We start from the raw sequence: 57,062 nt of genomic DNA, 5'->3' as shown, positions 1-57,062 counted from the left end.
AGCGACAAGTAAGGTATCCATATAATCTGGATCTAACTCTGAAGCGCCTAGTACTTTGAAGTCGAAATTTATTTCTTCCCTCAAATAGGGAACATGCTGTTCTACCTCAGTTTCAATGTAGGCTTCTAATTCACTCCCTGAAAGATCAATAGGAATTGGTGCTATTTTATTAAAAACATTTGAGCTAGATATGGCGGTTGCTACCTTTCTAGTACGAGTTCCCAACTGCTGAATGATATCTCTCAGTGCTGTACTAAGCTTATCTATATCTTCTATGTTATTGTCAATGATAGTGTTTGGTGGTAGAGGCTCTATTGCATAGTGTTTAACATAAATTCCATTACTGCCTTGAGCAAGCTCAATTGATTTAATTGCAGATGAACTAATATCTATCCCTAATAGAGGGGGAATCTTTTTAGGGAAAAATTCTGATATTTTGTTTTTAAGGGAGGATAGAGTGTGTTTAGTAGTGCCTACTAATAAATAAGGCATAGCAGTAAAATCACTTGGTGAAGATAGAAGATGTATATTTTGTTAGTATATTTTTAGTTTCTAACTAGATTATAAAGCAGTTAAAATATTTTTTAACTAAAAAATTCTTCATCCTATTATTTATATTAAATATAAAATTTATTTTTACTTTCTATGGCTGGGCTACTTTTTATCTTTCGTTGGGTATTTAATTTAACATTAGCAGCTGCCTTATTTATTTTTTTTGCTGCAATCGGAATATATTTTTATCTCACTCCCCAGCTTCCACCTATAGATGCTCTTAAAGATATTCAATTACAAGTTCCCTTAAGAATTTTTTCTAAAGAAAAAAAACTGATTGCTGAATATGGAGACAAGCATCGTATTCCGCTAACATTCGAGCAAATACCTCCCTTAATGGTAAAAGCCATATTAGCTGCAGAGGATGATCGATTCTATGAGCATCCAGGAGTAGATTATCAAGGTATTTTGCGTGCTGCCTACTATTTACTTAAGACCGGAAGAAAAGCCCAAGGGGGCAGTACGATAACCATGCAAGTTGCTCGAAATTTTTTTCTAAGTAGAGAAAAAACTTATTTACGTAAATTACAAGAAATTTTACTTGCATTTCAGATAGAGCAAAAATTAAGTAAAAATGAAATTATTACCCTTTATTTAAATAAAATTTACTTAGGTAATCGAGCTTATGGCGTAGGTGCAGCTGCTCAAGTATATTATGGTACTACTATAGATCAGCTTACTCTTCCTCAATTTGCTATGATTGCAGGGCTACCTAAAGCACCCTCTGGGTATAATCCTGTGGTAAACCCAACCCGAGCACTACAAAGAAGAAATTATGTACTTCACCGCATGTATGAGGTGGGCTATATTACGGAAAAATCTTATAAAAAATCAGTTAATACGATAATTACAGCAAAATACCATAAGCGATCTATTGAAGTACAGGCACCATTTATTGCAGAAATGGTAAGGGTTGAATTATCTAAGAAGTATGGAGCTGATATTTATACCGCTGGGTATAATGTATATACCACTATTCAAGCACAACACCAGAAATCTGCAAATAGAGCATTATATGCAGCATTACTTTCTTATGATAAAAGACATGGATATCGAGGCTCGAAACACCATGTAGATATATCTGATAATTCTACAGATGTTTATAATCAAGTATTAGATAAATACTATTCTATTGAACGTTTACATCCTGGAATTGTACTTAAAGTAGGGATACAAAGTGCTCAAATTTACATAAAGGATAAGGGAAAGTACACAATTCCTTGGAGTGGGTTATCTTGGGCACAACCTTATATTGATATAAATAAATTAGGTCAAAAACCGACACAAGCTGCAGATATTCTAAATCAAGGAGATATTATTTGGGTAGAATCTCAATCCGATAGCACATGGAAATTAGCTCAAATACCAGAGGTAGAAGGAGCTTTAGTATCCTTATCTCCTACAGATGGAGCAATTACTGCTTTAAGTGGTGGATTTGATTTTAACCAGAGCAAATTTAACCGAGTAATACAATCAAAACGTCAACCTGGATCAAGTTTTAAACCTTTCCTTTATTCTGCTGCTTTAGAAAAAGGATACACTGCTGCTAGTGTAGTTAATGATTCACCCATTGTAATTGATGAACCTCAGTTTGAAAAAGTATGGCGACCTAAAAATTACAATGGTCGATTTTTCGGACCAACTCGGCTGAGAGTTGCCCTTACTCACTCTAGGAATTTAGTCTCTATCCGACTACTAAGAGATATTGGTATTGATTATACGATAGATTATATAGAACGATTTGGATTTACTTCAAAACAGTTACCCAAAAGCCTATCTTTAGCATTAGGTAGTGGTGATACCTCTCCATTGGAAATGGCACGAGGTTTTGCAGTCTTTGCAAATGAGGGGTTTTTAATTACTCCCTATTTTATTAATCAAATAGAAACTTCTCGCGGTGAGGTAATATTTCACGCCAATCCTCCACGAATTTGCCAAGTTTGTAAAAATCTAAGTATAGAAGGAAAGACTATCGACACTCAAATATTACCAATAGAGGAAATAGAAACTGCACCTATTGCTCCTAGAGTAATTACCCCACAAAATGCCTATATTATAAACACCATGTTACAAGATGTAATTCGTATCGGAACTGGGCAAGGTGCTAAGATACTGGGTAGGAGCGACATTGCTGGTAAAACTGGAACGACTAATAATCAATATGATGCTTGGTTTGCTGGATTTAATCCAGACATCGTTGCTGTAAGCTGGGTTGGTTTTGATCAACCTGAATCTTTAGGAAATTTAGAGACTGGAGCACGGGTAGCCCTACCAATGTGGGTGGATTACATGAGCTCGGTACTCAAAGATATACCTAGCCATAATTTTATAAAACCTTCTGATATAGTTACAATACGTATTGATCCTACTACTGGATTATTAGCTGGATCTAATTCAAAGGGAATTTTTGAAGTTTTCAGCTCTGGACATATACCTACTGAATATGTAAGTAATCGCCAGAAAAATAATTCTAGTGATCTTGAACTAAAGGATTCATCGGCAATAGATCAACTTTTTTAAAAGTTTATGTCATCCCTAAATCATTTATGCCATCCCTAAATCAGCAGATAAAATCATATATTGCACTTGAGGCCGCTCGGCTTATGGTAGAGCATGGCATTCAAAGTTATTATCATGCTAAAACTAAAGCTGCCGCAATACTAAAGGTGTCCGATCATAGAAATTTACCAACAAATTTAGAAATTGCACAAGCTACTCAATCTTATTTAGGTATATTTAAGTTTGAGATGCAAGCTAAAACTTTACGAGAAAAATATCAGGCTACATTGAGAATTATGGATTTTTTCTCTGCCTTCAATCCTAGATTAACGGGGGATATCCTGCAAGGAATAGTGTCGAAATACTCTGATATTTATATCCATGTTTTTGCAGACTCGGAAAATGATATTGCCTTATTTCTTACAGAGTCATATATTGATTTTAAATTAGAATCCAAAACATTCTCTTTTACTACAGGAGAAAGTAAATCTTTTCCTGTATTTCAGATTATAATAAAAAATTTAATAATAAAATTAGTAGTATTCCCTACCTTAGGTATTCGTTTCAGCCCTCTTAGCCCAATAGATAAGAAACCTATGAAACGAGCTAAATATAAAGAAGTAGAAAGATTATTTAAATCTTATACACAAAAATAATTATAAATTTTTTTGGGCAACGCCAGATTGGATAGCTGCTTGACTAATAGCTGAAGAAAGTACAGGCTTTAAGCGAGGATCTATTATCTTAGGAAGAATATAATTGACTCCAAAAGCTAATTCTTGCTCCTCATAAGCATTAAGTACCTCTTGAGGTACAGGATCTTTAGTTAATTTTATGAGTGCTTGCACCGCAGCTATTTTCATTTCATCATTAATACGTGTAGCTCTTACATCTAATGCTCCTCTGAACAGAAAAGGAAAAACTAAAGCATTATTAACTTGATTAGGGTAGTCACTACGACCAGTAGCTAAGATTAAATCTTCTCTAGTAGTATAGGCTAACTTTGGATCAATCTCCGAATTAGGGTTAGATAGAGCAAAAACAATAGGGTTAGGAGCCATAGTTTTTAGCATCTGTGGCGTTAATAAATTAGCAGTAGCTACACCAATAAAAACATCAGCTTCCGCAACTGCTTCTGCTAAAGTACGTGCAGATGTTTGAGCAGCAAATTGATGGCTATAGGCATGCAAAGGTGGATCGTCCTTGTGGATAATTCCTTGCTGATCTACTAATAAAATATTATCTTTTGGGGCACCTAATAAAACTAATAATTGTAGAATTGCAATTCCTGCTGCCCCAGCTCCTACACAAGTAATTTTAGCTTGAGATAGGGTTTTTCCTTGCAATTCTAGAGCATTTTGTAACCCAGCGGCTACTGTAATTGCAGTGCCATGTTGATCATCATGAATAACTGGAATGTTCAGCCGCTTGATAAGTGCTTGCTCAATTTCAAAACAATGAGGAGATGCAATATCCTCTAAATTAATTCCTCCAAAAGTTGGGGCGATACGTACTACTGTCTCAATAAAATCTTTTGGACAATCTGCTTCAATTTCAATGTCGATAGCATCTATCCCAGCAAACATTTTAAATAAAGCAGCTTTTCCCTCCATGACAGGTTTACTAGCTAAAGGACCAATATTGCCTAAGCCAAGTACTGCACTACCATTAGTAATTATCCCAACTAAATTACCTTTTGCAGTGTATTTATATGCCTTGCTTGGATCAGCAGCGATCTCTTTAGCAGGAACAGCTACGCCAGGGCTATAAGCTAAACTTAATGCTTTTTGCGTATTTAAAGGCTTAGTGATACTAATGGCAATTTTTCCAGGCTGGGGATCAGCATGGTATGCAAGTGCTTGAGATTCTAAATCTTCTATAAGCATTTTTTAATAAGTGCAATAGATAAAAATTTTGATTATTTATTCTCATACCTTTGGCGGAATTTATCTACACGTCCTGCAGTATCTACGAGTTTTTGAGTACCTGTATAGAAAGGATGGCAGGAAGAACATACTTCTATGTGAAGCGCTCCTTCTTTAGTGGAACCAGTAGTAAATGTATTACCGCAACTACAGGTTACTGTAACTTTATTATATTTTGGGTGAATATCTTTTTTCATATTTCCTCCTTTATAAGATTCTAAAATTAAAAAATGGCTACTGCTTCCAAAATATGGGTGTCATAAGCACAATGATGGGAAAAATTTCTAAACGCCCTAGTAGCATAGCAAAACATAAAGTCCATTTAGAAATGATATTAATGTTCTCATAGTTATTAGTTGCTTCTCCTAGCCCTACCCCTACATTATTTAAACAGGAAGTTACCGCAGAAAAAGCCGTTATCATATCTAATCCAGTAGCTAATAATGTTAAATACAACAAAATAAAACAAACCATATAAATAGCCATAAAACCACTTACACCCTCTATGATTTGATCTGGGATGCTTTTATCCCCCATTTTAATTGAAATCGTAGCACTTTGGTAAATTAATCTTTTTATTTCTCGCGTTCCTTGCTTATAAAGTAATAGTGCTCGAATAACTTTCATTCCACCACCAGTGGAACCACCACAAGCACCAATGTAAGCAACCATTAATAATAAAACAGGAAAAAAACCAGGTAAACTTCCATAGCCATCACCAGTACTAAACCCTGCTGTAGTGCCGATTGAAATGGTGTAAAAAAGCCCATTGCGAAGAGCTGAATATGGATCAGAAAAATCTTGATAAATCCATAAGTAGATAGATGAAAATAGTGTTACAAGTACAAGGATAAATAAATAGGCTCGACACTCTTCATCTTTCCAATAATGCTTTATAGCATGGTTCCTAAGAGTAAAAAAATGAAGGGAAAAATTCATACCTGCTAGAAATATAAAAAATACTGCAATTGCTTCAATTAAAGGACTATTAAAGTAGCCAAAACTATCATCATGGGTCGAAGATCCACCAATCGCTATCGTTGAAAAACTATGAGCTACAGCATCAAATAGACTCATTCCTGCAAACCAGTATGCTGTTGCACAAGTAATCGTCAAACCTATATATATTAGCCATAATGTTTTTGCCGTTTCAGCAATACGGGGGGTAAACTTATCTGTTTTCATAGGGCCAGGAATTTCTGCTCGATAAAGTTGCATACCTCCAATTCCTAGCATAGGCAAGATAGCAACCCCGAGCACAATTAATCCCATACCTCCTAACCACTGTAGTTCTTGACGGTAGAAAAGTAAGGATTTAGGTAATCCGTCGAGTCCATTAATGACAGTTGCACCTGTTGTGGTTAGCTCAGATACTGATTCAAAAACCGCATCAGTGAAAGATAGGTTTGGGTTTTCTGCTAAAAAAAATGGCAGCGATCCCGAAAGACTTAAGACCACCCAAAACATAACGACAATAATAAATCCATCTTTTCGCCTTAAATCTCTACGATATTTATGCCTTGGAAGCCAAAATAATAACCCTAATCCTACAATTAGACTAAAAGCCACTAAAAAAACTGACATTGCATCATCATGGTAAAGCCAAGATATGATTACAGGTGGAATTAATACCGTGCTAAATAAAATAAGAAATAATCCTAAAACTCGCTGTACCATAATGACTAATTAATAGGCTGGCGATTTTTGATAACACTAAATATAAAGCTCACAAAGCATAGCCCAATAATAAAACTATTACCCCAAAAAACATAAGGTGTTTTACCTTCCCTTGGTTGAATGATTCCTGTTAGAGTAGTAGTAATAAATTGATCTGTTGTTGCTATCAGCCGTCCCTTAGCATTGATAATAGCTGAAATCCCATTGGTAGTAGCTCGTGCTAAATCTCGACCTACTTCTAATGAGCGCATTTGAGCAATTTGTAAATGCTGGTGAGGAGCTAAAGAATCCCCATACCAAGCATTGTTTGTTACGTTGACTAGAAATTTAGCTTCAGGTAATTTTTTAGTGATTTCTTCACCGAAAGCATCTTCATAACAAATAGATGCTGCTACAAGATAGCCAGCAACCTGTAATAAAGGTTGCTGTTTCTCCCCGTGACTAAAAGAAGATATAGGTAAATTAAAAAAATCAATAACTCCTTGTAGGTAAGAGGAAAGGGGGATGTATTCACCAAAAGGGACTAAATGATATTTGTAGTAAAAAGATCTTTTAGCACCAAGATTGAGTAACCCATTATAATACTTTCCACCTTCTTGATTATAAAAAGGTAGTCCAATTAATAAATCCGTATGATGGGTTTTCGCTTCATCTTCGAGATCACTTAAATAACCCTGAGCAATTTGATGATATAGCACAGGTAACGCGCCTTCTGGCCAAATAATCAGATCGCTATCCCAGTGCTTCTCTGTAAGATCATGGTATTTTTCAAGCGCTAATCTTACTTGATTAGGTTCCCATTTTATATCTTGAGGCGTATTTCCTTGAATTAAAGTTACTTGAATTTGATTACCTATAGGAGTGGTCCATGGTATAAAAGATAGAAAAAAGCTAAAAATCCACAGCGATCCTAGCCCTCCAATAGCAATAAACCGTGTAGAATTTCCCCAGTAACACGCAAGTATAATCAAACTAGCACTTAATACGACAGCTAAAGAAACTCCGTACACTCCTAAGATGGGGGCTAAATTGGAAAGAGGGCTTTCAAACTGACTATAGCCTAGGCTTAGCCATGGAAACCCTGTAAAAATCCAACCTCGAATCCATTCAATAATTACCCATAAAGTAGGCCAAACTAAAAGGTATTTAGTTTTGTTTTCATTAGGGAAGAGAAACGTGATTAACCCTGCTAATAATGCAGGAAAAAGGCTTAGAAAAGCGATAAATAACCCAGTGATAGACAAGGCTAAAACAACACTGGTATGACCAAAATCGTGGATAGCTATATAAATCCAAGAAACCCCTACTCCAAAATAACCTAAACCAAATAACCATCCATACCATAGCGTTTGTTTAACTAGTGCATTACGGCAGATAGCAAACAAAAAAATAGGGCTAATAATTGCAATTATATAAATGTGATAGGGTGCAAAAGCAAGTGGTAGTATTCCTCCCGCAACCAGTACTAGAATACTCTTTCTATTTCGTTTCATAAACATAGCTCAATAATACTGGTTTGTAGAGATTCTAGTACTACTCAAGGCGAGCAGCATAATGCTCTGCAAGTGCAGCACATACCATAAGCTGTATTTGATGAAAAATCATAATAGGTAACAGAATAGGACCAATTGTAATGGCACTGCTACCCCCTCCAAACATCACCTGTGCTATAGGTACGCCAGAGGCAAGGCTTTTTTTAGAGCCACAAAATACAATAGTAATTTCATCTTCTTTATTAAAATGAAAATAGTGAGCCAGCCAAGTTGTGGCAGTTAGCACTATAGCTAATAAAATGCTGCAAGTTATAGTGAGAATAAAAAGAGACTCCATAGGTATTTGGTGCCAGATTCCGTTTATGACCGACTCATTAAAAGCAGAATACACGATAAGCAAAATAGAAGTTTGATCGATAGAATGGACTAATCTAGCATGGGTTTCTACAAAATTTCCTATTAAAGGACGCATTAAGTGTCCAATGAGGAATGGTAATAATAATTTTTCACTAATCTCAATAATAGGTGTTAGTAATGGCTGATTCTCATTTGGATGAACTTCTACCATTAAACTAAATATAAGTGGGGTTAATACGATACCAATAATACTAGAAGCAGAGGCATTACAAATTGCAGCGGGTACATTACCTCGAGCAATAGAAGTAAATGCAATAGCAGATTGTACAGTACTAGGTAGTGTGCATAAAAAAAGTACACCTACTGAAAGGCTAAAACCGATCAATGGTTCTATAAAAGGAAGCGTAATAAAACCAATGAGAGGAAAAATACCAAAGGTAAAAATAAAAATAAGGCTATGTAATCGCCAATGGGTAATTCCAGCAACAATAGCACTACGAGATAACTTAGCCCCATGCATAAAGAATAATAATACAATTGCAAAGGTAGTTATTTGCTCTAGAATAACTGCATCACTACCACTAATAGGAAAAAGGGTAGCAAAAATAACAATTCCTATTAAAAGTAAAGTAAGTCCGCTAAATAACAAACGGAGTAGCTTTAGCATGAAAGAGACTCTTTTATACTTGGTATTAAACGCAATTCTAATAGGTGGAGACAGCAGTTATCTCCTCGTAATACTTTAAATTCAAAGTTATCAATGGTAATTTGTTCGCCCTTTTTAGGCACATAACCTAATTCATTAAGTACTAAACCCCCAACCGTATCTAAATCTTCATCATTGAAATTAGTTTTAAAGTAATGATTAAAATTCTCAATTGAGGTAAGTGCTTTTACAAAATAACTATTATTTCCACAAGGAATAATATGGTTTTTTTCCTCTGAAAAACCATGCTCGTTTTCAATATCTCCCACAATTTGCTCTAATATATCTTCAATGGTCACTAGCCCTGAGGTGCCTCCATATTCATCTACTACAATCGCAATATGGTTACGACTAACACGGAATTCTTTTAATAAAGTATTAAGACGTTTATTTTCAGGAATAAATAAAGCCGGTCTAATGACATCAGCTATAGTAAAAGAAGCAAGCTTACCGCTATGAAAGTGAGTTAGTATGTCTTTAGCCATCATGATGCCAACAATATCATCTCGATTTTTACCTATAACTGGAAATCGTGAATGAATAGATTGGGTAATTTTTTCAAAAATCTGCTCTGGTGACGCTCCCTCTTCTATCATTTCTATTTGAGTACGAGGCACCATAATGTCACATACTTGTATTTCTTCCAGAGTAAGTGCATTTTTAATGATATTAAACACTTCAGGATCAAAAAGATCGCGTCCTGAAGCGTTGTATAAAAGATTGATAAATTGCTTTCGATCTTGTAGCGTTCCCAGTAATGCTTGCCCTAATCGTTCCCGCCAAGAGGGATGATCTAGAGCATGACTAGGTCGATCTTTGTTCATAAATTACTCACTATTGATTTCATAAGGATGGGAATATCCCAACTGTTCTAGGATAGCTATTTCTTTAGCTTCCATATATTGGGCTTCATCTTCATATTGATGATCAAATCCAAGTAAGTGTAATACCCCATGGATGGTTAAATGAGCCCAGTGGGCTTTTTCATCTTTGTTTTGTTCTAAGGCTTCACGAGCCACTACAGGAGCACAAATTATTAAATCTCCTAGAGGGATTTTGTAGGAAGCTATAGAGAGAGTATCGCTGATAGGAAAGGATAAAATATTTGTTGTTCCTTTTTTGCCACGATATCTCCAATTTAGATCTTCCATTTCTTGGGCATGTACAATACGTATTGTTACCTGCGTATTCTTTAAATGATCTGCTAAGGTTGTTTTTACCCAAAGCTTAAAATCAAGTTTAGATGGAAAATTTTTTGCGTTAGGTATAGTGTACTGAACGTGAGTTGTGACCTTCATAGGGTTTAGAAAGGTTGTTTATCAAAATGATCATACGCCTGTACTATTCTTTGGACTAACGGATGTCGTACTACATCTGTAGATTTAAAAAAAGTGAAACTAATTTCTTGCACATTTTTTAATACCTGAATAGCGTGGCATAATCCGGATTTTTGTCCCTTAGGAAGATCGATTTGCGTTATATCTCCTGTAATTACTGCAGTAGACCCATACCCTAAACGAGTAAGAAACATTTTCATTTGTTCAATTGTTGTATTTTGAGCCTCATCTAAAATGATGAAAGATTCATTGAGTGTACGGCCACGCATATAGGCTAAAGGAGCCACTTCAATGATATGGCGTTCAATAAGTTTATTAACTCGCTCAAACCCTAACATGTCATAGAGTGCGTCATAAAGAGGGCGAAGATAGGGATCTATTTTTTGCGTTAAATCTCCGGGAAGAAATCCTAATCGCTCCCCTGCTTCTACCGCAGGGCGGATAAGGAGTAATTTTTGAACTTTTTCCTGTTTTAATGCTTCTATAGCGCTGGCTACCGCTAAGTAGCTTTTGCCAGTACCTGCTGGGCCAACTCCAAAACTAATATCATGATGTGCAATATTAAATAAGTAGCATGTTTGTTGCGGGTTTCTTCCTTTAATTGCTCCTTGACGAGTTTTAATTGAAATTTCTTCTATATGTTGTATAGATACATCTGATTCTTGAAGAGAGAGATGTATATAATTTGGGCTAACGTAATTCCTACTCGCTCTATCATATAAAGATTTTATAATCTTAGTTGCTTTCTCTACTGAAAAACTATCCCCTGTAATTTGAAATCTATTACCTCGGTTATTGATTTCTACCCCTAAGTTTTTTTCTATATAACGTAGATTATTATCAGATTGGCCGCAAAGATTAGCTAATCGCTGATTACTCAGCGGCTCCAAGATAAATCTACTGGTATTACTAGTGTGGGGAATAGCGGATTTGCTGTTATCCAAGATATATCAGAAATGATATGTGATACTAAAGATTAAACTTTAAAAATCATTAAGGAAATAGTATTGTGGCATTCTTCTTTATTGATAAATTCTACCACGGAGAGAATTTGAAAGTGCTTCAGTAATTTGTATATTCATAAAATTACCAATTAACTCCTTATTAGCAGGAAAATTTACTACTCGATTATTTTCAGTACGCCCAGATAGTATAGTAAAATCCTTTTTAGAGGGTTTTTCAACAAGTACTCGCTGTATCGTACCTATCATATTTTGGCTAATCACTTGTTCTGAGGAAAGAAGTAGCTCTTGTAATCTAGAAAGACGCTCTTTTTTTACTTCAATAGGTGTTGAATCAGGAAGACTAGCTGCAGGTGTACCTGGTCTAGGACTGTAAATAAAGCTAAAAGAATGATCAAAACCTATTTTTTTTACTAAGTCCAAGGTAGCTTGAAAGTCATCTTCAGTTTCTCCAGGTAATCCAACAATAAAATCACTAGAAATGCTTATATGGGGTCGCGCCTTACGTAATTTTTGAAGTTTGGCTTTGTACTCCTCAATAGTATGCCCTCGCTTCATTAAGCTAAGCATTCTATTTGATCCGCTCTGCACTGGTAAGTGTAGATGGCTGACAAGTTCTGGAACTTCAGCAAAAGCTTGAATAAGACTATCTGAAAATTCTACTGGGTGAGAAGTTGTAAAACGAATACGATCTATTCCATCAATTGCAGCAGCATAATGTATCAGTAGTGCTAAATCAGCAATATCTTTATCATTCATTAGACCCCTATAGGCATTTACATTTTGCCCCAGAAGGGTAACTTCACGTACTCCTTGCTCTGCTAAACTTACAATTTCAGCAAGTACATCGTCGAAGGATCTGCTAATTTCCTCTCCACGGGTATAAGGGACTACGCAAAAGGAGCAATACTTACTACAACCTTCCATAATAGAGACAAATGCAGTAGGTCCTTCTGCTCTAGGTTCGGGTAATTTATCGAATTTTTCAATTTCTGGAAAAGAAATATCAATAACTGGTTTTCTGGTTTCCCTAGCTTGGGTAATCATCGCAGGTAAACGGTGAATCGTTTGAGGACCAAATACAAGATCCACATAAGGAGCACGTGCTCGAATCGCTTCTCCTTCTTGGCTAGCAACACAGCCTCCAACCCCAATAATTAGCTTAGGATCTACTTTCTTTTGAGCTTGCCACTGCCCTAGTTGGGAAAATACTTTCTCTTGTGCTTTTTCTCTAACAGAACAAGTGTTAAGCAACCATACTTCAGCTTCATCAGGGTTTGAAGTACGTTCCAATCCATGGGATTTATAAAGCATATCTGCCATTCTTGTAGAATCATATTCATTCATTTGGCAGCCGTAGGTTTTTATATAAAGCTTATTTCCCATAGAAGCACTATTTTGCTTAAAATTCAAAATCAATAAATATATAAGTAGTTCTAACTATTTTTAACACTCGATTCTATATTCGGTATATTTACCATAAATTTATATAATAAAGCTATATAAACAGGTATTAAAAATTAAAATTTTATGGCAATAACTGATTGGCCTATAGAAGAAAGACCTCGGGAAAAGCTTCTACAGCGAGGAGCAAGTGCTCTATCTGATGGAGAATTGCTTGCTATTTTTTTACGTACTGGTATTTCTGGAAAAACTGCAGTTGATTTAGCTAGAGATCTTTTGGAGCGTTTTGGTGGGTTACGGTCACTGCTAGAATCTAACCAAAAAGAATTTTGTAATGTTCTTGGCCTAGGGATAGCGAAATATACCCAACTACAGGCGTGTTTGGAAATGAGTCGTCGTTATTTAGCATCTACCTTGAGTGAAAAAGATATCTTGACCGATCCTCAAAATACTAAACGATATTTAGTAGCACATTTGCGATCTTATCCATTTGAAGTTTTTGCTTGTCTCTTCTTAGACAACCAAAACCATATACTTGCCTTCGAAGAATTATTTAGGGGCACTATTAATAGTGCAAGTGTTTATCCTCGTGAAGTAGTAAAAAAAGCATTAAACCATAATGCAGCAGCAGTAATTTTTGCCCATAATCACCCCTCTGGTATAGCAGAACCAAGCCAAGCGGATAAAAAAATTACGCAACACTTAAAAGAGGCTTTAGCACTGATAGATATAAGGGTATTAGATCATATAATTGTGGGCGATGGAGAGAGTTCCCTTTCTTTTGCAGAACAAGGGATTATTTGATCAGGCTAGCTTCACTAATTTGATGAAATCATAACTATAAGGGTTTCTTTCATTAGGATGATAGGATTCTTTCCAAACCTCGCTCCATACTTTCTTATCAAAATAGGGAAACCAACTATCTCCATGAAATTCTCCATGAATATGAGTTAAGTAAATATTCTGAGCATAGGTAAGCATTTGCTCATATATAGAAGCACCGCCAATTACCATGAGTTTTTTTTCTTGAGCGATCTGTAATACATCTTTTAAACTATTTATTATAGTGCATTTTTTCACAATATAGCGAGAGTTATTGGTAAGAATAATATTTTCTCTACCCTCTAAGGGATGTCCAATACTCTCATAGGTTTTTCTTCCCATAAGCACTGATTTCCCTATAGTTAATTTGCGAAAATATTTTAAATCAGCAGGCAACTTCCAAGGTAACTTATTTTGATTGCCTATTAAACAGTTATTATCCATGGCTACTACAAGAGAAATTGCCATTTTAATTTATATAGAAATAGCTGCTTTAATTGTTGAGTAGCTTTTATAGTCTAAAACCTCTAAATCTTCGTAGGTATACTCAAATATAGAACTAGGTTTTCTTTTAATATGAAGTTTAGGCAGCAAGTAGGGAGTACGGGTAAGCTGCTTTTCTGCTTGGGCGGTATGGTTTTGATAAAGATGTATATCACCTCCTGTCCAGATAAATTCTCCTACCTCTAAATCACATTGTTCGGCTATTAGATGAGTAAGAAGAGCATAAGAGGCAATATTAAAGGGTACGCCCAAAAATAAATCAGCACTTCTCTGGTAAAGTTGGCAAGATAATTTACGTTCTGCAACGTAAAATTGAAATAAAGCATGGCACGGGGGTAACGCCATTTTATCTATGTCTGCAGGGTTATAGGCTACGACCACATGACGACGGCTATAGGGATTATTTTTAACTTGATCTATAGTGCTTGAGATCTGATCTAAAGTTTCTCCATTTGCTAGAGGCCAAGCACGCCACTGTTTGCCGTAAACAGGTCCTAGCTCCCCATGAGTATCTGCCCACTCATCCCAAATAGTAACATTGTATTTATGAAGATATCGAATATTAGTATCCCCTTTTAAAAACCAAAGTAACTCTACAAAGATAGAACGAGTATGCAATCTTTTAGTAGTAACTAAGGGAAAACCCTGTTGCAGATCAAATCGCATTTGATGCCCAAAAATTGATCGAGTACCTGTTCCCGTCCTATCTTTCCGATATTTACCAGTCTCTAAGACTATTTTAAGTAAATTGAGGTATTGCTGCATATTTAAAATCTACAAACTTAAGAAGTACGCTTTAAATAAGCCCATCCGAAAAGAGCAATGCCTAGGGTAATCATAGGCAAACTTAGAATTTGTCCCATAGTAAGCCAATTAAATGCCAGATAACCTAGCTGAGAATCAGGTATCCGCACGAACTCCACTGCAAATCGAAATACCCCATAGCAGGTTAAAAATAAGCCAGAAACTGCCTTAGTAGGTCTTTTTTTTGCAGAAAAAAACCATAAAATTAAAAATAAAATAAGACCCTCTAAACTAGCTTCATAAAGTTGAGAGGGATGACGGGGTAGATCTCCTGCTCTAGGATCAGGAAATACTATACCCCAAGGAAGAGTGGTTACTTTTCCCCATAGTTCACCATTAATAAAATTTCCAATACGCCCCGTTCCTAATCCAATGGGAATTAAAGGTGCAATAAAATCTGTAACTTGGAAGTAGAGCTTTCCTGTTTTATACGCATAAATACCCATTGCTGTAAGTACACCAAGTAATCCGCCATGAAAGGACATACCCCCTTGCCATACTTTAAAAACACTCAATGGGTTTTCAATTAAATAATCAAAACTATAGAAGAGCATATAACCAATACGCCCTCCTAAGATAATCCCTAAAACTATATAGAAAAGAAGATCATCTACTTGCTCTTGAGTCCACCCTGATTGAGGCTTCTTAGCTCGAATTCGTCCCAACCACCAACCAGCAATAAATCCAATCAGATACATAAGACCATACCAATGAACTTGAATTGGTCCTAAAGAAACCGCTATTGGATTGATGTTAGGGTAGCTTATCATGGTAAAAATTATCGTATTTACAAATATAATTCTTATTTTTAAGTGGCTAAAATCAAGTAATGACAAAAGAAATACTTATTCAACAAATCACTGCTCAAACCGCTAAAGATCCTAACCAAGATCATCTTCTAGAAAGGGCAGAATCTATAATTGATAATTTATCTACTTCTATCCATTGGAAGAATGGTAAAAGTATCCCTGAAATAATTTGGAATCATAGAAGTAAAGAAAATAAGGAATATGACTGGCAGAACTTATCTTTTAAAGAGACGGAGTTAGAAACTGTAATTACTGACTATTTAAAGTTTCCCCAAATCCATTGTCAGGAGTTAGATTGGTTAATAATGGATATTCTGATTTATAAAGATTGTTTAAATGCACTTGATACTATTCGAGTCCGAACCATGCCCCATAGCCGTTATCAGTCTAAAAAATCAGGTAACTCCACGTTTAGAATTTTAGCAGAACTTTGGCGATTTGGATTATTTATCTTAAAAATATTGGCATGGATAATTATTTTTTCATTTACTACTATTCCTCCCTATTCACTAAATACCATCTTTCTTCATTTACCTATTACCCCCATCCTATGGATAGTAATTACCCTCGGATGGTTAGGAAAAAAATGGATTGATTATAGAAAAAATAATAATTACTTAAAAGTTCTATTTAACACCTATGATATTTTAAAAAACTCCCTATTTAGTTGGTCTGAGATTCAAGAATTATTAAAGAGGAGTCAAAAATTTGGGATGATGTGGAACAATTTGATATATCAACTAGTCAAAGCAAGAGTTTGAATACATTTCATCGTAATAGATATAAGCGATAGAGCTGTTTTCTTAACTAATTTTCATTTTTAAATGCTATAAATACTAGAAGGAGTGTTCAGTGAAAACTATTTTTTTGCGTAATTTGTTAATAGTTGGTGGTGCACTGTTTTTAATATTTTCTACTCCAATATTTGCTGCCTCATCTCAAGAAGGAAACAGAGGAGAGTGGTTCAGCAAAATGGATTCGAATGGAGATGGTAAAATCAGCAAAGATGAAGCTCAAGGCTCATTAAAAGATCGATTTGATAAAGTTGATTCCAATAATGACGGGTATATTACTCAAGATGAGCTTGGCTCTTCTATGAACAATGAAAACAAAGGTAATAAGCACCATGGTAATTATGGGAATGAAGGAGAAGAGCACCATGGTGGCAATCGTGGAAGTTGGGAAAAACATCATAGAGATGCAGACAACAATAATTAGTTGGATGTATCGCTAGATAATATTTTCTTTATTTATTTTTTAAATCTTAAAAGGAGTATTCTAATGAAGATCACCTCTATTAAAATGTTACGTAATTTATTCATTTTCGGTGGTGCTTTATCACTAATATTTTCTATTTCTGCTTTTGCTGACTCAGATAAGGAAAGTAGACATGAAAAACATATGGAAAAAATGTTTAGTAAAATGGATACAGATGGGGATGGTAAAATTAGTAAGCAAGAAGCACAAGCAGCGGCTACTGCACGATTCGATAAAGTAGATGCTAACAAAGATGGATATGTTACTAAAGACGAAGCGGCAGCAGCTGCGAAAGAAATGAAGAAAAAACACCAGCATTCAGACGATTAGTAAATTGCTTTACTAACACTTTAAAAATTAGCCTTACATCTTTTTGTAAGGCTAATTTATGCTCTCCATTTCAAGTCTTTCCCTAAAAATATTTTCAGTACTCTCTCTTTACTTTTCAATAAATTTTCTTGATTTTTTGCAGATGCTGTCTAATCTTAATTGATGAGAGAGACACTCATTCCTATGATAGAAGTGAGTACAAAATAAGGAGAGACGTTATGAAAAAAAGAAATTTGAAAAATGCTTGTTGCTTAACAATTTTTAGTGGAATTCTTGCTATTAGTGTATCTTTTTCTGTCTTTGCTGGTGATCGACCCAGTTCTGATTCTAGTTATAAATATAAGGTACGGGAAGAAACTCAAGGAGAAAAACTCTATAGGGAGTTAGATATAAATAAAGAGCAATTATTTAAGGAATTAGATATAAATAAAGATGGGAAAATTAGCCAGCTGGAAATTGATCTAGCAGCAAATAAGAGATTTAAAAATATAGATCTCAATGGAGATGGTTATCTTAGTGAAGAGGAGCTTTATATTGCTCAGTTAAATCAAGAGGCTAACTATACTAAAGTTGCCCAATCTAGACTAATTACACCTGATAGTACATATCAAATACTTATAAGTATGCTAGCCGAGAATTAACTGAAAATAGGCTAAGTAATATTATTAAATTAACAAGACAATTATTTCATAAAAAATAGATACTTGTATCTACTAAGAATTCTTAGTAGATACAAGTGTTTAAATTCTGCGTTTTAATTAAGCGATAGCCCTCTTCCTTATTTATCTCCTATTGAAATTGTTTACCCGCTAGTAAACCGACCCAAACTGCAATAATGCAAGTCATCATATTGATAAGAAATAAAATAAGTAAATTATGTAATTCCTGTTTGAATGTATATCCTTCAGTAAGGAGATATAAAATAAAGTAAAGACCAGAGAATGTAGTAAATAATCCTGTCAGTATCACCATAATAGCAGCTCGGTATTCAGTTGATACTGCTATTTGCTGTACAAGTACTTGTGTAAAAAGACCAATTAAAAAAGCACCAATAAAATTTATAAAAAGAATACCATAAGGTAGAAGCCAGCCAAATAAACGAACAGCACCACTCTTATAAAAAAACAAAACTCTTCCAGAAAGAAGTCCTATCCAAGTAACAAATAGACAAGAACTAACACTGATAACAATATTGCTCATTGCTCTTAAGAGATAGCCTCGTTCGATTAAATAGATAGTCTCTAAAGAGAAAGTTGAAAAAGTGGTGAGCGCACCAAAAAGTCCTACAAGAATAGCGGGGCGATAAGTAATTGTAAGCCCACTGGGTGGTTGTAGTAAAAGAACTTCAGTTAATAAACCCATTAAAAAGCAACCTATCAGGTTAACTGCTAAAGTACCATAGGGGAATACACGGCCAAGCCCCTGATAAACACCATTTGAAATCACAAAACGCAATATGGCACCTGCTGATCCACCTAAAGCAATAGCAAGTAACTGCTTCATCTCTCTACTCCATCATACTGAACTTGATAAAGCTCAAAGAGAGTAGTGCGATCTAGTTGTCCCACAGCAGCAAGATAATTCATCTGAGCTAGATTGTATGCTGCTATTGTCTTTGCCGCATTTAGTTGTGCTTGTGCCAATCTATCTTGGGCAAGTAGCACATCAATTAACAATGTTTTTCCTGCAAGGTAACGTGCAATAATTAGTTTCAAAGTATCTTCTTCAGCAGTTAAACTCTCTTTAGCTAAAGGAATTCGTTCTAAAGTTGCTTTAATATCTTGAGTAGCTTCTAAAATCTCTGCTCTGGCTTGATCATTAAGCTTTTCAAGCTGGACTCTTGCCAAATCTGCTTTTCGACTTTGCACTTTAATTTGATCCCAATCTGACCAAGAGAAATCCCAAGAGAGGGCAGTAAAATATCGTTCTCCTGAGTCTAAGTTATTAGTTTTATCACCCAACTGAATGTAGGCAGCTCTTAGCGAGAGTGAAGGTCCCCAAAAATCCCATTGAGTAGCTTTTTTCTGTTCATCAGCAGCCACACTTGCCCATCTTGCTGCTTTAATATCGGGGCGCTCGGCAACTTGAAACTCAGGAGATAATGATCTTAATACCTGATATACACTAGGTTGTGGTATTAGTACTTCAGAGGGTATCAGATTAATATTAGGATCCCATCTTAATAGATGAGCTAGCTGAATACTCACCTGTACCCATTGATTTTTAGCTTTAACTATTTGTTCCTTATTAGAAGCAAGCTTAGCTTGAATTTGTATCATATCAGAAGTTAATGCTACTCCTGCTTCAGTTCGTGACCTTATGATGTTAAAGACTTGGCTACTGTTTTGAGTGAGCTGTTCAGCAATCCTTATACCCTCTCTACTCAGTAAAAGCTTTTGATAGAGCTCACTGACAATAAGTAATATTTTTTGCCTAGTATCTGAGATCTGAAATCGAGAACTTTCATATTCATTCCAAGCGGAACGAGATAAGTATAGCTGCTCACCAATATTTAAATTAAAGTTTAATGAAACTTGTGGCTGGTAACGAGAAAAATTTAGATCTCTAAAAATCTGACCTGTAGAACTTTGTGTTTGCCCACTATTACGAAAAAATTCTCCTCCTGCACTAAGAGTAGGAACTAGAGCATGTCGCTCGCTTTGCAAACGATGATAAGCCATCTCTTCGTTTAAAATTGATGATAGGATATCAAGATTAGTCCGTAGTATCTCATTCACCACTTCTAAATAATTTATATCTTTATTAGGATCTTGTGCCCATCCTATGCTGCTTATTAGTAATAGTAGCACTCCTAAAAATGAGTACATAAAAAATAATTTTAGTTGAAACAAATGATACTTCATCTTCTTTAGGGACTCGATAGAAAAATTGCGATCACACCACGTAATCCTGGATGTAACCCTTCCTGTAATTTAAGATCTGCTTCAATGTGCATTTCATGATTACTAGAAGAGATAAGCCCTGCAATACGGCTTACTTTACTTTCAAATACTAGGCCAGGTAAGGAGTTAAATCGGGCTTGAAGGGTATCTCCTATCTGGATATAAGGTGCTACTCGCTCTGGGATATTAACTACTAAGCGTAATTTTTCGACTTGAATAAGTTCAATGAGTGGCTGGCTGTTTGAGTTTCCTGCTACTATAAGGCTACCTGTATGTATAAAACGCTGAGTAACTACACCAGTAAACGGTGCAATCACCTCTTTAAATGATAAATTTACCTTGAGATTCTCAAATTTAGCTTGAGCAACTTTAATAGCTGCTTTACTAACAGCAACTTCACCCTCAGCAGTGACTTTTTCAGCATCAGCAATATCAATTTCATCTGCGGTTACAGCCATTTGCATACTCTTATAGAGTCCATGGAGACGCTCTGCGATTCGTGCTTTGAATTTATAAACTGCCTCAGCTTGGCTAAGCTTAGCTTTTGCTTCATAGAGATAAGCTCTTGCCATCCGATAATCTGCTTCAAGATCAGGAACACTAAGTTGGGCAAGAACCTCTCCTTTTTTAACACTAGATCCTACATCTACATAAAGTATATCTAGATAGCCAGTTGTTCTTGCATAAAGGGCAACTTTCTTGTAGGGCTCTAGCCAGCCTTCTAAACTCACAATTTTCTGTTCAATATTTCTATCAATCCAAGCCTGTGGTATTTTGGGAAAAGAATTATCTGCTGCAGCTATCGCAGATTTCAAGATAAGCACTTGGCTGAATCCTAAAATCAGAATGAAATATAAATCACACCAGGATCTAGTGAGCGATAGTTGAAATTTCACTTATCCAATTGCCTGAATAGACTTGCCGATCAGAGATATACCTGAGATAAATAAAAATCCAGCAAAAATTTTGCTATATTGCTCGTTGTTAATTTTGGTATAAACTAGATGATCTGCAATAAAGAACGCACTAATACCAGCGGCTAGGTAAGTTAAATGAGACCAAGAAATGTTAACTTCCTTAAGTGCTACAGCAGATAGTGTAGCTAGCTGAAAAATAGCAAATGTGCCATAAGAGATAGCCGCAGTTCCTCGCATTCTATCCTTACTTCCTCCTGTAGCATGCACAGCTGCGGTAAGTAAAGATCCTCCTAAATTAGTCAGCCCATGCACTATTCCCATAGCGATAAAGTAGATTCGCTCATAATGCATCAGTTTTTCTACCTTTACCGCAATATACTGAGAGGTGCTCTTTAAAGCCACAAAAACTAAAAATAACCCTATAATAAGCCCTATATTAAGGCTTATGCGGGTTACTAAATAAAGGAAAATAACTACGAAAGGAATGGTGTAGAAAAGAATTTTTTTATAAAATAACCAATCAATATTAGGGTAATTCTTTATGATCTGAAGTAGATTAATACTAATAGAAATGGGTAAAAGAATAATCAATGCATCGATAAAGGGATAGTCAATCAATAAAAGCAGAGGGGTACCAAAAAGTAAAACACCCACCCCAAAGAGAGCTTGAATGCTTGCTGTAATTACAATGATTATAAGGATAGTAGATAACATCTCTTCTCCTAAATTAAATTTATAGGGACGAGTAGAAGAGAGTCTATGAGTAGGAATATAGCTATAGATTAATCTCCTCTCGCCTTTTTAATATCTTCCTAGGAAAGAAATAAGAGGGAGGGCTATAGCTAAAGATACAGAAAAACACCCACCTCTCCCATTCTTAGGAAGTTGTAGGCATTATTAGCCATAATGGCGGTTATAGGAGAATGCCATCTCACTAGTTTTGATAACTAATTTACACAAAAAAAAATTTTTTTCAAGATAAGATAGCTACTTTGTATGCATAAAAGGGTAGCAAGATTAAAAATAAATGCTGATTTCCCGTTAAATTTAAAGCTAAACAAAACGATAAGCTTATCTATTATTTAGATATTTACTTCAATGTAAGGTGTTTTTCATAAAAATATCTCTTTCATCGTCTTGAATTTTTCATAATAGATCCTATTCTTAGGGCGGATGGATGTTTATAAATCCTTCCATACTAAAAAGGAGAGTACATATGTATATGAAAAATTCAAAATTTATCAGCTATTCAGCCATTCTTGGTGGAGTTTTCGCACTAACACTAACCATTCCTAGCTCTGCTCAAGATCAGACATCTGCTAATGCGACTTATAAAAATGCACAGAAAGAGGTTAATGAACAATTCTTTCAAGAATTAGATATAAATAAAGATAGCAAAATCAGTGAATTAGAAGTAGATTTAGCTGCTGATGATCGGTTCCATGCAATCGATCTTGACGGAGATGGTTATCTTAGTGATCGAGAGCTTTATTTAGCTGTCTTGAAACAAGAGGAAGCTTATCGTGTAGGGATCAATTAGAATATAATCCTGCTAACTGATTTTAGATTTTTAGTAGGTAAATAATAGTATGGTATATTTATGGTATATTAATCTCAATAATATATTATTTATCTAGCCAATCTGTCTATTTTTGCCCTGCAGTTAAAAGCTGCAGAATAGGAATAATTATTATATAAGAGAGTAAAAAGCTCATGGAAAAGATTATTAGGACAATAGGTAATTTTACTCTTGGTGGGCTTTTTTTATTGCCTTTAGCTACTTCTTCCATTTTTTTATTTCCTTTAACTGTCCCTTCAGCTTTTGCTACTGGTGGATTACCATTCCCTATGGATCCTGAATATGTCCCTCCAAGCCACCCGGATCGCCCTAAGTACGATGCAGAAAAGCGTAGAAAAATGATTCATGAATTACTTCGATCTCTAGACAGAAATGGAGATGGAAGAGTAAGTATAGAAGAGTTTGAAGAAGGTACTGAACGTAATTTTAGTCACCTAGATACTAATGGGGATGGCTATATTAGCAGAGAAGAAATGGGTGTTATTCATAAATAGTAATAATAAAAATTTAAGATTAAACCTTACTCTAATTCCTTAGAATTAAGAACTAGAAGAGAAATAAGCTATGGGTAAAGCTCTCTTTAGAGTTTTTGGAATTTTTCTACTATTTGCTATTTATCTAACTACAATAGTAGGTACCCCAGATCGGGCTATTGCCACTGGTGGGCTGCCATTTCCTATGAGCCCAGATTATATACCTCCCGATCATCCTAAATACCAAGAAGAAGAGCGCAAAAGGGCGGTTCATAATTTACTTAGATTGCTCGATAGAAATGGAGATGGAAAGGTGAGCGTTGAGGAATTTGAGGCGGGCACTGAACGTAATTTTGGACACTTGGATACTGACAGCGATGGGTATATCAGCAAAAAAGAAATGGGGGTCACAAATGACTAAAAATATAAGAATTACCTACTTTATTGGGTTTTTACTTTCATCCCTATCAGCTTCTAGTTTAAGTGATAGCGGATCTAATAATAATGAAAGTAGATCTAACAATGGAATAATGGATAAATCTAAAGAGTACAATAGGGCTCTATTTAAAAATATGGATAGAAATCAAGATGGAGAAATTAGCGAATTAGAGAGGGACTTATATAATAAAGAATTATTTGAAGACATGGATAAAAATAAAGATGGAAAGATAAGTGAGTTAGAGATAGATCAATATAGCAAAACTCTATTCAATGATATGGATAGGAATAAGGATGGAAAAATCAGCGAGTTAGAGATGGATCAAGCAGCTGATGATCAAACTCAAAAAACAGAATAACAAGAATATTAATTTTACAAAAAATAATTAAAAAGGTAGCTATATAATTAGCGAATATATAGCTACCTTTATCATTTTTAATCTGCTTTATTCTTAAGCTCTACAGCTTTATCTTTTGTAGCATCATAAGCTTCCACTGTTCTGTCTTTTATTTTCTCTCCAAGACACTTCATAGTACCATCTGTACAGGTTGCTTCCTTGGCTCTGTTCACTTTTGTTTGAGCTGCTCTTTTTGCATCATTAGTTTTTGCTTCTAGTTTTTCAGTAGTAGTTTCTTCTGCTAATGTGGCAAATGACACAGAACATAATAACAATACGCTTAAAGTAGTTAATAAAGATTTCATCTACATTCCTCTCCTCATTAGTTGTAAATTAACATCTTAATTATAAAACTAAACTCCTGTTTTGTCTTTAGTCTGCCTTACATCTAAGCTATATTTATCGCCACCATAGCACATTAATAATAACAATCCACCAGAAATTGCTATATTTTTTGTAAAGGCAATTACTTGCATTTGATCGGAAAAATTAGCATGAAAAAGTACTGCAGCTATTATCGTAAAAACAGCTAAAATTAATGCAGTCCAGCGCGTTAAGAAGCCGAGAGCTAAAGCTATGCCTCCTCCTAATTCGATAAATATCACTAAAGGTAGCAGCTCGCTAGGAACTCCTACTGAATTCATATATTCTTGGACACCTGTATATCCCGTACCTATCTTAGAAATCCCAGCTAAAATAAAAACCTGAGCGATTAATACCCTTGCTATAAGATTTGCAATCGGTTTCATAAATTTTTCTCCTAATACAATAAAAAAGGCCCTAGAAACTTTTCTAGGACCTTCCTTAAAATACTAACTAAGATGGGCTAAGTAGGAAGCTACATCATTCCCATATCGCCCATACCACCCATACCTGGAGCACCACCACCAGCAACTGAACCTTCATCCTTAGGTGCCTCTGCAATCATAGCTTCCGTAGTAATCATTAAACCAGATACACTAGCGGCTTTTTGTAGTGCAGTCCTAGATACTTTTGTAGGATCTAAGATCCCCATAGCAATCATATCACCAAATTCACCAGTAGCTGCATTATAGCCAAAATTCCCTGACCCTTCTTTAACGGTGTTCACGATAACTGAGGCTTCTTCTCCAGCATTATGCACAATTTGGCGTAATGGCTCTTCCATCGCACGGCGAGCAAGATTAATTCCCACATCTTGATCATGATTTACCCCTTTAAGATCTTTAATAGCAAGTAAAGCACGAATTAAGGCAACGCCACCACCAGGAACAACTCCTTCTTCCACTGCTGCACGAGTGGCATGAAGTGCATCTTCAACACGAGCTTTTTTCTCCTTCATTTCCATTTCAGTAGCAGCACCTACCTTGATAACTGCAACGCCACCAGCTAGTTTAGCTACTCGCTCTTGAAGTTTTTCTTTATCGTACTCAGAAGTAGCTTCTTCCATTTGAACACGAATTTGCTCTACTCGAGCTTTAATGTTATTTGTATTACCTGCCCCATCAACAATTGTAGTGTTTTCTTTGCTAACGCTAATTCTCTTGGCTTGGCCTAAGTCATCTAATGATGCTTTATCTAAGGACAAACCTACTTCTTCAGAAATAACAGTACCACCAGTAAGCACAGCAATATCTTCTAGCATAGCTTTACGGCGATCTCCAAACCCAGGAGCTTTAACAGCACATACTTTCACAATACCTCTAATAGTATTTACCACTAGCGTAGCTAGAGCTTCTCCTTCTACATCTTCAGCAATGATAAGTAAAGGTCTACTTGCTTTTGCTACATTCTCTAAGATAGGAAGTAATTCCCGAATATTAGAGATTTTTTTATCATGGATGAGGATATAAGGATTATCTAGCTCAGAAGCCATAGACTGCTGATTGGTTACAAAGTAAGGAGATAAGTAACCACGATCAAACTGCATTCCTTCAACTACATCTAGTTCATTTTCTAAACCAGATCCCTCTTCTACCGTAATTACTCCTTCTTTACCTACTTTCTGCATTGCTTCAGCAATAATATTTCCTACAGTTTCATCAGAATTAGCAGAAATAGTACCTACTTGAGCGATCGCTTTATTATCTGCACAAGGCTTAGATAATTTCTTCATCTCCTCAACCGCCGCTATAACTGCTTTATCAATGCCTCGCTTAAGATCCATAGGGTTCATACCAGCAGCAACTGCTTTCATCCCTTCCCTCAACATACTTTGGGCTAACACTGTAGCAGTGGTTGTACCATCACCAGCAACATCAGAAGTTTGAGAAGCAACCTCTTTAACCATTTGAGCGCCCATATTCTCAAACTTATCTTTAAGTTCAACTTCTTTAGCGACGCTTACTCCATCCTTAGTGATAGTAGGAGCACCAAAGCTTTTTTCTAAAACTACATTACGTCCTTTAGGGCCTAAAGTAACTTTTACCGCATCGGCTAAAACATTAACTCCACGCACCATACGATGACGTGCATCTTCGCTAAATTTTACTTCTTTAGCAGACATACTTAATTTAATCCTCTATTACAATTAATTAGTTAAATAAACTTACTTCTACTGTTTAGCCATGAAAAACTGCCATGATATCGTCTTCGCGCATCACAAGTAGTTCTTCACCATCTACTTTCACTTCTGTACCAGAATATTTACCAAAAAGCACTTTATCTCCAACCTTAACATCAAGAGATCTAGTTTGCCCATTTTCTAGGATTTTACCATTACCTACGGCAATGACTTCTCCACGAATGGGTTTTTCGGCAGCTGTATCTGGAATCACAATTCCACCAGCAGAGGTTTTTTCTTCTTCTGTTCTGCGAACAATAACACGATCATGAAGCGGGCGAATCTTCATTAATTTTTCCTCACTACTTTAGAATGTCTATAAATGACAGAAATTTTTTAGTTACATTGTTTTGTTATAGGGATACTCTTTTTTACTTTCAAGAGAGTATGCGCTATTAGCACTCACCTATAATGAGTGCTAATAATAGATAAAATTTAAAAATAAGTCAATTAAAAGAAAAAGAATAAATATTTATTCTTTTTCTTTTTTAGCTTGTCCTTCAATAATACGGGTTTTATTTTGATAGAAAGTGTTCTGTGTTCCAGCACTATACATTGTTACTTTAGAAAAGTTACGAAAGATAAAATAAGTAATAAATAGCTTGCGTATACTAGGTATTAATCCTAAAAGAGCTAAAAAATCAGTAAAAAACCCTGGAATGATTAGAAGAATACCAGATATAAGAATCACTACACCCTCTAGCATCTTAAGTGCTGGGGTCTCTCCTCTGGCTCCCATAAATTGCACATTACGTAAAATAGAAAACCCCTGATGCCGGACTAAATTTCCTCCTAATAATGCGGTAATAAAGCAAAGTAGTATTGTAGCTCCTGCTCCAAGTTTACTACCGATTACAATAAATAAATAAATTTCAATAAAGGGTAATCCAAGAAGAAATATAGGTAGGACAGGAAACATAAATCACCTTGGTGAGTAAAAGATCTATTCTAGCTGATATAACTGTTGATACAATCTTGTTTAATAATTCATATGTGATAGTATATGGGGAATAATTTTTATCTAGCGAGGCCAGGTAGCTCAGTCGGTAGAGCAAGGGACTGAAAATCCCTGTGTCGGCAGTTCGATTCTGCCCCTGGCCACCAACCTAATATAAATAGCAATTGTGGTATTTCTAACTATTTTCTTGAGTTAGAATACGACTCTTCTCTGCAACATATACCCTAATAATAATAACTGCAGCAGGTACAAAAAGAATTTGTCCTACTGTTTTAAGTAAAAAAGCAAAATTCCCTATAGTAATATTAGGGATAAACATTTGATTCCCAAATATTTTGGGATGAAGTGCTAGGTACTCTCCACTAAAATAAAAGATAGAACAAGAAATGATACAAATAATTATAGTGATCTGTAACCTAGCTGAATTTATCAAGGTTATCATTTTTATTTGAAGACTATTCGTAGAACTTGGTGGGCCCAGTAGGACTCGAACCTACGACCAAGGGATTATGAGTCCCCTGCTCTAACCAACTGAGCTATAGGCCCTACTTAACTTACTTTCTACCTATATCTAAAAAACTACGTAATTGCTCAGAACGAGAAGGGTGACGCAATTTACGCAGTGCCTTTGCCTCAATTTGACGAATCCGCTCTCGGGTAACATCAAATTGTTTCCCTACTTCCTCTAAGGTATGATCTGTACTCATATCAATTCCAAAACGCATTCTCAATACTTTAGCTTCTCGAGGTGTTAGTCCTGATAATATTACCTGTGTTGTCTCCTGTAATCCAGAAAAAATTGCAGAATCTGCAGGAGAAATTGTATCTATATCCTCAACGAAGTCCCCTAAGTGAGAATCTTCATCATCGCCTATGGGAGTCTCCATTGAGATAGGCTCTTTTGCTATTTTTAATACCTTACGCACCTTATCTTCTGGCATTTCCACTCGTTCAGCAAGTTCTTCCGGAGTGGGTTCTCTGCCCATCTCTTGTAGCATTTGTCGAGAAATTCGACTTAACTTATTGATTGTTTCAATCATATGCACAGGAATCCGAATAGTCCGCGCTTGATCTGCAATAGATCTGGTAATTGCTTGCCGTATCCACCAAGTAGCATAAGTAGAAAATTTATATCCTCTGCGATATTCAAATTTATCTACTGCTTTCATTAAGCCGATATTACCTTCTTGAATTAAATCTAAAAACTGAAGACCGCGATTAGTATATTTTTTAGCGATTGAAATGACTAAGCGTAAATTAGCTTCAACCATTTCCTTTTTAGCCCTTTTAGCTCGAGCTTCACCGATAGATAAAGATCGGTTTGTTTCTTTAATTTCAGTAATACTCATAGAAGCGGCTTTTTCTAAAGCAACTAGTTTTTTCTGGGTTTCCTGAATAATATCTTTATTATTCTTTAAAGCAGAAGAATAATTCTTTTTTGATTTAATATGAGTTTCTACCCAGCTCAAATCATTTTCATGCCCTTGAAAGGAAGACAAAAACTCTTGCCGTAGCATTCCTGACTCATGTACGGCAATCTGCATAATAACTCGCTCGTGCTCACGAATTTTTGTAACAATTGAATGCAGCTCATCTGTAAGATCTTTAAAAATATTAGGTACGAGTTTAAACTCTAGAAAACATTTACTCATTGCCTCAAGTGCTTTAACTCGCTTTTTATCATCTCCGCCTACAAGGGTATCTTGATAACGCTTATATACTTTTTTAAGCTGGCTAAATTGTTTTTTAACTTTTTGAGGATCAAGTTGACTGTCTTCCTCTTTACCAATATTTTCTGAATCTTCAGAATCCTCTGAAGCTACTTGAGTAGTAGTATTGTCATCTAGATCATGAAACCCAGATATTACATCAGATATACGAATCTCTCCTGACTCTACTTTTTTGTATTGCAGTAATAGCTTTGCTGTACTATCTGGAAACCGAGATAAAGCACTGTAAATCTGATACATGCCCTCTTCAATTTTCTTAGCGATATGAATTTCCCCATCACGGGTTAAAAGTTCAACGCTACCCATCTCTCGCATATACATACGAACGGGATCAGAGGTTCGAGAAAATTCTCCATCAGAAACAAGAGCAGCAGCAGTTTCTTCTACAACTTCCTCATCAGCAATATCTGCCGAATCCATGAGGGTTAGATCATCTGTCTCTGATATATCCTCATGAACAGTAATCCCCATATCATTAAACATAGTAATGATATCTTCTACTTGTTCTGGGTCCATAATATCTTCAGGTAAGTGATCATTGACTTCACTATAGGATAAGTAACCCCTATCCTTTCCTTTAATAATTAGTAATTTTAACTGGGATTGGCGATCTTGTTCCATTTTTCAAACTTTATATAAAGTTATATATTTATATATTAGTTTACATTAAATATGTAGTTATCATATACCTATAGAACTATTTAACAGCTAGTAATGCACGTAATTCATTTTGCTCTGTATCGCTTAAAGCTAAATGGTTAGCTAATATAGTTGCCTGTTTACCTGCAATCTGTTTTCTTAAACAGTTAATTGTACTTTCTAATTCAATCGCTATGTCCTCATCAGTAATAAATAATTCCTTCTTTACTAGCTGTCCTAAATAGGGATATAACTCTGAATTTCTCCAGTATTCAAGCAGAGCGGCTGTATTTAAGTTAGGTTTATCTATTAGTAGCTTAATGATATTATTAAGCAGCTCTACATCTAACTCTACGACTCCATCTAGTGAGAAATCTTTAGGAACTAATGTAATTAAATGAGGGTTTTGAATAAGAATAGTGAGTATTTTTTGAGCTGGTGTAGATATATTTTCTTTATTTTTATTTTTTTTTAGCTCTTGGACAGTAATTGTAGAGTTATTTTTTGCTCTTAATCTATTAACTAATACGTCGTATTCTATTTTTGCTATTTCCGCAAGATGTATAAGTAGCATATCTTGGTAGATACCTGAAGGAATTTTACGTATTAGAGGCCAAATCAATTCAATGAAGCGAGCTCGACCATCGATACTATATAAATTTACTTTCTCTTTTATTGTGTTCAATAATACCTCAGATAGTGGCTGTGCCCCTTTAACATATTCCTCAAAAGTACTACGCCCTTTACTTCGAACTAAGCTATCAGGATCCTCTCCATGAGGTAAAAAAATAAACTGGACTTCCCGTCCTTGATTTAATAAAGGTAGTACAGTTTCGAGGGCATGCCAAGCTGCTTTTTTACCTGCGTTGTCTCCATCAAAACAAAATACAATTGTAGAAGTAATTTGGAATAGACGAGTTAAATGATCTACAGTAGTTGCAGTACCTAAAGTAGCTACAACATATTCTATACCGTAATTAAAAAGTGTAAGTACATCCATGTACCCTTCAACCACTAGTAATTTCTTATGGCTATGTGATGCTTGAATAACTTGATATAGACCATATAACTCCTTTCTTTTATGAAAAAGTGGTGTTTCAGGAGAATTTAGATATTTTGGATATGTAGGATGATTTTCTAAAAGCCGCCCACCAAAACCTATTACTTTTCCTTGTCGATTATGAATAGAAAAGATAAAACGGTTCCTAAACCGATCATAACTGTGTGTTTCTCCCTTATCAATTATTAATCCAGAGGGTTCAATATAGGGCTTTAATGGAGAAGGAATGGCTTTTAACAAATTATCCCAATAAGGAAGAGCTAATCCAATTTGAAACTTATCAATAATAGAATAAGTTAATTCTCTTTTTTGAATAAATGCTTTAATATATGGGTTATTAATATATTTTTTCAGTTGGGCTGCATAAAAATTAGCCGAAAATGCAAGCAGGTCATATAGTTTTTGGTTAGAACTTAGAAACTGCTTATTCTCCCCGGGGATAAGCATACCTGCTTGTCTGGCCAACTCTTCTATTGCTTCAACGAAATTTAAGTGATCAAAAGCAATAAGAAAGCTAATGGCAGTACCATGAGTACCGCACCCAAAACAGTGATAGAATTGCTTTTGTGGGCTTACAGTAAATGATGGGGTTTTTTCATTATGAAAAGGACAACAAGCAATATATTGATGACCTGATTTACGCAAAGTAACTCGACTGCCAATTAAAGATACAATATCGGTACGCTCAATAAGATCGTCAATAAAAGCCTGAGGAATTTTTCCTTTCATTATCTGAGTTAGAAAACTTCCTTAAAAATTTATATTTAAGCTGTAAGTTTTCCTTTTATTTGATCACTTAACATTTTCATGTCAGCTCGACCTTGGATAAGTGGTTTAAGTAAATTGATTACTTTCCCCATATCTTTAACCGTTGTTGCTTGTACCTGATCAATCGCTTTTTTGATCATCATTTCAAGCTCCTCTTCACTTAACAAAGTAGGCATATAGTTCTGTATTATAGTTTGCTCAAATAGCTCTTTTCCTGCTAACTCTTCCCTACCTGCTGCTTTATACTGTTCAGAAGATTCCCGTCTTTGCTTCAGCATTTTATCTAATAATGCAATAATTTTTTCATCATCTAGTATAGATCGTGTATCTACTTCATACTGCTTAAGAGATGCCATTATCATTCGCAGAACGCCAAGTTTAGCTTTATCTTGGGCACGCATTGCGATTTTAACATCTTCTTGTAAACGAGATTTTAATTGGCTAGCTTCTGTCGTCATTAATTCTTATTCTATGTTGTTCCAGAACAAATAATTAATATAAACGAATATATCTTGCTCGCTCTCTTGCTACTTTTTTCATTGAGCGTTTCACAGCTGCAGCAGCTTTACGTTTACGAACAGAGGTAGGTTTTTCATAAAACTCACGACGGCGAACTTCTGATAGAATACCTGCTTTTTCGCAAATTCTTTTAAATCTACGAACAGCAATATCAAAAGGTTCATTTTCTTTTACTCTAACATTTGGCATGAAATCTCCTTAACTTATATAAAAATGTATTGAATAGGCATCTATAATAATAGATTAAAACTAAAGAATTCTACGGATCATTAATTAAAAAATCAATTGTATTTTATACTATGCGGATATTAGGGATAGAAACCTCTTGTGATGAAACAGGAGTTGCTATTTATGATGGTAAAAAAGGAATACTTGCTAATTTTCTTCATAGCCAAGTAGCAACTCACGCTAAATATGGAGGAGTTGTACCGGAGCTAGCTGCTCGAGATCATATTCGTAAACTTTTACCGTTAATTCGTGAATCTCTAGCATATACGCATCTTAATAAGCAAGATATAAATGCCGTTGCATACACAGCAGGGCCAGGATTAATTGGAGCTCTTTTAGTAGGAGCATCTGTAGGTCGAAGTTTAGCTTGGGCATGGAATATCCCAGCTATTCCAATTCATCATATGGAAGGGCATTTACTTTCACCTATGTTAGAGCCAGATCCTCCCAAATTTCCTTTTTGTGCTTTATTAGTTTCTGGTGGGCATACGCTATTAATTGCTGTAAAAGAAATAGGCAAGTACCATGTTTTAGGAGAATCTCTTGATGATGCAGTTGGGGAAGCTTTTGATAAAACCGCAAAACTACTAGGTTTAACTTATCCCGGTGGTCCAGCACTAGCAAAGCTTGCTGAGTTTGGAAATCCGCACAGATTTTATTTTCCTCGACCGATGCTTGATCGACCAGATCTTAATTTTAGTTTTAGTGGTCTTAAAACCTATGCACTCAATACGTTTAGAAAGTATGGAATAGAGTCAGCCCCTGATATTGCTTGTGCCTTTCAAGATGCAGTAGTTGATGTACTTGTTTCTAAAAGTTGTCGTGCACTACAACAAACAGGATATAAATGTTTAATTATCGCAGGCGGGGTAAGTGCTAATCAGGCACTAAGAAATCAATTCTCTGCTATAAGTAAAAAAATGAAGATTAAAGTATATTACCCTAGATTAGATTTCTGTACTGATAATGGTGCTATGATTGCGTTTGCAGGCTATCAATCACTGATTTCAGGTCGAAAAATAGATCTTAATTTCAAAGTACGCCCTAAATGGTCATTGCGTGATTTATATTTAACCTAAATAAAGCTTTTAAAATCTATCTTCTTGGCGATTTAACATTCTAGTAATATTGGAACGATGTCGCCAAAGGGAAAGTAATGCCATTATTGTAGTTACGATACAAATAGCAGGTACTGAAGTTAGCCACCATGAAAGAAAAGGTGCAGCAATTGCTGCACTAAGCGCAGATAGAGAGGAAATTTTTTTGTACCCAAAAACAGACAGCCAAATCGCAAGAACTAATATACCTAAAAACCAATTAAAACCTAATAGGACTCCTAATCCAGTTGCAACTCCCTTTCCTCCACGGAAATTAAAAAAAATAGGATAGAGATGACCCAGAAATGCAGCTAACCCAGCACCTGAAATTACCCAAGAATAATCACTTATATATCCCGTAATCCATACTGGAAAGAACCCCTTTAGAGTATCTCCAAGAAACACGATTACAGCAAGTCGTTTACCACCTACTCGTAATACATTGGTTGCTCCAGGATTACCTGATCCATAACTCCTAGGATCTCCTAAGTGAGCTAGTTTTGAGACAATGATTGCACTAGAGAAAGATCCTAGAATATAGCTTGCTACAAGCAGAGTTAGATAAATAAGCATGTTATGATTAACAATTTATGTATAAATTATATGTGAGCTAAAAATGGATATCGTTTATTTAAATAATTTACGCATTGAAACTATCATTGGTATATATGATTGGGAGCGTAAAATCAAACAAACGGTTTCCCTAGATCTAGAAATGGTAACCGATGTAGCTAAAGCTGCAATGAGTGATGACATTAATGACGCTTGTGATTATAAAGCTGTGGCAAAACGACTGATTGATTTTGTAGGTAATAGTGAATTTTTCCTTATTGAGACTTTAGCAGAACAAGTATCTCAAATTATATTACAGGAATTTAAAATCCCTTGGCTACGTCTTAAAGTAGATAAGTTGGATGCGGTTCGAGGTGCCCAAGGTGTTGGGATAATTATAGAACGCTCTCAATCTTAAAAATTCATACTAACCTATCATAACTATAGCTAGCTTATAATTTAAATAGCATGGCACGTGCATATGTGAGCATTGGGAGTAATATTGAAAAAGAAAAAAATATTCGTGCTAGCATTTATTTATTACAAAATCGATATTCTCCACTTACAATTTCACAAATTTTTGAAAGTGAATCTATAGGGTTTCAGGGAGATAATTTTTACAACTTAGTAGTGGGCTTTAATACTACTGAATCAGTAGAAGATTTAGTATCTTACTTTAATAAGATTGAACAATTGTGCGGTCGTAAACAGAATGGTACTCGATTTAGCTCCCGCCCTCTTGATTTAGATCTATTGCTTTATGACGATCTCATACTTAATCTTCAGCAGCCTAAAGTTCAAATTCCTAGAGAAGATATTATTCATTATGCTTTTGTACTACAACCACTTGCAGAGATTGCTCCTAATGAGGTCCACCCAATTCTAAAGAAACCTTATATGGAGCTTTGGCATAGTTTTAATAAATCCCTAAGTAGTTTATGGCCTATTGAGATAGCATTATAGCTATTATGCCCATAGCTTCTTCTAAAGGTCTACCTCATCCCAGTCCAGAAGCAATTATTCATAGCAAGAAATTACAAAGCTTAATTCGAGAAAATATTCACCAAGCAGGTGGAGCAATCCCTTTTTCTCACTTTATGGGGCTAGCACTTTATACGCCAAGGCTGGGATATTATATGTCTGCATTGCCTAAAATTGGCCATCCAGGAGATTTTATTACTGCTCCTGAAATTTCCCCCTTATTTTCTCGTTGCTTAGCTCTGGCAGCACAAGAAATTTTAGCAATCTTAAAAAAAGGCAATATTCTAGAAATTGGTGCTGGATCAGGGCGTATGGCAGCAGATATTCTTATCGAATTAGCAGATAGGGATTGTCTCCCTGAGCAGTATCTTATTTTAGAATTAAGTGCAGATCTTCGTCAACGACAACAAACCTATTTATCTCAGAGAATTCCACATCTTATGCCAAAAATTACTTGGCTAAATAGGCTGCCCGATTCTATTCAAGGTATTATTTTTGCTAATGAAGTTTGCGATGCAATGCCAATACATTGTATTCAAATTGAAACGGACTGTAGTTGGGAGCGTTATGTAGGTTATGATCAGAAAGGAGAATTTATCTGGGAAAATGGACCATTGAGTGATCCCATCTTAGATAATCGAATTAATGATATCAGACCATTCCTTAATTTTGAGCCTAATGCTGAATTTAGTTATATTTCCGAAATTAATTTAATGATGGAACGCTGGATTGCTGAGCTTGCTCACTGTTTACATCAAGGGGTTGTTTTTATCATCGATTATGGATTTCCACAGCATGAATACTATCATTGGCAACGATCAGAAGGGACGCTAATGTGCCACTACCAACAGTATGCTCACTCAGATCCATTTTTTTTTCCAGGATTACAAGACATCACTGCTCATATAGATTTTACTGCTCTTGCAGAAGCAGGGAAAAATAGCAATCTTAGTATTACAGGCTATTGTAGCCAAGCAGATTTTTTGCTCTCTTGTGGTTTAGATAAATTAATTGCTAAAGAGTCACAAGAATCAATGCCTACTATGTTAGAAATAAGCAATCAAGTAAAGCGGCTCATTTTACCCAGTGAGATGGGAGAACTATTTAAAGTACTTGCTTTAACTCAAGGAATTGATCAACCCCTTTTGGGGTTTAAACTTAGGGATCGGCGTACACGTCTTTAATTTTATTTTTCTTGTTGTAATTCCAACATATATTCCTTAAGTTCAAAAAGTACTTCTTTAATACCAGAAAGATCTTTTTTCATATTCTGAATATCTAATTTATTATTATTAATATCCTCTAAGGCTTTTGCACTGATTTGGGTATTGCCTGTACCACTCGCTTCACTTTCTGCTTTATTATTTGAATTTTTAGCCTCTGCAAGAATAGTAGGTACGTCCAAAACCAGCCAATCTTTTCTCATTTTATTGCTCTTATAGTCTAAATAGAATGCTTTACCATCTCCTAGAGTGATTGTAGTAGGTATTTTAGATTCAAAGCGACGAGATCCTACTGTAAATGGATGTAAACGACGATCAATGCTTTCACCAGTTTGACGATCCCTATCTCGAACTTCTTCTTGTAATTTTCCAAAAATAATATTTAATTTGTTGTCCATAAAAAATACCCGTCCAGTATTTACAACTCTTTCCTTAGCCATAATTCCTTTTTTAAACCCCATTATTACAAAAACAATATCCTGATCTGAATCGGCTAAAGCAAGCCCCTTAGGCAAATAAGTACTTAATTGTAAAATTTCAGCAGAGGAAAAAATAGGCTGAATCTCTTCTTGAACAAGGAGTTGACGCTTCGGCACTGTCAGAGATTCTAAGATAGTGCGCATATCAGATTCTGTAATCGAAACTGGATGCTGGTTACTTGTAACCCTATCATCAGTATTTAAACTTATATACTGATCACCTGAATTCCAAATAACCTTATCTTTACTATCATTGCTACTTTCTTCTTTTTTAATTGCTTTTTTATGAAAGCTACATGCCATTAAGCTTAGGGATAATAAGAATAGAAGAAATAGTTTTATTAGTAACAAAAAGGAAAATTGATATTTTTCATTGCTCATTGTTAACTTAGGTATGTTCAGGTTTTTGTTCCCTATTTAAAAGCATTTCAACTGCCTTTTTAGGATCCTGACTACAATATAATACCTGATAAACTTGATCTATAATTGGCATCTCTATATTCACTTGTCTTGCCCTCATAGATACAAGCTTAGCAGCCTCTATGCCTTCAATTACTTGATCAATTAAAGTGAGTGCTTCACTTAAAGTTTTTCCTTGAGCTAGAGCTAAACCTAAACGACGATTACGAGACTGGTTATCAGTACAAGTTAAAATCAAATCACCAAGGCAAGATAACCCCATTAATGTTTCCTTTTTTGCACCGCTTACTAAAGCAAAACGGATTAACTCAGCAAGCCCACGAGTAATTAGAGCTGCCCTAGTATTAGATCCAAAACCAAGGCCATCACTTATACCAGCAGCAATTGCTAAAATATTTTTTACTGCACCACCTAGCTGTACCCCAATCAGATCATCGCTTGTATAAAGACGAAAAGTATTACCACGTAAGCAATAGGCAAGATAGGTGAAAACCTCAGGGTAAGTAGTTGCTACAGTAACTGCAGTAGGGAGCCCCATTGCAACTTCATGAGCAAAAGTAGGTCCAGAGAGAATAGCTATAGGATAGTCTGATCCTAAAATTTCAATAGCAACTTCATGTAATAATCTTCCTGTACCTAGCTCCAATCCCTTAGTCGCCCAAATAATAGGAGTTCTTGCAGGTATGCTTTTGAATATACACTCAAGGGTGAGTCGAAAAGCGTGGCTAGGAACTGCGATAATAATTTGGTTAGTATGTTTTAGTGCCTGCTGTAAATCATGTATAGGTATTAACAAATGAGGAAAAGAAATATTAGGTAAATAACGCTGATTACAACGCTCATGAGTCATTGCCTCTATTTGTTTTTTATCTCTTCCCCATAAATAAGTAGGCGTTTGATTTCGTGCTAGCAACACGGCAAGAGCAGTACCCCAAGATCCAGCACCTAATACAAGGGTATTTTGACTACTAAAATTCATAGAACAAAGGATTAACTACTTAACACATGTAGTATTAATTTTTAACTGTATCTACAGATGATTTTTGCTGTTGTAGTTGTTGTGCGTAAAAAGCATCAAAATTAACAGGAGCTAACAATAGCGGAGGGAATCCTCCTTTAGTGACTAAATCTGTAACTACCTCTCTGATAAATGGAAATAGAATGGCTGGACAATAACTGCCTAATAGAGGTCCTAAATTTTCTTTGGTATACCCTACTAGATTAAAAATACCCGCTTGTTGTGCTTCAGTTAGAAATGCAGTTTGATCATTTATCTTAGCTGCTACAGTTACGGATAGTACCACTTCGTATATATGCTCAGCAATCTGCTCATTTTTACTACTAAGCTGGATATTTATTTCAGGTTTCCACTCTTTCGTAAAAATATGAGGTGAGTTAGGTGCTTCAAAAGATAAATCCTTAACATATATCTTTTGGATACTGAATTGAGATTGTTGGTTTTGTTGCTCATTATCCTCTTTTTGATAGGTACCGTTTGTTGCCATGCTAAATTCCTAAAGTTTTTTTGATTTATAACGTTCAAAATGCCTTTTTATATTGAGGCAAATAGATCATCTAGTTTCCTTTGCTGATCAAGAGAAAAGAGATCAGCACAACCACCGATAGCCTCATTATCAATAAAAATTTGAGGTACGGTTCTTCGACCACCACTTTTTTCAATCATAATCGATCGTTGCCAAGGCTCAAGATCAACTCGAATTTCTGTATAGTTAATATTCTTCTTACTTAATAACGCTTTAGCCTTAATACAGTAGGGGCACCAAGCAGTGGTGTAAATCACCACTTTAGAGGTTTTCCTATTCATAGGCTACTTTTTTATTCTTATGTTTTTTAGCTTTTTTCTTAGATTTATTGATTATAGAGGATTGATGATTGTCCAATTCAGATTCTGGTGATATCTGAGATTCAGAACCCTTTTCAAGGGTTATTTGATTTTTTGGCTTATCTTTATGGTGATGATCTTTATCTCTACCACTAAACAAAGGCATATCTGCTTGTCGCCATGTTTCAATGCCACCCTCTATAATATAAATAGCCTTATGGCCTCGTTTACTTAGTTGGGCTGCAATATTCAGTACGCTTTGACCAATACCCCAAATAAGTACTAAGGGACGATCTTTAAACCGATCTAATCTCGCAATTCCAGTGATAAACGTAGATAGAGGAGCACTCATTGAATCTAAGATATGCTCTTTATCAAAATCCTTCCCTTCTCTAATATCTATCACTTGAGCATCCTCTTGGTTAATTAATCGAGTAATTTCTACAACAGAAATTGTTCTAATGCCTCGTCGTCGCCGTACGATAGGATCAACTGCTAATGCAGCTATAATGACTACTAATGAAATAGATAATACCCAATGATTAGTAAGAAATTCAAAAAGGTGATTATTCATTGATAAAAAAATTCCTAATGAGCTATACAGGGGTTTACTTATTGTATCGGAAAGTTTTACTAAATATAAACTCTAGCCCTTTCCTTTATTATTAGGTTACACTACCGTCATATTGGCATACTACAACAAATTTTTTCGCAAAAAATATATTTTCCGTATAATTATTCTATAAAGTGATCTATTACGATAAATACTCCTTCCTCCAAGTGAAATGAGCAGTACTTTAGCAGCTTTATCAAAAATAGAGAAAATGCTATAAATCATAAATAAATTGTCAATTACTATAGCGAATTATTTATGCCAATATAGTTTTAAGGATTTGTTTAAGACATTTAAATTCAAAAGGATATTTTATGGGTTTCTCAAAACGCGATGTGCTTGTAGCAACTACTAGTCTTACTTTAGGTATAGGCCTTATATTTGGCTCAATGGTGCTTGCTGGACGTTTAGAGAATAAACCCGAGTCCTTACCTTTGAATGAACTTCGGGCATTTTCAGAGATATTTGGAGAGATTAAGCGTAACTACGTTGAACCTGTAGACGATAAAACGCTTATTGAGGGCTCTATCCGAGGAATGTTATCGAATCTAGATCCTCATTCAGCATACCTAGATCCTCAATCTTATAGTGAATTAAAAATTGGTACCTCTGGAAAGTTTGGTGGGCTAGGGATTGAAGTGGGTATGGAAGATGGCTTCATTCGAGTAGTTTCACCTATTGATGATACACCAGCACAAAAAGCAGGAATTCAAGCTGGGGATTTAATTATTCGAATTGATAATGAACCTGTAAAGGATCTCAGCCTAGGAGAGGCTGTAGAAAAAATGCGAGGAAAACCAGGAACGCAGATTATTTTAACTATTATTCGGCAGGGAGAGCCACAACCTCTTAAATTTAAGGTTATTCGAGCGATTATTAAAGTACAAAGTGTTAAAAGTAAAACTCTAGAAAATGGATATGGCTATATACGTATTAGCCAATTCCAGGTAGAGACTGGAGCAAATGTAGAAAATGAAATTAAGAAACTCACAAAAGAGAGCGGAGGAAATTTAAAGGGTTTAGTCTTAGATTTGCGAAACAACCCAGGCGGTGTCCTCAGTGCAGCAGTAGAAGTTTCCGATTCTTTTTTAGAAAAAGGGTTAATTGTATACACAGAAGGTAGAGATCCTCAGTCTAAACAGAGTTTTAGAGCTACCCCTGGAGATGTGCTTAAAAACGCACCTATGGTTGTGTTAGTTAATGGTGGTTCAGCCTCTGCATCAGAAATTGTTTCTGGAGCACTTCAGGATCATCATCGAGCAATTGTCATGGGCACAAAGACTTTTGGAAAAGGGTCAGTACAGACTATTTTACCTCTGACAGAGGATACCGCACTAAAGTTAACCACAGCGAGATATTACACCCCTTCTGGACGATCTATTCAAGCTGAGGGAATTGTTCCAGATATTAAATTGGATAATATCAAAGTTTCTGCAGTAGATGATATAGATAATGATTCTTCTGTAAAAGAGGCAAATCTGTCTCATCACTTAAGTAATGATAGCAAAAAGAAAGAAGCACCTAAAGAAAATCAAGAAGAAGCACATCTTGCTATAGAAGATTATCCTTTGTATGAAGCCTTAAATCTTCTTAAAGGGCTTAGCACTCTTGCTACAATAGGAAAATAAGGATTATTTTTTTAGCAATTTTAAGATAATTAAGTAATATGCCACGTGTACTTATTCCTTTAGCCCAAGGTTGTGAAGAACTTGAAGCGGTTACTTTGATTGATTTATTACGTCGTGCAGATATAGAAGTAATTACTGCAGGTCTTGATGATCAACCGATTATAGCTAGCCGTGGTACTTGCTTAATTCCGGATACTACTCTAGATACTCTTATAAATCAGGAGTTTATAATGATTGTACTACCCGGAGGAGCATCTGGTGCTGCTAATTTAAACTTAGATTCTCGCATTCAAGTATTACTAAAGAATACTGTGCTACAAGGAAATAAGGTTGCTGCGATCTGTGCTGCACCTACTGTACTTGCAAATATTGGACTACTTGATGGCAAAAAAGCAACGGGATACCCAGGATTTTTAGATAAATTAAGTTTACCAACTACCACACTTTGTAATGATCCAGTTGTAATAGATGATAATGTAATCACTGCAAGAGGACCTGGTGCTGCAATAGATTTTGCTTTAGCTCTTATAGAGATTTTGATAAATAAATCCAAACGTCTTGAAGTAGAGGAAGGTTTAAAGCGTTCATTATAGAAGGATAGATTACATCTATTATTGATTAATGGCAGTTCCTTCTAGGATTCTTAGGATTGCTATCCCCTCCCCAGTACTCCACTATTTTGATTACTTTCCACCACTTGATGCTTCTCATCAAGAACTAGAAATCGGAATACGAATAAAGGTTCCTTTTAGATCGAGGAATATTATTGGTATTTTAGTTGCTATTGTTACTGATAGTAGCATTCCCTCTTGTAAATTAAGACATGCTCAATCTTATATTGATGAGAATCCTCTGATTCCTAAATCTTTAATGAGGCTTTTTTTATGGGCTGTAAAATACTATCATGCCCCACCAGGGGAAGTATTTTTTACCGCATTGCCCCAACAGCTACGGCAGGGAAGAATACTTAAGTCTCCTACCATTTTAAAATGGTTTCTATCCTCTAAAGGAAAAAATTTAATCCATGATTTAGCGATTCTTAGTAAAGCACCTCGGCAAAAACAACTCTTAAAATTGCTTCATCAACATCCTGAAGGATTAAGCATTGCTCAAATTAAGGCAAAATTAGGATCTTGCCAAAGTAGCCTTTCTAATTTAAGCACTAAAGGATGGATTGAAAATAGAGAAAGCCCTATCACCGCAGTAAGAGATAAGCAATTTTTTGGGGAAAAAATAATTTTTCAATTAACTATCGAGCAAAAAACTACTGTTAGCGCTGTTCTTGCTAATCAAATGAAATTCCAGCCATTCTTGCTTCAGGGAGTAACAGGTAGTGGTAAAACAGAGGTGTATTTAGAAATAATTTCCGAGATTATTGCTAAAAAAAAACAGGCACTCATCCTAGTCCCAGAAATTGGGCTTACTCCACAAATTCTAGCACGGTTTTATAACCGCTTTAAGTGCCCTATTGGAATCTTACACTCCTCTTTAAATACAAAAGAACGGTTAGATACTTGGGTTGCTGCACTAAAGGGGATAATACCAATTATCATTGGTACCCGATCAGCAATATGGGCTCCTTTACAAAACCTTGGTGTGATTATCATTGATGAGGAGCATGATCCATCCTTTAAGCAACAAGAAGGATTTCGTTATCATGCTAGAGATTTAGCAGTTATACGGGCACATCAAGCAAACATACCTATTATATTAGGTACTGCTACTCCTTCTCTGGAAAGCTTAGAAAATGCTAAACGAAAACGTTATCAGCCGTTACAACTTCCCCAAAGAGTTGGAACAGCTAAAATGCCTCGAGTCCGTCTTATTGATATCCGATCTAGTAATTTAGAAGTGGGAATATCACCTGAGATGCTTTCTAGTTTACAAAACCATGTAAAACAAGGTAATCAAGCCTTATTATTTATTAACAGACGTGGGTTTGCAATTACTTTAATTTGTAGTAATTGCGGATTTGCAATACCTTGTCAGTACTGCGATTCCTATATGGTGGTTCACCAACAAAATTACCATCTATGCTGCCATCATTGCGGTTATAAAAGTTCTATTCCAACTAAATGCCCTCAATGTACTTATCCGATCCTACACCCACAAGGCTTAGGTACAGAACAAGTAGAAATAGGGTTAAGGCATTTTTTTCCAAATACTAAGATAATACGCATTGATCGAGACACAACTCGAAAAAAGGGGGCTTTTAATAAAATATTTGAAGATATTCATAGTAGAAAATATCAGATTCTGATAGGAACGCAAATGCTAGCGAAGGGACATGATTATCCAAATCTTACCTTAGTCGGTATTTTAGATGCAGATCAAATGCTATTTAGTAGTAATTTTAGGTCATCAGAGCGAATGATACAACTTATTACCCAACTAATAGGCCGATCTGGCCGAGGTAATAAACCAGGTGAGGTTTTAATACAAACACGCTATCCAGAGCACCCACTTCTTCAATCCTTAATTAATTATGGGTATGATTATAGTGCTGAGTTGATTTTAAAAGAACGGTACCAAGCAAAATTGCCTCCTTATAGGTATTTAGCTTTACTAAGAGCAAAATCATTGGATGCTAATACATCTATTCTATTTTTAGAGGATTCTAGAAATATAATTATGGAATTAGATCCTAAGGGCATGGTAACCTTATTAGGACCGGTTTCTGCATCTATGGAGCGTCAAGGTAATTACTATCATGCTCAATTATTGTTACAAGGATCCTCAAGAGATTACCTGCAGCAATTGTTATCTCTTTGGATACCAAAGCTTGTTTTCCTAAAAACCGCAAGAAAAGTTCACTGGTCTATAGATGTGGATCCTATAAACTTAATATAATCACCTGAAGTTTTTTGAGAATCTTTTGAAAAGTATAATTCAGCAATCCATTAAGACTGCCCTTTCTTCTTTAAATCAAGGGGGTATAAATATTGATAGTAAAGCTCAAATTTTAATTGAGCAAACACGAAATAAAGCTCATGGAGATTTTGCAAGTAATATTGCTATGATTCTTGCTAAAGAGGTAGGAAAAGCACCACGAGACTTTGCAAAACTTATTATTCAATATTTACCTTCACACCCTTATATAGATAAAGTAGAAATTGCTGGTCCTGGGTTTATCAACTTCACTATGACCTTATCTGCTTTTCAGTCAATCATTCCTGAAATTCTAGAAAAAAAAGAGCTCTTTGGTCATAGCCAGATAGGTCAAAATAAAAGAATACATATTGAATTTGTTTCAGCAAACCCTACTGGCCCCCTACATGTAGGTCATGGGCGAGGTGCAGCTTATGGAGATAGTTTAGCTCGATTACTTACAGCTGTAGGTTATAGTGTTCATCGAGAATATTACGTAAACGATGCTGGTCGCCAAATGGATATTTTGGCTATTAGCATCTGGTTACGATATCTAGAATTATGGGGCAATACTTTATTATTTCCAAACAATGGCTATCGTGGTAGCTATGTCTGGGATATAGCTAATATAGCTAAAGATATTTATGGAAAGAAATTTTGCTTTTCTATAGAAGAGATCTTTCAGCCTTTGCCGGATCTTACGGAAAATAATCATGAACAATACTTAGATTCTCTTATTCAAAGAGCTAAGCAAATTTTAGGTAATGATAATTACAGAATAATCTTTACTCTAGGGCTTAGAAGTATTTTAGATAATATTCACAGTGATTTGATAGGATTTGGTATTGAGTATGATCAGTGGTTTTCTGAGTACTCATTAATAGAAAAAAATGCGGTTGAAGAGGTAATTAATCGACTTAAAGAACTAAACTATCTTTACCAAAAAGACAATGCTTGGTGGTTTTGTTCTACAAACTTTAATGATGAAAAAGATAGGGTAGTTATCCGAGAAAATGGCCAGTTTACTTATTTTGCCTCTGATATTGCCTATCATCTAAATAAGATTGACCGAAAATACGATAAAATTATTGATATTTGGGGTGCCGATCATCATGGATATATTCCAAGGATTAAAGCATTTTTCCATGCACTAAATTTTGATTCACAGCAATTAGAAGTCAAGCTTGTCCAGTTTGCTACTTTATATCGTAGTAAAGAAAAGGTACAAATGTCTACCCGTAGTGGTGAATTTGTTACTCTGCAAGAATTGTATGAAGAAGTAGGCAAAGATGCAGCCCGCTTTTTTTATATTATGCGAAGTGCTGATCAGCATATGGATTTTGACTTAGAATTAGCAAAGTCAAAGAGTAATGATAACCCCGTATATTATATTCAATATGCTCATGCTAGAATTTCTAGCATTTTTCGGCAAATGGAGGTTAGAGAATTAATTTTTGATCTCAATCAAGGCAAAGAAAATATTAGTCTACTTAATCAACCCAATGAAATTGACTTATTGCGTCATCTTTGTTCATATCCAGAAATTATTGAAGATTCAGCTACTCAAGGATCTCCTCATCTACTCGCTTATTATCTTTTAGAGTTGGCTAAAAAATTCCATATCTATTACAATAATTCTGTTTTACTAGTAATAGAAAATCCTAAGTTAAGAAATGCTCGCTTAGTCTTAATTATGGTAGTAAAACAAACAATAAAAAACGGTTTAACCTTATTAGATGTTTCTACACCAGAATCTATGTAGCCTATGTCCTCTAATCAAAATAATGAAACTTATCTTACCGATGATGATCACCACAAGCTAAGACCTTGGTTATGGCTCGTTGCTGTTTTAGCTACTTGTAGTTTGATTGTATTATTTCAAAGCTGGGATCCGTGGGCAGATTTAGAATCTACTCAAGCGAAACTAGAGGAAGTATCAGAGAGCACAAGTTCTATTCAAATATCTAATACTCATCACTTCGAATTCTATACATTACTACCTAGTATAGAAACTACAGGAATTACCCATTCACAACACCATAGTCCCCAATCATATAAGTCTAGTAAAGTAGCTATACAAAAGGATTCTTCATTTCGGCAAATACCTTCAGAATCCTATGTTTTACAAGCTGGATCATTTCACAGTTATGAGCAAGCAAATAAGCGTAAGTCTATACTTGCCTCCATGGGTATAGAAGCTACCGTGCAAACAATAACTACTGGAGATAATATTTGGCACCGAGTTAGAATCGGCCCAAAAAATGATCCTGGTCAACTAAATAATATTCAAGAGCGATTACATAATAAAAAAATTGAGTGTCAGCTTTACAAAATAAAATCCTAAATGTAAATAAGAATCAAATAGGAGAATTAGAGTCTGTTCCTTATTTTTAAAAGATGGTTATTCCGATTGGAAATGGCTTATGGGATGAGGTACCTAATCCATTTAATAGTATTGGATCAGATGTTCTTAAGGTAAGAGTTAATGGTCATCAGATTACCGTCTTAGAAAATAGCTGTACAGTCACTAAATATGGCTTCGAGCAAGAATTAGGAGATAATCAACCTAAAATTCAAGGCAATCCCGTTAATTTAGCAACGGCAATTACTCGCATCATTGGCATTTTAAACCAATCCCACTCACTCCTACTATCGGGTCTAGCTACTGACGTAGCAGGAATTCAAGCCTCATTAAAACTAGCAAGATGCTATAGTGCAACTATTGCTCATATAGATTCTAGTTTAGCTAATATCTTAGCTGTTCAATATAGTGGTTTTTTTAGCACAACACTCGCAGAAATTAAAAATCGTGCTGATCTTCTACTCGTTATAGGCGGTAATTTAGAATCAGACTATTTAAAATTTTTAGAGCATTGCATTTGGAATAACAAAAATTCATTTTATCCACATTCTATACAAAAAAAGATAATTTACTTAGGGTGTTCTTTCGATATTTTAAAAGAGCATCCACCTTACCTTCCACCACCATTTGTTATTAATTGTGACTCTAAGTGTCTTCCAGAAATTTTAGCTACGTTAAAGGCAATTGCTATAGGTAGCACACTACAAGCTAAAACAGTTGCCGATATTCCTATAAAGCAATTATATTCTTTAGTTGAATTACTAAAACAAGCTCATTATAGCGTAGTAACTTGGGCTACAGATCAGTGGCCTATTTCCCATAAAGAGCTAACTACTCAAATTCTCTGTGAGCTTATCGGATTAATTAATAAAACTACTCGCTGCTCAGCTTTTCCACTTTGGGGATTGCCAAGTGCATACCAAGTATGCACTTGGCAGACAGGATATCCTACAGGGATAAGTTTCTTTTCAGATTACCCCAAATATGATCCCTATTTATATGCTACTGAGCGTATTTTAAATTCAAAAGAAGCAGATTCTTTAATTTGGATTTCTGCTTTTGACCAAAAATTCACTCCTCCTACATATGCTATACCCACAATAGTATTAGGGAGATCTGGAATGAATTTTACGCAAAACCCTGAAGTTTTTATTCCAATAGGTACTCCTGGAATTGATCATAGTGGGCATATTTTTTGCGCTGATCATAGGGTAATTCCCTTATATAAACTAAGAAGCACGAATTTAGCTAGTACTGCAGAAGTAATTAATACTATTCTTAAACAGTAGTAGATAATTTATCCATCGATAGAAATAGCCTATGATTATTAAACTTACAGGAGGAATTATCTACGATCCTACCCATGAAGTTAAGGGTGAGATTAGAAATCTCTATATTCAAAATGGGAGAATTATAGCACCTCCTCGGAATAACCACTTCGATTTAGAATATGATGTAACTGATAAAATTATCATGCCAGGGGCTATTGATATTCATAGTCACATTGGTGGTGGCTCACTCAATTTAGCTCGAGTATTATTTCCAGAGAAAGCCGATAATCATTCTTTCCCTTTAATGCTTCCTAATACATTCGATATAGGCTATGAATATGCCAAAATGGGTTATACATCCGTATTCGAACCTGCTATATCTCCAATAAATGCTCGCCAAGCTCATCTAGAGATGGGTGATATTCCCATCATTGACAAAGGGGGTTATGCTCTACTAGGTAATGATGATTATCTGATTCAAAATATTGCTAAAAATATTGATCAAAAATTAATTAATCATTATATCGCTTGGGTTTTATCAGCAAGTTACTGTTTAGGCGTTAAAGTAGTCAATCCAGGAGGAGTTAATGCTTTTAAGTTTAATCAACGAAAACTAGATTTAGATGAAGCAGGACCTTTCTATGGAGTTACTCCTCGCGAAATTTTACTTCACTTAGCTCAAGCTATCTATGATTTAGGTATCCCCCATCCGCTTCATATACATGGATGCAACTTGGGAGTACCTGGAAATTTAGAAACTACTCTAAAAACTATTTACGCATGTGAAGGATTACCTGTTCACTTTGCTCATATTCAATTCCATAGTTATGGTAAAGAGGGAGACCGTAAATTTTCTTCAGGAGCCGCTCAAGTTGCAGAAGCAATTAATAATCACCCCAACATTACCGTTGATGTAGGTCAAATTCTATTCGGACAGGCTGTATCTGTATCCGCAGATAGTATGCAGCAATACACGCATTTCACTCACGCTTATCCTAAGAAAGGAATATGGCTGGATGAATCATGTCATTCTGGTTGTGGTATTGTTCCATTTAAATACCAGGATAAATCTTTTGTAAATTCCTTACAGTGGATTGTTGGGTTAGAAATTTTTTTATTAGTAAATAATCCTTGGCAAGTATGCTTAACCACTGATCATCCGGCAGGAGCTTTATTTACTACGTACCCTCATATTATTAAATTATTGATGGATCGTACTTTTCGTAATGATATGCTTGCTATGCTTCATCCGGATGCAGTTAAAGTAAGTATCCTTAAATCTATAAAAAGAGAATATTCACTCTACGAAATAGCTATTATTACTCGATCAGGTCCTGCAAAATTATTAGGCATGACTAGTAAAGGGCATTTAGAGATAGGAGCTGATGCAGATATTGCTATCTATACCGATCATCTAGATAAAGAAAAAATGTTTGCACTGCCTACCTATGTTTTTAAAGATGGAAAACTAGTTGTAAAAGATAGAGAATTGGTTAACTCCACATTAGTAGGCACCACTCATATTGTTCGCCCTTCTTTTGATAATTCCATAGAAAAGGATTTAAAGAGCTACTTTGATCGCTATCTTCCTTTAAAATTAAGCAACTTTAAAATGAGTGACGAAGAAATTATTGAAGATAAACAAGGCCGCATTCATATTCATCCGTGCCATAAATAAAATATGGTAATTAATGGGGTAGAAATCGAATCTACCTATGCTGAAGCCTTCTCCATGAAAGCAACTCGAATAATAGTTACTGCTCGTACTTTAAGATGGGCTTATCGTGCAGCATCAGCAGTGACTGGGTTTGCTACCTCAATTGTGGGCTGTGGCTGTGAAGCAGGTATCGAAAAGGTTCTTATTCCTGCTGAAACCCCGGATAAAAGACCGGGTATCTCTATCTTGTTATTTGCTCTAGGTAGTAAAAATCTTACTAAACAGGTTACGCTTAGAGTTAGCCAGTGTGTACTTACTACACCTACAGCTGCTTTATTTTCTGGAATTGATAGTGATAAAACTATCCCTTTAGGAAATTACCTAAGATTTTTTGGTGATGGGTTTCAAATTTCTAAACTTATTCAAAATCATCGCTATTGGCGAATTCCTACTATGGAAGGAGAATTTTTTACAGAAGAAACTACGGGAATAGTTTCCGCAATCGGTGGAGGTAACTTTCTTGTGTTTGCCAAGTCACAATCTCAAATTTTAGCTGCTTGTGAAGCGGCAGTGTCTGCCATTAAAAAACTACCAAATGTAATCACTCCTTTCCCTGGAGGAATGACTAGTTCTGGATCAAAAGTAGGATCCAAATATAAAATGCTTAAAGCCTCTACTAATACAGTTTTTTGCCCTACCTTACGAGGACAGGTTGCTACTAAACTTACTTATGAAACTGAATCAGTCATGGAAATTATTATTGATGGTCTTTCAAAAGAAGATATTAGTAAAGCTATGAAGGTAGGCATATCTACCATCTGCAGCTTTGGGGAAAAAAATGGAATTGTAAAAATTAGTGCAGGTAATTATGGAGGTCGTCTAGGATCGTTTCACTTCCATCTCCATGAAGTAATTGCTTAAAGTGAAAACTACGCCATTAACTTTCACTCTAGATAACCCTCCATCTCAAAGAATAGATGTATCTTTTCTGATTCCAAAAAATTTATCTCATTTATCTTTAGCAGAAATTAAAGCCTATCTTTTGTATGTAGATAATCAAAAAATCAGAATAGGCGAGCTTTTTAATATCAATGGAAATGATATAAATCATATTATCTTTTCTGGACAAACTCAAAAGTTAGACTATATCGGCAAAAATTTATCTAGCGGGCAAATTACTATACAAGGATCCTGTGGATTTTATTCAGGTATGGGCATGTCAGGCGGAGAGATTATAGTTTATGGCAATACTGATAGTTTTGCCGCTTGTGAAATGAAAAATGGATTACTTAAAATTTATGGAAATTGTAATGATTTCCTTGGGGCTGCAGCACCTAATAATAGAATAGGTATGTCTGGAGGTATTGTAGTTGTTAAAGGAAATAGTGGCGATCGAGTAGGAGATCAAATGCGTCGGGGTACACTTTTAATTGAAGGTGATACAGGAGATTATTTAGGCTCTCGAATGATAGCTGGTACAATTGCTATACTTGGTGGTACTGGGAGTTATATTGGGTATGGAATGAAACGAGGTACCTTATTACTTTGGCAAAAGCCAAATAAATTAAGTGCAACCTTTAATGATTGTGGAGTCCATAACTTAGAATTTTTATCTTTCATGTTAAATTCTTATAAAAAATTAGATACTCAATTCTCTAATCCTGAAATGATAATTCATCGAGTACATCGCTTTTGCGGCGATATGGCCTGCTTAGGTCAAGGTGAAATTTTAATTAAACAGACCTAAATTTAGGATATTTCAATAATAATTTAGAAAGGATATATGCCTTATGCATAACCACATTTCTTTAAATCAATTTATTTCTCAAGAAAATACTAAACATTCAAGTATTGATTATGATCTAGCAGGGTTATTAAATCAGGTTGCAATTTCTTGTAAAAGAATTTCAAATCTTGTAAATCGCAGTGGTCTCATGCATATACTTGGAGCCGCTGGTACTGAAAATGTCCAGGGAGAAGGACAAAAAAAACTAGACATTATTAGTAATAATGTTATGGTTAAAGATCTAGAGTGGACTGGATATTTAAGCGGTATGGTTTCTGAAGAAGTTGAAGAGATTATATCGATTCCTAACCAGTACTCCAAAGGTAAATATTTACTGCTTTTTGATCCGCTTGATGGTTCCTCTAACATTGATATTAATGTCTCTGTAGGTACGATTTTTTCAGTTCTACATACTCCCAATGGAGTAACTCATCCTAAAGATGAACACTTTTTACAACCAGGCACACAACAAGTGTGTGCAGGTTTCTGTGTCTATGGTCCTACCACTATGCTTGTGCTAACTATTGGCCATGGAGTAAATGGTTTTACCTTAGATCGAGATATTGGCGATTTTATACTTACTCACCCAAATATGACTGTGCCGGAAGATACTTCTGAATTTGCAATTAATATGTCTAATCAACGTTTTTGGGAAGCGCCTGTACAGCGATATATTCAAGAGTGCCTTCAAGGTAAAGAAGGGCCACGGAGTAAGAATTTTAATATGCGATGGGTAGCTTCTATGGTAGCTGAAGTTTATCGTATTCTTACTCGTGGTGGAATTTTTATGTACCCAAGAGATCAGAAAGATCCTAGTAAGCCAGGACGCCTTCGTTTAATGTATGAAGCTAATCCTATGAGTTTTATTATTGAACAAGCAGGAGGATTAAGTTCAACAGGCTATGAGCCAATTCTGGCTGTGAAACCAACTCATATCCATCAACGAGTACCTGTAATTATAGGTTCTAAAAATGAAGTATCTCAGGTTATTTCTTACCATAAAGGAAATTAACTTCACTTTTATAGAGGTTTAATATCTATATAAAAATAGCCCCTTTTAGGGGCTATTTTTATAGGTAAAGCAATATTACGGAATTAGCTATTTAGTTTTTCTTTAATAGATCTAGCAGCAATAAGATTAAGAGATTCTTTTCTATCTTGATTAGTGCATAGTGCACCACGAAATCCTAAATAATCTGCTTGTAGTGGTAATAATGATGGTATATCTTCAATTCTAAGAGAACCAGCTAATCCAACAATTAAGCCATTACTATGGCTTACATCAATAAAATATTTAATCTGCTTTAAAGAAAGATAGCTTAATAAACCAGATCTATTTTTGCTAAGAGTATCCAGCATGACACCTTTAAATCCATTTTTTTTCAAAGTTGGAATCCACGAAAAAGAAAATAGATTATCTGCAAATAATACTCCAATTAATGAAGTGTTCTGAGAAGCTAATAATTGTAGTGATTGAAACGCAGATGGAGTTATATTATTTAATAATAATCCTATTTTTAAATAATCTACTTTCGTTGCTACAACTTCCCTAGCAATATTACATATCTGAGAAAAATCAATAGAAATATTGCCTATAGTTGCACTAATTTGACAATGTTTATGCATTAATCGAACAGTTTGTTGAATAACTTTAATAGGTAATACACCAAAAATATCTTTATCTGGTTCTGATTCTTTTAAATCAAGAATATCTGGAATCAATGAATCATTAAGTAACTGTTTAACTTCATCAAGATTAGATACACTAGCTAACCAGCCATTCATAGCTACAAGTAAACTAAATATCTAAATTAGCTACATAAAGTGCATTAGTTTCAATAAATTCTCGTCTAGGATCTACCTGATCTCCCATTAAAGTGGTAAATATTTCATCCGCGGCAACTGCATCATCTACGTGCACCTGAGTAAGGCGGCGGGTAGCAGGATTCATAGTGGTTTCCCATAATTGATCCGGATTCATTTCCCCTAACCCTTTATAACGCTGTATAGCTTGTCCTTGCTTTGCTGCATTAATTAGCCAATCTACCATTTCTTGGATATTACTTACTGATAGTTGTTTTTCCTCTTGTTGAATTAAGATATTCTTTCCTATGGATTGAGTTAATTTTTTCCCAAGTTGAGCAATATGCTGATATTCGGAAGAGGTAAAAAAATCTTTATCGACAAATTGGGAATAAGTAACACCATGGCGAATAATTTTTACATGTAGCATTGGTACCTGATCTTTAAATAAAGAGGTTAATTTATATTCTGCTTTATCTTTGATAGAGGTATTAATCTGATTTTCTAATTCAGCGACCCAGCCCTGCCATAATCCAAATTCTAATTCTGAACTAATAGTAGAATCTATATATATAGATTGTTCTAATAGAAAAGAGTCATAACGATAAGATAACCGGCTAATTTCTCGCTTAAACTGAAAATAATTTTTTAGAAATCTTAATAAATTATCCCCTTCAACTGCCTTTTCTTGTAAATCTGAATATATCTTAATATTTTCAATAGCTAATTTAACAAGATAATGCTCCATTTCTAAATCATCTCTAACATATCGCTCATTCTTACCTTTTTTAACTTTATAAAGAGGGGGTTGAGCAATATAAATATGACCATTCTCTATTAATTTTGGCATTTGGCGATAGAAAAATGTTAATAGTAAAGTTCTAATATGAGAGCCATCCACATCTGCGTCAGTCATGATAATAATACGGTGGTATCGAAGCTTATCAACATTATATTCTTCTTGACCAATCCCACATCCTAAAGCTGTAATTAAAGTAGCAACTTCTGCAGAGCTTAGCATCTTATCAAAGCGAGCTTTTTCTACATTAAGAATTTTACCTTTAAGTGGTAAGATAGCTTGATTCCTACGATCTCTTCCTTGTTTAGCAGATCCTCCTGCTGAATCTCCTTCTACCACAAAAAGTTCTGAAAAAACTGGATCTCGCTCTTGGCAGTCTGCGAGTTTTCCCGGTAATCCAGCTACATCTAAGGTACCTTTACGACGTGTAAGTTCTCTTGCTTTTCTAGCTGCTTCCCTTGCTCTAGCTGCTTCTATCATTTTACTACTAATTGCTTTAGCATCAGCAGGGTGTTCTAATAAGAAACTCTGAAGATACTCGGAGACTAGTGCTTCAACCACACTCTTTACTTCAGAAGACACTAATTTTTCTTTAGTTTGAGACGAAAATTTTGGATCTTGAATTTTAATGGAGAGTACTGCCATTAATCCTTCACGCGCATCATCTCCAGTAGTGTTAATCTCATTATTTTTCTTAATTAACCCTTCTTTTTCTATATATTGATTTAAAGTTCGCGTGAGTGCTGATCTAAAACCTGCTAAATGAGTACCTCCATCTTTTTGAGGAATATTGTTAGTAAAACAGAAAAAATTCTCCTGATATGAATTATTCCATTGAGCAGCTAGCTCAACAGCAATTTCTTCTTGCTCTGCTTGAAAATAGAAAATACTCTCATGCAAAGGAGTTTTATTTTTATTAAGATGTGTAACAAATGCACGAATACCGCCACTATAAAAAAACTCTTCCTTTTTTGCTGATCTTTCATCTTTTAAAATAATTTTTACTCCGGAATTAAGAAAAGCTAATTCTCTTAACCGTTTAGCCAGAATATCAAAACTAAAAATAATATTAGAGAAAATCTCAGGGCTAGGAGAAAATTTAATTGTCGTACCAGTCAGATTTGTAGTGCCAATAACTTGTAATGATTCCTTAGGCACTCCTGTTTGATAGTGTTGCTGATATATTTTTTCATCTCGATAAATTTCTAAAAAAAGAGAAGACGAAAGTGCATTTACTACAGATACACCTACCCCATGAAGACCTCCTGAAACTTTATAAGAGTTATTATTAAATTTTCCACCTGCATGTAATACAGTCATAATAACTTCTGCTGCTGATCGACCTTCTTCCTTATGAATATCAGTAGGGATACCTCGCCCATTATCAGAAACCATAACTGTTTCATCTGATTCTATAGTCACAATAATCTGATCGCAAAATCCTGCGAGTGCCTCATCAATGGCATTGTCTACTACCTCAAATACCATATGATGGAGACCAGTACCATCATCAGTATCTCCAATATACATTCCAGGACGTTTACGAACTGCATCTAATCCTTTTAAAACTTGAATATGGGATGAATCATAAGTAGGATTGGTCACTATTGTTGCTCCTTAAATAGGGGGAATACGGTCCAGATATTTTTATTATGTTTCACGTGAAACATAATAAAAAAAAGAAAAACTATATAAAAATAGAATTTTTTATAGCCGCATTGGCATAAGTATATATTTGTAGTTATCCTGATTGCTAATTGGGGTAATAAGGCAACTATTATTATTATTGATAAATTCTAGCTTTACCTCATCAGTAGTAATATTGCTAAGTATTTCTATAAGATAGGTATTATTGAAGGCAATTTCTAGCGCATCTCCCGTATAATTAGCTTCTATCTCAATTTTTGCTGTTTCATTTTCATTATTTGTAGCAGTGATCTGTAGTTTCGAGTTTAGTAATTCTAATCGTACTCCGTGAAATTTATCCTTTGTAAGGATATTCGCCTTAACTAAGGCTTGCTTCAACATTTCTCGATGCACATTTAATTGTTTATTATATCCTGCCGGGAGTACTTGCTTATAATCTGGAAATTGCCCATCTATGAGTTTAGATAATAAAGAAAATCCTTGAAACTCAACTTTGAGCTGATTACTGCCTAGCATTAAGATGACGAGATCATTGGTTTGCCCTAATAGTCTAATTAGTTCTAATACTCCTTTACGTGGAATAATAATTTGAATTTTCTCTCTGTCTTGAAAATTTTTAGCTAAGCAACTTATAGCAAGACGGTGCCCATCAGTGGCTACCGCTGAAATTCTGCACGATTCTATTTCTATTAATAGCCCATTTAAATAATACCTAGCATCTTGATTTGCCATACAAAATGCTGCTTGCTGCAACAAATTTTTTAGCTCTATTTGAGTAAGCTCTATTTTATCTATATCAGAAAACCCTTCTGTAAGAGGAAAGTTATCCACAGGTAATGTACTTAATATAAATTGGTTATTCTCTGCTTTAATATAGAGTTGTTCATTTTTTTTTTGAATTTCTAACATGGATTGTGGAGGTATAGTACGACAAATATCCAAGATTTTTTTTGCAGAAACAGTTACTCTTCCTGGTATTCTTTGTTGAATACTTAAGGTAGTTTTTATTTCTATATCAAGATTTGTAGTCACTAGGGTTAGCGCTTGGTCCTGTGCTATAAGTAAGGCATTAGAAAGGATAGGTAAAGTATTGCGGCGCTCTACTACCCCACAAATAATAATAAGGTGTTTAATAATTTCTTCACATTCAATTAAAAAATGCATTATTATTTATAGCAATTTTATTTAAAAATAATTAATTATGATCAGTTTTATAATAAATTACACTAATGTAATAAGGTATAAGCAATTAGAAAAGTGTTTTTACCTATAACTATATAGTCAAAGTTTAATTAATACTTTATTATTAAAATGTATAGCTAGATTTATAGTTTATCTTGCTAAGATTTTAACTAGCAGTTAAGCTAGTAACCCTTCACTTTAAACTTTAAAGATAATCCTCATTATTAAGAATATTAAATTATAAAACAGTAGATTTAAGTT

Annotated in this window: 61 protein-coding genes, 2 tRNA genes and 1 riboswitch (1 of these 64 running past the window's edge); of the genes, 26 read left to right on the top strand and 37 right to left on the bottom strand. The window is 35.1% G+C overall.

Annotated elements, in window-relative coordinates:
• Positions 1–492, bottom strand: the start of a protein-coding gene (gene pilM / locus NSCAC_RS00315; protein ID WP_197744474.1) for a type IV pilus assembly protein PilM. Its footprint begins 630 nt before the window's first position; 492 of the gene's 1,122 nt are visible here — the first part of the coding sequence; it begins with the start codon at positions 490–492; its stop codon lies beyond the left edge, outside the window.
• Positions 493–645: 153 nt separating this feature from the next.
• On the opposite strand from pilM, the gene NSCAC_RS00310 reads away from it, so the two are divergent.
• The gene (locus NSCAC_RS00310; RefSeq protein WP_197744473.1) at positions 646–3,072 is read left to right on the top strand and encodes a penicillin-binding protein 1A; all 2,427 of its coding nucleotides are present in this window, start codon (positions 646–648) and stop codon (positions 3,070–3,072) included.
• A 26-nt stretch (positions 3,073–3,098) separates the two neighbouring features.
• Positions 3,099–3,707 carry a hypothetical protein gene (locus tag NSCAC_RS00305; RefSeq protein ID WP_197744472.1) on the top strand — a complete coding sequence of 203 codons (609 nt, stop codon included), beginning with the start codon at positions 3,099–3,101 and terminating at the stop codon, positions 3,705–3,707.
• Here the strand turns inward: NSCAC_RS00305 and NSCAC_RS00300 are convergent, their stop codons facing one another.
• The 9 genes from NSCAC_RS00300 to miaB form a co-directional block, all read right to left on the bottom strand.
• Positions 3,708–4,937, bottom strand: coding sequence for a malic enzyme-like NAD(P)-binding protein (locus NSCAC_RS00300; RefSeq protein WP_197744471.1), 1,230 nt, complete (start codon positions 4,935–4,937; stop codon positions 3,708–3,710).
• Positions 4,938–4,969: 32 nt separating this feature from the next.
• Entirely contained in the window at positions 4,970–5,173 is a 204-nt protein-coding gene (gene rpmE / locus NSCAC_RS00295; RefSeq protein WP_197744470.1) for a 50S ribosomal protein L31, read from the bottom strand.
• A gap of 37 nt (positions 5,174–5,210) precedes the next feature.
• Complete coding sequence (locus NSCAC_RS00290) at positions 5,211–6,653, bottom strand: TrkH family potassium uptake protein (RefSeq protein WP_197744469.1); 1,443 nt, start codon at positions 6,651–6,653, stop codon at positions 5,211–5,213.
• 5 nt (positions 6,654–6,658) lie between these two features.
• Positions 6,659–8,146 (bottom strand): apolipoprotein N-acyltransferase, encoded by a 1,488-nt coding sequence (lnt, locus tag NSCAC_RS00285; RefSeq protein WP_232085934.1) that lies wholly within the window; start codon positions 8,144–8,146, stop codon positions 6,659–6,661.
• Between the two features lie 40 nt (positions 8,147–8,186).
• Positions 8,187–9,170 (bottom strand): bile acid:sodium symporter family protein, encoded by a 984-nt coding sequence (locus tag NSCAC_RS00280; RefSeq protein ID WP_197744467.1) that lies wholly within the window; start codon positions 9,168–9,170, stop codon positions 8,187–8,189.
• The gene (locus tag NSCAC_RS00275; RefSeq protein WP_197744466.1) at positions 9,164–10,033 is read right to left on the bottom strand and encodes a CorC family transporter; all 870 of its coding nucleotides are present in this window, start codon (positions 10,031–10,033) and stop codon (positions 9,164–9,166) included. The genes NSCAC_RS00280 and NSCAC_RS00275 overlap by 7 nt, the downstream gene beginning before the upstream one ends.
• A gap of 3 nt (positions 10,034–10,036) precedes the next feature.
• Positions 10,037–10,507 carry an rRNA maturation RNase YbeY gene (gene ybeY, locus NSCAC_RS00270; RefSeq protein ID WP_197744465.1) on the bottom strand — a complete coding sequence of 157 codons (471 nt, stop codon included), beginning with the start codon at positions 10,505–10,507 and terminating at the stop codon, positions 10,037–10,039.
• Between the two features lie 5 nt (positions 10,508–10,512).
• Positions 10,513–11,436, bottom strand: coding sequence for a PhoH family protein (locus tag NSCAC_RS00265; RefSeq protein WP_232085933.1), 924 nt, complete (start codon positions 11,434–11,436; stop codon positions 10,513–10,515).
• 132 nt (positions 11,437–11,568) lie between these two features.
• Positions 11,569–12,894 (bottom strand): tRNA (N6-isopentenyl adenosine(37)-C2)-methylthiotransferase MiaB, encoded by a 1,326-nt coding sequence (gene miaB / locus NSCAC_RS00260; protein WP_197744464.1) that lies wholly within the window; start codon positions 12,892–12,894, stop codon positions 11,569–11,571.
• Positions 12,895–13,038: 144 nt separating this feature from the next.
• On the opposite strand from miaB, the gene radC reads away from it, so the two are divergent.
• Positions 13,039–13,716 (top strand): RadC family protein, encoded by a 678-nt coding sequence (gene radC / locus NSCAC_RS00255; protein WP_197744463.1) that lies wholly within the window; start codon positions 13,039–13,041, stop codon positions 13,714–13,716.
• Here the strand turns inward: radC and NSCAC_RS00250 are convergent, their stop codons facing one another.
• Genes NSCAC_RS00250 through lgt form a run of 3 tightly spaced genes read right to left on the bottom strand, consistent with a single transcriptional unit; the run spans position 13,717 to position 15,812 of the window.
• Positions 13,717–14,202, bottom strand: a complete 486-nt coding sequence (locus NSCAC_RS00250) for a dihydrofolate reductase (RefSeq protein ID WP_197744462.1) — start codon at positions 14,200–14,202, stop codon at positions 13,717–13,719.
• Between the two features lie 6 nt (positions 14,203–14,208).
• Complete coding sequence (gene thyA, locus NSCAC_RS00245; protein WP_197744461.1) at positions 14,209–15,003, bottom strand: thymidylate synthase; 795 nt, start codon at positions 15,001–15,003, stop codon at positions 14,209–14,211.
• Positions 15,004–15,020: 17 nt separating this feature from the next.
• Positions 15,021–15,812, bottom strand: coding sequence for a prolipoprotein diacylglyceryl transferase (lgt, locus tag NSCAC_RS00240; RefSeq protein ID WP_197744460.1), 792 nt, complete (start codon positions 15,810–15,812; stop codon positions 15,021–15,023).
• 59 nt (positions 15,813–15,871) lie between these two features.
• On the opposite strand from lgt, the gene NSCAC_RS00235 reads away from it, so the two are divergent.
• The 4 genes from NSCAC_RS00235 (at position 15,872) to NSCAC_RS00220 (ending at position 18,079) form a co-directional block, all read left to right on the top strand.
• Positions 15,872–16,612: a hypothetical protein gene (locus NSCAC_RS00235; RefSeq protein ID WP_197744459.1), complete on the top strand. Its 741-nt coding sequence runs from the start codon at positions 15,872–15,874 to the stop codon at positions 16,610–16,612.
• Positions 16,613–16,703: 91 nt separating this feature from the next.
• Positions 16,704–17,069, top strand: a complete 366-nt coding sequence (locus NSCAC_RS00230) for an EF-hand domain-containing protein (RefSeq protein WP_197744458.1) — start codon at positions 16,704–16,706, stop codon at positions 17,067–17,069.
• A gap of 63 nt (positions 17,070–17,132) precedes the next feature.
• Positions 17,133–17,438, top strand: coding sequence for an EF-hand domain-containing protein (locus NSCAC_RS00225; protein WP_197744457.1), 306 nt, complete (start codon positions 17,133–17,135; stop codon positions 17,436–17,438).
• Between the two features lie 218 nt (positions 17,439–17,656).
• Positions 17,657–18,079 (top strand): EF-hand domain-containing protein, encoded by a 423-nt coding sequence (locus NSCAC_RS00220; protein WP_197744456.1) that lies wholly within the window; start codon positions 17,657–17,659, stop codon positions 18,077–18,079.
• Between the two features lie 148 nt (positions 18,080–18,227).
• Here the strand turns inward: NSCAC_RS00220 and crcB are convergent, their stop codons facing one another.
• The 4 genes from crcB to NSCAC_RS00200 form a co-directional block, all read right to left on the bottom strand.
• Entirely contained in the window at positions 18,228–18,941 is a 714-nt protein-coding gene (crcB, locus tag NSCAC_RS00215; RefSeq protein ID WP_197744455.1) for a fluoride efflux transporter CrcB, read from the bottom strand.
• On the bottom strand, positions 18,938–20,302 hold the full coding sequence (locus NSCAC_RS00210; RefSeq protein WP_197744454.1) for a TolC family protein: 1,365 nt from the start codon (positions 20,300–20,302) through the stop codon (positions 18,938–18,940). Before NSCAC_RS00210 ends, crcB begins: the two co-directional genes overlap by 4 nt.
• A gap of 5 nt (positions 20,303–20,307) precedes the next feature.
• Positions 20,308–21,165: an efflux RND transporter periplasmic adaptor subunit gene (locus tag NSCAC_RS00205; RefSeq protein WP_197744453.1), complete on the bottom strand. Its 858-nt coding sequence runs from the start codon at positions 21,163–21,165 to the stop codon at positions 20,308–20,310.
• Positions 21,166–21,237: 72 nt separating this feature from the next.
• Complete coding sequence (locus NSCAC_RS00200) at positions 21,238–21,972, bottom strand: TSUP family transporter (protein ID WP_197744452.1); 735 nt, start codon at positions 21,970–21,972, stop codon at positions 21,238–21,240.
• 167 nt (positions 21,973–22,139) lie between these two features.
• Positions 22,140–22,201, bottom strand: a riboswitch (Fluoride riboswitch).
• Between the two features lie 279 nt (positions 22,202–22,480).
• Between NSCAC_RS00200 and NSCAC_RS00195 the strand changes: the two genes are divergently transcribed.
• The 4 genes from NSCAC_RS00195 (at position 22,481) to NSCAC_RS00180 (ending at position 24,107) form a co-directional block, all read left to right on the top strand.
• A complete protein-coding gene (locus NSCAC_RS00195; protein ID WP_197744451.1) occupies positions 22,481–22,798 on the top strand; it encodes an EF-hand domain-containing protein in 318 nt (105 codons plus the stop codon).
• A 173-nt stretch (positions 22,799–22,971) separates the two neighbouring features.
• Positions 22,972–23,331: an EF-hand domain-containing protein gene (locus NSCAC_RS00190; protein ID WP_197744450.1), complete on the top strand. Its 360-nt coding sequence runs from the start codon at positions 22,972–22,974 to the stop codon at positions 23,329–23,331.
• Between the two features lie 70 nt (positions 23,332–23,401).
• The gene (locus NSCAC_RS00185; protein ID WP_197744449.1) at positions 23,402–23,731 is read left to right on the top strand and encodes an EF-hand domain-containing protein; all 330 of its coding nucleotides are present in this window, start codon (positions 23,402–23,404) and stop codon (positions 23,729–23,731) included.
• Entirely contained in the window at positions 23,724–24,107 is a 384-nt protein-coding gene (locus tag NSCAC_RS00180; RefSeq protein ID WP_197744448.1) for an EF-hand domain-containing protein, read from the top strand. The genes NSCAC_RS00185 and NSCAC_RS00180 overlap by 8 nt, the downstream gene beginning before the upstream one ends.
• A gap of 77 nt (positions 24,108–24,184) precedes the next feature.
• Here NSCAC_RS00180 and NSCAC_RS00175 read toward each other — a convergent pair whose 3' ends face one another.
• From NSCAC_RS00175 to NSCAC_RS00155, 5 genes are all read right to left on the bottom strand, one after another.
• Positions 24,185–24,451 carry a hypothetical protein gene (locus tag NSCAC_RS00175; RefSeq protein ID WP_197744447.1) on the bottom strand — a complete coding sequence of 89 codons (267 nt, stop codon included), beginning with the start codon at positions 24,449–24,451 and terminating at the stop codon, positions 24,185–24,187.
• A gap of 48 nt (positions 24,452–24,499) precedes the next feature.
• A complete protein-coding gene (locus NSCAC_RS00170; RefSeq protein WP_197744446.1) occupies positions 24,500–24,895 on the bottom strand; it encodes a DoxX family protein in 396 nt (131 codons plus the stop codon).
• An 89-nt stretch (positions 24,896–24,984) separates the two neighbouring features.
• Entirely contained in the window at positions 24,985–26,631 is a 1,647-nt protein-coding gene (gene groL, locus NSCAC_RS00165; protein WP_197744445.1) for a chaperonin GroEL, read from the bottom strand.
• Positions 26,632–26,686: 55 nt separating this feature from the next.
• Entirely contained in the window at positions 26,687–26,977 is a 291-nt protein-coding gene (gene groES, locus NSCAC_RS00160) for a co-chaperone GroES (RefSeq protein ID WP_197744444.1), read from the bottom strand.
• A gap of 183 nt (positions 26,978–27,160) precedes the next feature.
• A complete protein-coding gene (locus NSCAC_RS00155; protein WP_197744443.1) occupies positions 27,161–27,607 on the bottom strand; it encodes an FxsA family protein in 447 nt (148 codons plus the stop codon).
• Between the two features lie 109 nt (positions 27,608–27,716).
• On the opposite strand from NSCAC_RS00155, the gene NSCAC_RS00150 reads away from it, so the two are divergent.
• A tRNA-Phe gene (locus NSCAC_RS00150) sits at positions 27,717–27,792 on the top strand.
• Between the two features lie 29 nt (positions 27,793–27,821).
• On the opposite strand, the gene NSCAC_RS00145 is transcribed toward NSCAC_RS00150, so the two are convergent.
• The 6 genes from NSCAC_RS00145 to rpsU all read right to left on the bottom strand — a co-directional run bounded on the left by NSCAC_RS00145 (position 27,822) and on the right by rpsU (position 32,551).
• The gene (locus tag NSCAC_RS00145; RefSeq protein WP_197744442.1) at positions 27,822–28,088 is read right to left on the bottom strand and encodes a hypothetical protein; all 267 of its coding nucleotides are present in this window, start codon (positions 28,086–28,088) and stop codon (positions 27,822–27,824) included.
• A gap of 27 nt (positions 28,089–28,115) precedes the next feature.
• Positions 28,116–28,192, bottom strand: a tRNA-Ile gene (locus NSCAC_RS00140).
• Between the two features lie 8 nt (positions 28,193–28,200).
• Complete coding sequence (gene rpoD, locus NSCAC_RS00135; RefSeq protein WP_197744441.1) at positions 28,201–29,997, bottom strand: RNA polymerase sigma factor RpoD; 1,797 nt, start codon at positions 29,995–29,997, stop codon at positions 28,201–28,203.
• 76 nt (positions 29,998–30,073) lie between these two features.
• Positions 30,074–31,804, bottom strand: a complete 1,731-nt coding sequence (dnaG, locus tag NSCAC_RS00130; protein ID WP_197744440.1) for a DNA primase — start codon at positions 31,802–31,804, stop codon at positions 30,074–30,076.
• Positions 31,805–31,839: 35 nt separating this feature from the next.
• Positions 31,840–32,301, bottom strand: coding sequence for a GatB/YqeY domain-containing protein (locus NSCAC_RS00125; protein WP_197744439.1), 462 nt, complete (start codon positions 32,299–32,301; stop codon positions 31,840–31,842).
• A gap of 34 nt (positions 32,302–32,335) precedes the next feature.
• Positions 32,336–32,551, bottom strand: a complete 216-nt coding sequence (rpsU, locus tag NSCAC_RS00120; protein WP_197744438.1) for a 30S ribosomal protein S21 — start codon at positions 32,549–32,551, stop codon at positions 32,336–32,338.
• Positions 32,552–32,661: 110 nt separating this feature from the next.
• On the opposite strand from rpsU, the gene tsaD reads away from it, so the two are divergent.
• On the top strand, positions 32,662–33,669 hold the full coding sequence (gene tsaD / locus NSCAC_RS00115) for a tRNA (adenosine(37)-N6)-threonylcarbamoyltransferase complex transferase subunit TsaD (RefSeq protein WP_197744437.1): 1,008 nt from the start codon (positions 32,662–32,664) through the stop codon (positions 33,667–33,669).
• A 9-nt stretch (positions 33,670–33,678) separates the two neighbouring features.
• Here the strand turns inward: tsaD and plsY are convergent, their stop codons facing one another.
• The gene (gene plsY, locus NSCAC_RS00110; protein WP_197744436.1) at positions 33,679–34,260 is read right to left on the bottom strand and encodes a glycerol-3-phosphate 1-O-acyltransferase PlsY; all 582 of its coding nucleotides are present in this window, start codon (positions 34,258–34,260) and stop codon (positions 33,679–33,681) included.
• A 43-nt stretch (positions 34,261–34,303) separates the two neighbouring features.
• On the opposite strand from plsY, the gene folB reads away from it, so the two are divergent.
• The 3 genes from folB to NSCAC_RS00095 are packed head-to-tail and all read left to right on the top strand — an operon-like array spanning position 34,304 to position 36,404.
• Positions 34,304–34,657: a dihydroneopterin aldolase gene (folB, locus tag NSCAC_RS00105; protein WP_197744435.1), complete on the top strand. Its 354-nt coding sequence runs from the start codon at positions 34,304–34,306 to the stop codon at positions 34,655–34,657.
• A 50-nt stretch (positions 34,658–34,707) separates the two neighbouring features.
• The gene (gene folK / locus NSCAC_RS00100) at positions 34,708–35,202 is read left to right on the top strand and encodes a 2-amino-4-hydroxy-6-hydroxymethyldihydropteridine diphosphokinase (protein WP_197744434.1); all 495 of its coding nucleotides are present in this window, start codon (positions 34,708–34,710) and stop codon (positions 35,200–35,202) included.
• 5 nt (positions 35,203–35,207) lie between these two features.
• Positions 35,208–36,404, top strand: a complete 1,197-nt coding sequence (locus NSCAC_RS00095) for a class I SAM-dependent methyltransferase (protein WP_197744433.1) — start codon at positions 35,208–35,210, stop codon at positions 36,402–36,404.
• A gap of 2 nt (positions 36,405–36,406) precedes the next feature.
• Here NSCAC_RS00095 and NSCAC_RS00090 read toward each other — a convergent pair whose 3' ends face one another.
• The 5 genes from NSCAC_RS00090 to NSCAC_RS00070 all read right to left on the bottom strand — a co-directional run bounded on the left by NSCAC_RS00090 (position 36,407) and on the right by NSCAC_RS00070 (position 39,759).
• On the bottom strand, positions 36,407–37,225 hold the full coding sequence (locus NSCAC_RS00090; RefSeq protein ID WP_197744432.1) for an SHOCT domain-containing protein: 819 nt from the start codon (positions 37,223–37,225) through the stop codon (positions 36,407–36,409).
• 85 nt (positions 37,226–37,310) lie between these two features.
• Complete coding sequence (locus NSCAC_RS00085) at positions 37,311–38,321, bottom strand: NAD(P)H-dependent glycerol-3-phosphate dehydrogenase (RefSeq protein ID WP_197744431.1); 1,011 nt, start codon at positions 38,319–38,321, stop codon at positions 37,311–37,313.
• A gap of 34 nt (positions 38,322–38,355) precedes the next feature.
• Positions 38,356–38,847 carry a protein-export chaperone SecB gene (gene secB / locus NSCAC_RS00080; RefSeq protein ID WP_197744430.1) on the bottom strand — a complete coding sequence of 164 codons (492 nt, stop codon included), beginning with the start codon at positions 38,845–38,847 and terminating at the stop codon, positions 38,356–38,358.
• 47 nt (positions 38,848–38,894) lie between these two features.
• Positions 38,895–39,167 (bottom strand): glutaredoxin 3, encoded by a 273-nt coding sequence (gene grxC / locus NSCAC_RS00075; protein ID WP_197744429.1) that lies wholly within the window; start codon positions 39,165–39,167, stop codon positions 38,895–38,897.
• Positions 39,160–39,759 (bottom strand): rhodanese-like domain-containing protein, encoded by a 600-nt coding sequence (locus NSCAC_RS00070; RefSeq protein ID WP_197744428.1) that lies wholly within the window; start codon positions 39,757–39,759, stop codon positions 39,160–39,162. Before NSCAC_RS00070 ends, grxC begins: the two co-directional genes overlap by 8 nt.
• 353 nt (positions 39,760–40,112) lie before the next feature.
• Here NSCAC_RS00070 and NSCAC_RS00065 point away from each other — a divergent pair, with 353 nt between their 5' ends.
• Genes NSCAC_RS00065 through NSCAC_RS00020 form a run of 10 tightly spaced genes read left to right on the top strand, consistent with a single transcriptional unit; the run spans position 40,113 to position 52,382 of the window.
• Entirely contained in the window at positions 40,113–41,426 is a 1,314-nt protein-coding gene (locus NSCAC_RS00065; protein ID WP_197744427.1) for a S41 family peptidase, read from the top strand.
• 38 nt (positions 41,427–41,464) lie between these two features.
• A complete protein-coding gene (locus NSCAC_RS00060) occupies positions 41,465–42,019 on the top strand; it encodes a DJ-1 family glyoxalase III (protein ID WP_197744426.1) in 555 nt (184 codons plus the stop codon).
• A gap of 28 nt (positions 42,020–42,047) precedes the next feature.
• Entirely contained in the window at positions 42,048–44,276 is a 2,229-nt protein-coding gene (locus tag NSCAC_RS00055) for a primosomal protein N' (protein WP_197744425.1), read from the top strand.
• Between the two features lie 25 nt (positions 44,277–44,301).
• A complete protein-coding gene (gene argS / locus NSCAC_RS00050) occupies positions 44,302–46,056 on the top strand; it encodes an arginine--tRNA ligase (RefSeq protein ID WP_197744424.1) in 1,755 nt (584 codons plus the stop codon).
• Between the two features lie 3 nt (positions 46,057–46,059).
• Entirely contained in the window at positions 46,060–46,638 is a 579-nt protein-coding gene (locus tag NSCAC_RS00045; protein ID WP_197744423.1) for an SPOR domain-containing protein, read from the top strand.
• Positions 46,639–46,691: 53 nt separating this feature from the next.
• Positions 46,692–47,945: a formylmethanofuran dehydrogenase subunit B gene (locus NSCAC_RS00040; protein WP_197744422.1), complete on the top strand. Its 1,254-nt coding sequence runs from the start codon at positions 46,692–46,694 to the stop codon at positions 47,943–47,945.
• Positions 47,946–47,976: 31 nt separating this feature from the next.
• Entirely contained in the window at positions 47,977–49,605 is a 1,629-nt protein-coding gene (locus NSCAC_RS00035; protein WP_197744421.1) for a formylmethanofuran dehydrogenase subunit A, read from the top strand.
• A gap of 3 nt (positions 49,606–49,608) precedes the next feature.
• Entirely contained in the window at positions 49,609–50,505 is an 897-nt protein-coding gene (gene fhcD, locus NSCAC_RS00030) for a formylmethanofuran--tetrahydromethanopterin N-formyltransferase (RefSeq protein WP_197744420.1), read from the top strand.
• 1 nt (position 50,506) lies between these two features.
• The gene (locus NSCAC_RS00025) at positions 50,507–51,331 is read left to right on the top strand and encodes a formylmethanofuran dehydrogenase subunit C (protein WP_197745198.1); all 825 of its coding nucleotides are present in this window, start codon (positions 50,507–50,509) and stop codon (positions 51,329–51,331) included.
• A 43-nt stretch (positions 51,332–51,374) separates the two neighbouring features.
• Positions 51,375–52,382, top strand: a complete 1,008-nt coding sequence (locus NSCAC_RS00020) for a class 1 fructose-bisphosphatase (RefSeq protein WP_197744419.1) — start codon at positions 51,375–51,377, stop codon at positions 52,380–52,382.
• Between the two features lie 83 nt (positions 52,383–52,465).
• On the opposite strand, the gene NSCAC_RS00015 is transcribed toward NSCAC_RS00020, so the two are convergent.
• The 3 genes from NSCAC_RS00015 to dnaN all read right to left on the bottom strand — a co-directional run bounded on the left by NSCAC_RS00015 (position 52,466) and on the right by dnaN (position 56,783).
• The gene (locus NSCAC_RS00015; RefSeq protein ID WP_197744418.1) at positions 52,466–53,155 is read right to left on the bottom strand and encodes a (5-formylfuran-3-yl)methyl phosphate synthase; all 690 of its coding nucleotides are present in this window, start codon (positions 53,153–53,155) and stop codon (positions 52,466–52,468) included.
• A gap of 13 nt (positions 53,156–53,168) precedes the next feature.
• On the bottom strand, positions 53,169–55,580 hold the full coding sequence (gyrB, locus tag NSCAC_RS00010) for a DNA topoisomerase (ATP-hydrolyzing) subunit B (RefSeq protein WP_408609575.1): 2,412 nt from the start codon (positions 55,578–55,580) through the stop codon (positions 53,169–53,171).
• 99 nt (positions 55,581–55,679) lie between these two features.
• Complete coding sequence (gene dnaN, locus NSCAC_RS00005) at positions 55,680–56,783, bottom strand: DNA polymerase III subunit beta (RefSeq protein WP_197744416.1); 1,104 nt, start codon at positions 56,781–56,783, stop codon at positions 55,680–55,682.
• Positions 56,784–57,062 lie beyond the last annotated feature (279 nt).

The organism is Candidatus Nitrosacidococcus tergens, assembly GCF_902810445.1.
GTDB lineage: Bacteria > Pseudomonadota > Gammaproteobacteria > Nitrosococcales > Nitrosococcaceae > Nitrosacidococcus > Nitrosacidococcus tergens.
The sequence above is the reverse complement of the archived record's forward strand: the minus strand, read 5'-3'. Positions and strand labels throughout refer to the sequence as shown.

What these genes read in the sequence shown, in the direction of transcription:
- secB (WP_197744430.1), bottom strand. Translation starts at nt 38,847, where the DNA reads ATGGCAACAAACGGTACCTATCAAAAAGAGGATAATGAGCAACAAAAC.
- dnaN (WP_197744416.1), bottom strand. Translation starts at nt 56,783, where the DNA reads ATGCATTTTTTAATTGAATGTGAAGAAATTATTAAACACCTTATTATT.
- NSCAC_RS00185 (WP_197744449.1), top strand. Translation starts at nt 23,402, where the DNA reads ATGGGTAAAGCTCTCTTTAGAGTTTTTGGAATTTTTCTACTATTTGCT.
- grxC (WP_197744429.1), bottom strand. Translation starts at nt 39,167, where the DNA reads ATGAATAGGAAAACCTCTAAAGTGGTGATTTACACCACTGCTTGGTGC.
- NSCAC_RS00310 (WP_197744473.1), top strand. Translation starts at nt 646, where the DNA reads ATGGCTGGGCTACTTTTTATCTTTCGTTGGGTATTTAATTTAACATTA.
- NSCAC_RS00275 (WP_197744466.1), bottom strand. Translation starts at nt 10,033, where the DNA reads ATGAACAAAGATCGACCTAGTCATGCTCTAGATCATCCCTCTTGGCGG.
- rpmE (WP_197744470.1), bottom strand. Translation starts at nt 5,173, where the DNA reads ATGAAAAAAGATATTCACCCAAAATATAATAAAGTTACAGTAACCTGT.
- NSCAC_RS00065 (WP_197744427.1), top strand. Translation starts at nt 40,113, where the DNA reads ATGGGTTTCTCAAAACGCGATGTGCTTGTAGCAACTACTAGTCTTACT.
- NSCAC_RS00055 (WP_197744425.1), top strand. Translation starts at nt 42,048, where the DNA reads ATGGCAGTTCCTTCTAGGATTCTTAGGATTGCTATCCCCTCCCCAGTA.
- folK (WP_197744434.1), top strand. Translation starts at nt 34,708, where the DNA reads ATGGCACGTGCATATGTGAGCATTGGGAGTAATATTGAAAAAGAAAAA.
- NSCAC_RS00175 (WP_197744447.1), bottom strand. Translation starts at nt 24,451, where the DNA reads ATGAAATCTTTATTAACTACTTTAAGCGTATTGTTATTATGTTCTGTG.
- NSCAC_RS00020 (WP_197744419.1), top strand. Translation starts at nt 51,375, where the DNA reads ATGCATAACCACATTTCTTTAAATCAATTTATTTCTCAAGAAAATACT.
- NSCAC_RS00195 (WP_197744451.1), top strand. Translation starts at nt 22,481, where the DNA reads ATGAAAAATTCAAAATTTATCAGCTATTCAGCCATTCTTGGTGGAGTT.
- folB (WP_197744435.1), top strand. Translation starts at nt 34,304, where the DNA reads ATGGATATCGTTTATTTAAATAATTTACGCATTGAAACTATCATTGGT.
- NSCAC_RS00070 (WP_197744428.1), bottom strand. Translation starts at nt 39,759, where the DNA reads ATGAATAATCACCTTTTTGAATTTCTTACTAATCATTGGGTATTATCT.
- NSCAC_RS00085 (WP_197744431.1), bottom strand. Translation starts at nt 38,321, where the DNA reads ATGAATTTTAGTAGTCAAAATACCCTTGTATTAGGTGCTGGATCTTGG.
- NSCAC_RS00155 (WP_197744443.1), bottom strand. Translation starts at nt 27,607, where the DNA reads ATGTTTCCTGTCCTACCTATATTTCTTCTTGGATTACCCTTTATTGAA.
- lnt (WP_232085934.1), bottom strand. Translation starts at nt 8,146, where the DNA reads ATGAAACGAAATAGAAAGAGTATTCTAGTACTGGTTGCGGGAGGAATA.
- NSCAC_RS00290 (WP_197744469.1), bottom strand. Translation starts at nt 6,653, where the DNA reads ATGGTACAGCGAGTTTTAGGATTATTTCTTATTTTATTTAGCACGGTA.
- dnaG (WP_197744440.1), bottom strand. Translation starts at nt 31,804, where the DNA reads ATGAAAGGAAAAATTCCTCAGGCTTTTATTGACGATCTTATTGAGCGT.
- radC (WP_197744463.1), top strand. Translation starts at nt 13,039, where the DNA reads ATGGCAATAACTGATTGGCCTATAGAAGAAAGACCTCGGGAAAAGCTT.
- NSCAC_RS00305 (WP_197744472.1), top strand. Translation starts at nt 3,099, where the DNA reads ATGCCATCCCTAAATCAGCAGATAAAATCATATATTGCACTTGAGGCC.
- ybeY (WP_197744465.1), bottom strand. Translation starts at nt 10,507, where the DNA reads ATGAAGGTCACAACTCACGTTCAGTACACTATACCTAACGCAAAAAAT.
- NSCAC_RS00125 (WP_197744439.1), bottom strand. Translation starts at nt 32,301, where the DNA reads ATGACGACAGAAGCTAGCCAATTAAAATCTCGTTTACAAGAAGATGTT.
- groL (WP_197744445.1), bottom strand. Translation starts at nt 26,631, where the DNA reads ATGTCTGCTAAAGAAGTAAAATTTAGCGAAGATGCACGTCATCGTATG.
- NSCAC_RS00280 (WP_197744467.1), bottom strand. Translation starts at nt 9,170, where the DNA reads ATGCTAAAGCTACTCCGTTTGTTATTTAGCGGACTTACTTTACTTTTA.
- NSCAC_RS00235 (WP_197744459.1), top strand. Translation starts at nt 15,872, where the DNA reads ATGACAAAAGAAATACTTATTCAACAAATCACTGCTCAAACCGCTAAA.
- NSCAC_RS00145 (WP_197744442.1), bottom strand. Translation starts at nt 28,088, where the DNA reads ATGATAACCTTGATAAATTCAGCTAGGTTACAGATCACTATAATTATT.
- groES (WP_197744444.1), bottom strand. Translation starts at nt 26,977, where the DNA reads ATGAAGATTCGCCCGCTTCATGATCGTGTTATTGTTCGCAGAACAGAA.
- NSCAC_RS00250 (WP_197744462.1), bottom strand. Translation starts at nt 14,202, where the DNA reads ATGGCAATTTCTCTTGTAGTAGCCATGGATAATAACTGTTTAATAGGC.
- NSCAC_RS00095 (WP_197744433.1), top strand. Translation starts at nt 35,208, where the DNA reads ATGCCCATAGCTTCTTCTAAAGGTCTACCTCATCCCAGTCCAGAAGCA.
- NSCAC_RS00090 (WP_197744432.1), bottom strand. Translation starts at nt 37,225, where the DNA reads ATGGCATGTAGCTTTCATAAAAAAGCAATTAAAAAAGAAGAAAGTAGC.
- rpsU (WP_197744438.1), bottom strand. Translation starts at nt 32,551, where the DNA reads ATGCCAAATGTTAGAGTAAAAGAAAATGAACCTTTTGATATTGCTGTT.
- NSCAC_RS00035 (WP_197744421.1), top strand. Translation starts at nt 47,977, where the DNA reads ATGATTATTAAACTTACAGGAGGAATTATCTACGATCCTACCCATGAA.
- miaB (WP_197744464.1), bottom strand. Translation starts at nt 12,894, where the DNA reads ATGGGAAATAAGCTTTATATAAAAACCTACGGCTGCCAAATGAATGAA.
- NSCAC_RS00220 (WP_197744456.1), top strand. Translation starts at nt 17,657, where the DNA reads ATGAAAAAAAGAAATTTGAAAAATGCTTGTTGCTTAACAATTTTTAGT.
- NSCAC_RS00225 (WP_197744457.1), top strand. Translation starts at nt 17,133, where the DNA reads ATGAAGATCACCTCTATTAAAATGTTACGTAATTTATTCATTTTCGGT.
- tsaD (WP_197744437.1), top strand. Translation starts at nt 32,662, where the DNA reads ATGCGGATATTAGGGATAGAAACCTCTTGTGATGAAACAGGAGTTGCT.
- NSCAC_RS00190 (WP_197744450.1), top strand. Translation starts at nt 22,972, where the DNA reads ATGGAAAAGATTATTAGGACAATAGGTAATTTTACTCTTGGTGGGCTT.
- NSCAC_RS00170 (WP_197744446.1), bottom strand. Translation starts at nt 24,895, where the DNA reads ATGAAACCGATTGCAAATCTTATAGCAAGGGTATTAATCGCTCAGGTT.
- NSCAC_RS00180 (WP_197744448.1), top strand. Translation starts at nt 23,724, where the DNA reads ATGACTAAAAATATAAGAATTACCTACTTTATTGGGTTTTTACTTTCA.
- NSCAC_RS00060 (WP_197744426.1), top strand. Translation starts at nt 41,465, where the DNA reads ATGCCACGTGTACTTATTCCTTTAGCCCAAGGTTGTGAAGAACTTGAA.
- NSCAC_RS00040 (WP_197744422.1), top strand. Translation starts at nt 46,692, where the DNA reads ATGGTTATTCCGATTGGAAATGGCTTATGGGATGAGGTACCTAATCCA.
- thyA (WP_197744461.1), bottom strand. Translation starts at nt 15,003, where the DNA reads ATGCAGCAATACCTCAATTTACTTAAAATAGTCTTAGAGACTGGTAAA.
- rpoD (WP_197744441.1), bottom strand. Translation starts at nt 29,997, where the DNA reads ATGGAACAAGATCGCCAATCCCAGTTAAAATTACTAATTATTAAAGGA.
- lgt (WP_197744460.1), bottom strand. Translation starts at nt 15,812, where the DNA reads ATGATAAGCTACCCTAACATCAATCCAATAGCGGTTTCTTTAGGACCA.
- NSCAC_RS00015 (WP_197744418.1), bottom strand. Translation starts at nt 53,155, where the DNA reads ATGAATGGCTGGTTAGCTAGTGTATCTAATCTTGATGAAGTTAAACAG.
- plsY (WP_197744436.1), bottom strand. Translation starts at nt 34,260, where the DNA reads ATGCTTATTTATCTAACTCTGCTTGTAGCAAGCTATATTCTAGGATCT.
- NSCAC_RS00300 (WP_197744471.1), bottom strand. Translation starts at nt 4,937, where the DNA reads ATGCTTATAGAAGATTTAGAATCTCAAGCACTTGCATACCATGCTGAT.
- crcB (WP_197744455.1), bottom strand. Translation starts at nt 18,941, where the DNA reads ATGAAGCAGTTACTTGCTATTGCTTTAGGTGGATCAGCAGGTGCCATA.
- NSCAC_RS00210 (WP_197744454.1), bottom strand. Translation starts at nt 20,302, where the DNA reads ATGAAGTATCATTTGTTTCAACTAAAATTATTTTTTATGTACTCATTT.
- NSCAC_RS00200 (WP_197744452.1), bottom strand. Translation starts at nt 21,972, where the DNA reads ATGTTATCTACTATCCTTATAATCATTGTAATTACAGCAAGCATTCAA.
- fhcD (WP_197744420.1), top strand. Translation starts at nt 49,609, where the DNA reads ATGGTAATTAATGGGGTAGAAATCGAATCTACCTATGCTGAAGCCTTC.
- NSCAC_RS00045 (WP_197744423.1), top strand. Translation starts at nt 46,060, where the DNA reads ATGTCCTCTAATCAAAATAATGAAACTTATCTTACCGATGATGATCAC.